This window comes from Streptomyces sp. NPDC004435, from assembly GCF_042873895.1.
Classification (GTDB): Bacteria; Actinomycetota; Actinomycetes; order Streptomycetales; family Streptomycetaceae; genus Streptomyces.
Genome location: NZ_JBIAMB010000001.1, coordinates 511,363 through 567,593 on the forward strand (window position 1 = coordinate 511,363; position 56,231 = coordinate 567,593).

Below are 56,231 nucleotides of genomic sequence, written 5' to 3' on the forward strand. Positions count from 1 at the left end.
CAGCCGGTGCCGTCGCTGTAGCAGGCGCCGCCGTCGGGGGCGTTGTGCCAGGTGTACGAGGTGCCGGGGACGGTCTGTCCCGAGCGGGCGACGATCCGGCTGGTGAACCCGGCCGGCAGCATGATGCCGTTCGCGTTCGCCGCGCCGAGGGCCCCGTAGGGGCCGGTGCCGGGCTGGGCGGGTGCCGCGTAGGCCGCGCCCGCCATCAGGGTGCCGCCGAAGGCGGCCGCCGAGGTGCCGATGACCGCTCCACGCAGGAAACTGCGTCGCTCCACGTGTTCTCTCCAGGGGTGTGGTGACCGCCCGCCGCACGGTCAGCGGCGGGGCCGCGCGGAGAGTGAACCTAGGAGCCCGGAGTTGACTGAGCATCAACAAACGGTGACGGGGAGGGGGCGGGTACGGGGCGGGGGAGTCGGCGGCGGTACGGGAGTCGGCGGCGGTACGGGGGCGGCGTCGCCCGCGGGCCGGGACCTTCGGCACTGGGGCCGGCGGGGGCCGGACCGGCAGACTGGGCGCATGCGCGAGAACCGGGAGCCCACCGACATCGGCGGCCGCGACGACCTCGATGTGCTGCTGCGCCGCTTCTACACGGCCGCCTTCGCGGACCCCCTCATCGGGCCCTTCTTCACCGAGGTCGCCGGTACCGACCTGGAGGTCCATCTGCCGCGCATCGCCGACTTCTGGGAGCGGGCCCTCTTCCGTACCGCCGAGTACGAGCGGGACGCCTTCGCCCCGCACGCGGCGCTGCACTCCGCCCGCCCCCTCGGCCCCGCCCACTTCGGGCGCTGGGTGCAGCTCTGGCACGCCGCCGTCGACGGGCTCCACCGGGGGCCGCGCGCGGACCGGGCCAAGGCGATGGGGGAGCGGATCTCCGTCTCGATGATGAGGCGGCTGGGCGGCCCCGGCGCGGAGGCCGAGGCGGCCACCGGCGGGACCGGCGGATTCGTCCCGCTGGCGGCGCTCGCGCTGCGCGCGGCGGCCTGAGCGAAAAAACTTCTCCGGAGAGCGATGAGTTCGGGCCGGCCGGTCCGTCCTACCTCTCGACAGCACCGCACGACGGAGAAGAGAGAGCACACGCCATGGCCCCGCAGATGATCTTCGTGAACCTGCCCGTGAAGGACCTCGCCACGAGCCGCGCCTTCTACGAGAAGCTCGGGTACACGATCAACCCGCAGTTCAGCGACGACAGCACGGCCTGTGTGGTGATCAGCGACACCATCTTCGTCATGCTGCTCACCGAGGAGAAGTTCGGCACCTTCACGGCCCCCGGCAAGCGGGTCGCCGACGCCTCCGCGGCCACCCAGGTGCTGCTCACGCTGAACGCCGAGAGCCGCGAGAAGGCCGACGAGCTGGCCGACCGCGCCCTGGAGGTCGGCGGCAGCCCGGCGAAGGAGCCCATGGACATGGGCTTCATGTACGGCCGCTCCTTCGCCGACCCGGACGGCCACCACTGGGAGGTCTTCTGGATGGACGTGGCCGCGCAGGGCTGAGCCCCGAGGGGCCGGGCCCCGACGGGGCTCAGGCGGAGACGCCGCCGTCGACCACCAGGTCCGTGCCGACGGCGGATCCCGCCGCGTCCGACGCGAGGTACAGCACCGCCGCCGCCACCTCGGCGGCCGAGGAGATCCGGCCGAGCGGCGACTGCTCCTTCATCCGGACCTCCCGCTCGGCCTCCGTCTCGCCGGGCAGCAGCGACATCGTGGACTCCGAGGCGCCCGGGCTGACCGCGTTGATCCGCACCCCGTCGGCGATGTGGTCGCGGGCCGCGGCGCGGGTGAGCGCCGAGACGGCCGCCTTGGACACCTGGTAGCCGAAGACGCCCGGGATCCGGACGTGCGGGCCCAGGTTGGACGAGATGTTGACGATCGCGCCGCCGCCGTGCGCCCGCATGTGGGCGACCTCGGCCTGGAGGGCGTTCAGGACGCCGGTGACGTTGGTGTCGAGCAGGGCCTGCCAGTCGTCGAGGGGGAAGTCGGCGGCGCTGTGGCCGCCCCGGAAGATCCCCGCGTTGTTCACGGCGACGTCGAGCCCGCCGTAGATCTCGACCGTGCGCCGGACCAGCGCGCGGGTGGAGTCGGGGCTCGTGATGTCGGCGGTGACGGCGGTCGCGGTACCGCCTTCGGCCTCGATCAGGGCCACGGTGGCGTCGAGCGCCGTGGCGGTGCGTCCGGCGGCCACCACCCTCGCGCCCTCGGCGGCGAAGGCGCGGGCGATCTCCCGGCCGAGGCCGGAACCGGCGCCGGTGACGAGGGCGACGCGGCCGGAGAAACGTGCGGACATGAGAACTCCCCTGGAGAAGACGGTCACTTGGCGAGGCGGAAGGTCAGGAAGGTGAGGGCGGCGAAGAGTCCGGCCGCCGCGGCGAGCGGAGCGGCGGAGCCGCCGAGGGTGAGCAGCGCGGCGAAGACCACGGTCGGTCCGAGCTCCATCGCCGTGTTGAGGACACCGCCGGCGAGCCCTGCCCGGTCGGCCGGCACCCGCTCGGTGGCGAGGACGGCGGCGCCCGCGAAGGAGAGCGCGCCGCCGGCCGGAAGCAGGAGCAGCCCGGGCAGCAGCCCGTAGGCGTACGGGACGGCGGGGCCGCCGCCCGCCGCGAGCAGGGCCAGTCCCGCGCCGGCCGTGCCGAGTCCGGCGGCGGTGACCCGGCCCGGCCCGTACCGCCCGATGAGCGGCCCCGCCAGCCGGCCCGCGCCGAGCAGCGCGACGGCGAAGGGGACGAAGGCGGCCGAGGTGAGCAGCGCCGACCAGCCGCGCTCCCGCTGGAGGTCGAGCGAGAGCAGCACGAAGACGGTGGCCGTGCCGGCGGCGGTGAGCGCGATGGCGGCGAGGCCGAGGAGCCGCCGCCGGTCGCGCAGGAAGTCCGGCGGGAGGAGCGGGTCGGCGGCCCGGCGTTCGGCGCGGGCGAAGCCGGCGAGCAGGGCGAGACCGGTGAGCAGCGGTACGAGGACGGGCCCGGAGCTGGTCAGGACGATCCCGGCGGTGGCGAGCAGGGCGCCCGGCAGGTCGGTCGAGCGGTTCGTGCCGGGCGGGGTGGCGGGCAGCAGCCGGGGCGCGAGGAGCAGGGCGGCGACCGCGACGGCGACCGGCACCGCGAAGGAGGCGCGCCAGGAGACGGCGGCGGTGATCACGCCGGCGAGCAGGTTCCCGGCGGTGGCGCCGAGCACGGAGAGGCCGCCCCAGGTGCCCATCGCCCGTCCGTACGCGGCGGGTTCGGGGTACAGGGCGCGCAGCACGCCCATCGCGGCCGGGGCGACGAGCGCGGCGCCCGCGCCCTGCGCGAAGCGGGCGCCGAGCAGCGGGCCGTACCCGGTGGTGAGCGGGGCGAGCGCGGAGGCGGCGGCGAAGAGGAGCAGTCCGGCGGTGAGCGCCCGCCGTGCTCCGTACCGGTCGGCGAGTCGTCCGCCGAGCAGCAGGAGTCCGGCGAAGGTCAGCCCGTACGCGGCGCTGAGGAGGATCAGCCGGCCCCGGTCCAGGCCGAGTTCGGCGCCGATCAGGGGGAGCGGCACGGCGAGCGAGGCGAGGGTGAAGATGAGCGTCGCCTGCACGGTCCCGAGCAGCGCGAACCCCCGGCGGGCACCCCCGTGGTCCACCGGCGCGGCGGTCGCCGCGGCTCCCTCGTACGTCGTCATGCCGTCCCCCCGTATCAGTTGTACTTGACCGTACATTCCAGAAAGAACCCCGAGAAAAGGCGCCCCCGCAAGGGCGCCCGTCCGGCGGCCGCTCAGTCGAGCAGCCGCAGGGCCTCCTCCGCCGCGTCCCGGACCCTGGCCGGGTCCGTCGACGCCTTGCCGACCACCCGGACCCCCTGGAGCAGGACCAGCAGCAGCCGGGAGAGGGCGCGCGGATCGCGGCCCTCCGGCAGCTCGCCCTGGGCGCGGGCCCGGGTGAGCGCCGAGTGCAGCAGCGTCTCGACCTGCTCCCAGCTCAGCTCGACCCGGCGGGCCACCACCGGGTCGCGCGGTGCCAGCTCCGCCGCCGAGTTGGTGACGAAGCAGCCGGTCAGGCGCAGGCCCTCCGCCGTCGCCTCGGCGGCGAAGCGGCGGACGACCGCCCGCACGGCCGGCAGTGCCGGGCCCGGCGCGGACAGCTCCTCGACGAGCCCGGGGTCCCGGGTCTCCAGGTAGCGGTCCAGTGCCTTCATGTACAGCTCGTGCTTGTTGCCGAAGGTCGCGTAGATGCTGGCCCGGCCGATCCCGAGGTGCTCCACGAGGTCCGCCATCGACGTCGCCTCGTAGCCGCGCGCCCAGAACAGGTCGAGTGCCGCCTGGAGCGCGGCATCGGGATCGAATTCCTTGGTCCTGGCCACGAGAGGACCGTACGCCTATCTGGAACGATCAGTCAAGAAGGTGGGGGTCACGCCAGCCGGACCGGGTAGACCGCCACCGCCACCTCGTCGTCGTCCAGGCACCGCCCGGTCTCCAGGTCGAAGCGCTGCTTCAGGAGTGGCGAGGCCACGAACGGACGCCCGTCCGCCGTGCCGATCAGCCCCCGGGACAGCACCTGCGCCCCGGTGAAGGGATCGCGGTTGTCGATCGCGTACGCCCGCCCCGCGCGGTCCCGGAAGACCGCCGCCTGCCGGCCGTCCGGCAGCAGCGCCGCCAGGCCCCGGCCCGGGGTCAGCCGGGCCTCCTCGCAGACCGCCATCCAGGAGTCGGGCGACGGGGAGAGTTCGAGAGTCGTCGGTGTCGTCATCGGGAAGAGGCTCCTTCCAGGGTGCCGATGGTCAGGATCATGAGGTCCGGCTTGATCTGGTCCCGCTCCGGCACGAACCGCACCGTCGGGTCCGGCGTCTCCGGCGCGTTGACGAAGGAGACGAACCGGCGCAGCCGCTCCGGGTCGTCCAGGGTCTGTGCCCACTCGTCCTGGTAGTCGGCGACGTGCGCCGCCATCAGCGCCTCCAGCTCGCCGCAGAGGCCCAGCGAGTCCTTCACGATCACGTCCCGGAGGTGGTCGAGACCGCCCTCCAGGCGCTCCAGCCAGACCGACGTCCGCTCCAGGCGGTCCGCCGTCCGGATGTAGAACATCAGGAACCGGTCGATGAGCCGGATCAGTTCGGCGTCCGAGAGGTCCTGGGCGAGCAGGTCCGCGTGGCGCGGGGTCGCGCCGCCGTTGCCGCCCACGTACAGGTTCCAGCCGTTCGCCGTCGCGATCACGCCGAAGTCCTTCGACTGGGCCTCGGCGCACTCGCGGGCGCAGCCGGAGACCGCCGACTTCAGCTTGTGCGGGGCGCGCAGACCCCGGTAGCGCAGCTCCAGCTGGATCGCCATCTTCACCGAGTCCTGCACGCCGTAGCGGCACCAGGTCTGCCCCACGCAGGACTTCACCGTCCGCAGCGCCTTGCCGTAGGCGTGCCCGGACTCGAAGCCGGCGTCCACCAGCCGGGTCCAGATCGCCGGGAGCTGGTCCACGCGGGCGCCGAAGAGGTCGATCCGCTGACCACCGGTGATCTTCGTGTAGAGGCCGTAGTCGCGGGCCACCTCGCCGATCACGATCAGCTTCTCCGGGGTGATCTCGCCGCCGGGGATGCGGGGGACCACCGAATAGGAGCCGTTGCGCTGGAGGTTGGCCAGGTGGTGGTCGTTGGTGTCCTGGAGCGCTGCCTGCTCGCCGTCGAGGATGTAGCCGTTGTTGAGGGAGGCGAGGATCGAGCCGACGGTCGGCTTGCACACCTCGCAGCCCTCGCCGCCCTTCGCGCCCTCGCGCCCGTGCGAGTCGAGCAGGGCCGCGAAGGAGGTCGCCCGCAGGGTGCGGGCGATCTCGTAGAGCTCGCTGCGGGTGTGGGGGAAGCAGCCGCAGAGCCCCTTGTCGGCCGCCTTCGGCAGCAGCTTCTCGATCACCTTCACACAACTGCCGCAGCCCGTACCGGCCTTGGTGCACTTCTTCACCTCGGGCAGCGAGGTGCACTGGCCGATCGCGTGCTTGGTCACGTTGTGGCAGGAGCAGATGACGGCGTCGTCCGGCAGCGCCGACGGGCCGAGCGCCACCGGCGCCCCGGCCCCCGCCGGGAGGACCAGCTGCTCGGGGGAGACCGGCGGCTTCGTCCCGGTCAGCGGGCGCAGCAGCCCGTACGACTCGGCGTCGCCGACCAGCACGCCGCCGAGCAGCCGGCCCTCGGCGTCCACCACCAGCTTCTTGTACACGCCCGCCCGGGAGTCCGAGTAGACGACGTCCAGGCAGCCCTCGGCGGCGCCGTGCGCGTCGCCGAAGGAGGCCACGTCCACGCCGAGCAGCTTCAGCTTCGTCGACAGGTCCGCACCGGTGAACCCGGTCTCCTCGGCCGCCTCCTCCGCGAGGACCGACGCCACCGTCAGCGCCATCTCGTAGCCGGGCGCCACCAGGCCGTAGACCCGTCCGTCCGCGGCGAGCGCGCACTCGCCGATCGCGAAGACCGCCGGGTCCGAGGTGCGGCACAGCTCGTCCACGGCGATGCCGCCGCGCTCGCCCACGTCCAGGCCGCACTCCCGCGCCAGCTGGTCCCGGGGGCGTACGCCCGCCGAGAAGACCACCAGGTCGGTGGCGAGCTCGGTGCCGTCCGACAGCTTCATGCCGGTCACGGAACCGTCGGCCGTCACGACCTCCTGGGTGCTCGTGCCGGTGTGCACGGTCAGCCCCATCCGCTCGATCGTCCGCAGCAGCGCCGCGCCGCCGCCCTCGTCGACCTGCACCGGCATCAGCCGCGGCGCGAACTCCACGATGTGCGTGGCGAGACCGAGGCCCTTCAGCGCGCCGGCCGCCTCCAGACCGAGCAGGCCGCCGCCGACCACGGCACCGGTCGTCGCCGTCTTCGCGTACTCCTCGATCGCCAGCAGGTCCTCGATCGTCCGGTACACGAAACAGCCGGTGGCGTCCTTGCCGGGCACCGGCGGCACGAAGGGGTACGAGCCGGTGGCCAGCACCAGGTGGTCGTAGGCCACCACCCGCCCCGACCTCGCGGTCACCGTCCGCGCCGCCCGGTCGATGCCCACGACGGGCTCGTCCGTGTACAGCTCGATGCCGTGCCGCTCCATGAAGCCGTCCTCGACCATCGACAGGTCGTCGGGCGTCTTCCCGGAGAAGTACGAGGTCAGCTGGACCCGGTCGTACGCCGGGCGCGGCTCCTCGCAGAGGACCACGATCCGGGCCCGCTCGGTGACGCCCCGGTCGGCGAGCGCCTCCAGGAACCGCTGGCCGACCATTCCGTGGCCGACCAGGACGATGGTGGGGGTGGTCATGAGGAGCCTCCGTCGTGGGTGAGCAGGTGCAGCAGAGGGGCCTCCGGGAGGGCTTCGTCGCCCTCCCAGGCCCGGGCGAGCGCGCCGACCGCGGCCAGATCGCCGAGGAGGACGCCCCCGACGAGCCGGTTGTCGCGGACGACGACCTTGCGGTAGGCGCCCCTGGTCGCGTCGGCCAGCTGGACGACGTCGTCCCCCGGCCGCGGGGTGGCCTCGCCGAAGGCGGCGAGGTCCAGCGGCTGTGCCCCGCCGAGGGTGAGCCGGGTGAGCGCCCGGGTGCCCGTGTAGCGGGACCCGGCGGAGCCGGACAGCACGTCCGCGAGGACGTCCGCCTGTTCGAGCGCCGGGCCCGCCAGGCCGTACACACGCCCGTCGTGCTCGGCGCAGTCGCCGATCGCGTGGATGTACGGGTCCGAGGTGCGCAGCTCGTCGTCGACGACGACGCCGCCCCGCACGTCGAGCCCCGCCTCGCGGGCGAGCGCGACCCGGGGGCGCACCCCGCAGGCCAGGACCACGACCTGGGCGTCCAGGACGAAGCCGTCGGCCAGCTCGACCGCCGTCACCGCCCCGTCCCGCTGCCGCAGACCGCTGACCCGGCACTCGGTGTGCGTCTCGACGCCGAGCCCGTCCAGGTGCTCCCGCAGCAGCGCGGAGGCCCGCGGGTCCAGATGGCGCTCCATCAGGCCCTCGCCCTGCTGGGTGAGGACCACCTCGGCGCCCAGCACGGCGAGCGCCCGCGCCGCCGACACCCCGAGGAGTCCGCCGCCGATGACGACCGCCCGCACCCCGGGCCGGACGGCGTCCCGCAGCGCGAGGCAGTCGTCGAGCGTACGGAAGGAGTGCACGCCCTCCGGCAGCCGCGCCCCGCGCAGGCCGCGCAGCGGCGGCAGCACCGGGTTGGAGCCGGTGGCCAGGACCAGCCGGTCGTAGGCGACGCGCTCGCCGTCGGAGCACTCGACCGTCCGGGCCGCCCGGTCGATCGCCACCACCCGCACGCCGCGGCGCGCGGGCCCGCGGGGCTCGGGCAGAGCGACGACCTCGGGGGCGTACCGCCCGGCGAGGACGTCGGCGAGCAGCACCCGGTTGTACGGGGCGTGCGTCTCCTCGCCGAGGAGGGTGACCGGCAGGCGCTGGGCGAGGCGGAGGCCCGCCGTTCCGCCTCCGACCACCACGATCCGTGTACTCATACCCGGAAGGGTGCGCGGCCGGTGTTTCCCGACGGCATCCCGCCTGTTTCCCGTACGGAACGCTGATCTCCGCGACCGGCCCGGCGCGCTGTGAGGGGCCGGGCTGGTTAAGCGGTGATCAGGCTCGGCTCAAGCCCGGCTTAAGGATGGCGGCGGCGCGGCCGAGCCCGGGATTCCCGTATACGGGCCGCCCTAGGGTGCCGAAGGTGACCACCGAGGCTCGCCAGCACCCCCTCTACGCCCGCGTCCCCGTCCCGCTCGCCGCCGACCGGACGCCGCCGCCCGCGCCCCCGTCGCAGGAGGGGTACGGCCCCGGGCCCGCCGCCCGCCGGCAGGACGCGGCCCCGGCGGCGCCGGCCGGGGGACCGTCCGCGCCGCGCCCCGGACTCCGGCCCGGGCAGGGCCCGGCGGCCCGCCGCGCGGCACCCGGCCCGCGCCCCGTGTCGGCACCGCGTCTCGCGCCCGGGCGGCTGCGGGACGGGATCGTCGGCGGCGCCGGGGCCGTCGCCCTGCTGTGGGGCGTGCAGGCCCGGCCCTCCGCCCGCCTCGACGCCTTCTTCGCCACCGGCGCCCACCTCACCGGCCTGCTCGCCGGGTACGGCGTCCTCGTGCTGCTCCTCCTCATGGCCCGGATCCCGGCGGTCGAGCACGGCGTCGGCGCCGACCGGCTGGCCCGCTGGCACGCGCGCGGCGGCCGGTACGTCCTCGGCCTGATCGCCGCGCACACGGTCCTCGCCCTCGTCGGCTACGCCGTCCACACCCGTACCGACCTGATCACCGCCACCGGCGGCCTCCTCTCCTACGGGGCGATCGCCGCCGCGACGGCCGGCACCGTCCTCTTCACGGCGGTCGGCATCACCTCCGCCCGCGCCGTCCGCCGCCGGATCCGCCACGAGACCTGGCACGCCGTCCACCTGGGCGCCCTGCTGGCCGCCGCCCTCGGCTTCGTCCACCAGCTCGCGGGACCCGACCTCGCGGGCGGGCTCCTCACCCGCTGGCTCTGGTCGATGGCGCACGCCACCGTCGCCGTCCTACTCCTCTGGTACCGCTTCGTCGTCCCCGTCCGGGCCGCGCTCCGCCACGACCTGCGGGTCGCCGAGGTGCGCGACGAGACGCCCGGCGTGGTCTCCGTCCTGGTCCGGGGCAGGGGAGTGGCCCGGCTCCGCGCCGAACCCGGCCAGTTCTTCCGCTGGCGCTTCCTCAGCCGGGGCCTGTGGGCCACCGCCCTGCCCTTCTCGCTCTCCGCGCCCGTCCGCGACGACACCCTCCGCATCACCGTGAAGGTCCGCGGCGACCACACCCGCCGGGTCCGCCGGCTCCGCCCCGGCACCCGCGTCCTCGCCTCCGGCCCCTACGGCGCGCTCACCGCCCACCGCCGCACCCGCCGCAAGGTCCTGCTGCTCGCCGGCGGGGTCGGGATCACCCCGCTGCGGGCCCTCTTCGAGACCCTGCCCGGCGGCCCCGGCGACATGACCCTCCTCTACCGCGCCTCCGACGAGGGCGGGCTCGTGCTCCGCGAGGAGCTGGAGACCATCGCCCGCGAGCGGCGGGCCGCCCTCCACTACCTGCTCGGCCCCTCCGACTCCTCCTACGACCCCCTCGCCCCGCGCGCCCTGCGCGCCCTCGTCCCCGACCTCGCCGCCCATGACGTCTACCTCTGCGGGCCGCCCGCCATGGCCCGCGCGGCGACCGCCTCCCTCGTCAGGGCCGGGGTCCCGGCCTCCCGCATCCACACCGAGAACTTCGAGGAGCCGAGCCCGTGAACAGATCCCCCGCCCCCGCCCCTGCCGCCTTCGTCCCCGCCCCCGCCCCGGCCCGGCGTCACAGGGCCCGCCCCCAGCCCCCGTCCGAGGAGCGGCTGCGCCGCCGCCTCGCGGCCGCGCTCCTCGGTGCCGGGGCGCTCGCGGCGACCCTGCTCACGTCCGTGCAACCGGCGGCTCCGCCCGCCCCCGACCGGGAGCCGGGGCACGCAAGCTCAGACCTTGCTCAATGATCAGGCGATCGATGGACGGGGCAACGATCCCGTCCCTAGGCTCGCTGCCATGCCTGAGATCACCCTGACCACGCTCGTGCTGCTCTGCCTGGCCGCGCTCGTCGCCGGCTGGATCGACGCGGTGGTCGGGGGCGGAGGGCTGCTGCTCCTGCCGGCACTGCTGATCGCCCTGCCGAACGCGGCCAACGGCTTCGTCCTCGGCACCAACAAGGCGGTCGCGATCGTCGGCACCACCGGCGCCGCGGTCACGTACGCCCGGAAGACGAAGGTGCCGGTGTGGACGGCGGTACGGGTCGGGATCGCGGCCCTCGCGGGCTCGTCGTTCGGCGCGCTCTTCGTCACGATGATCAGTCGGGAGGTGCTCCGGCCGCTGATCATCGTGGTGCTCGTGGCGGTCGCCGCCTTCGTCATCCTGAGGCCGACCTTCGGGCAGCGGCCGGCGGAGGAGGACCGGGCGCCGCTCACCCGCGCCCGGCTGGTCACGGCGATCGTCCTCGTCGGCGGCGGCATCGGTTTCTACGACGGCCTGTTCGGTCCCGGCACCGGCACCTTCCTGGTGCTCGCCCTGACCGCCGTCCTCCACCTCGACCTGGTCACGGCCTCCGCCACCGCCAAGATCGTCAACGTCTGCACCAACGCCGGCGCGCTCGTCACCTTCGCCCTGAGCGGCACCGTCTACTGGCAGCTGGCCGCGCTGATGGCCGCCTTCAACCTGGCCGGCGGCATGGTCGGCGCCCGGATGGCGCTCAGCAAGGGCTCCGGCTTCGTCCGCGCCGTGCTGCTGGTCGTGGTGCTCTCGATGGTCGCCAAGCTCGCCTGGGACCAGTGGGCGTGAAGCCGGCTCAGCGCACCCCGATGAGGTGCCCGAAGGCCACCACGTTCCCCTGGTAGCCGCCGCTCTTCTCGGAGAAGCCGCCGCCGCAGGTGATCACCCGGAGCTCGGCCCGGTCGGTGGAGCCGTACACCTTCTCGTCGGGGAAGGCGTCGTTGTCGTAGACCTCGACGGCGTCGACGGTGAAGACCGCGGTCCGCCCGTCCTCGCGGTCGATCTCGATCCGGTGCCCCTTCCGCAGGGCGCCCAGCGTGTAGAAGACCGCCGGGCCGCCGGCGTTGTCGACGTGGCCCGCGACGATCGAGGTGCCCTCGGCGCCGGGCGTGACGCCGTCCGCGTACCAGCCGGCCAGGTTGCGGTCCTCGGCGGGCGGCACCTCCAGGGAGCCGTTCGGGGCGAGGCCGAGCCGGGTCATCGGGGCGTCCACGTCCGTCTCCGGGATGCGCAGCCGCACCGGCGGGGACGACGGCAGCGGGTCGGCGGCGGCGTCGGTGTGCACGCTGGGCCCGGCGGCGAACGCCTGGGCGGCGGACGGGACGGGCGGAGTGACGTCCTGCGAGCCGTTCTGGACGAGCCAGAGGCCGACGCAGGCGGCCACCGCGATCCCCCAGCCCTTGCTCCTGTTGCTCACGTCGCTTCCTCACTCGGGGAGAGGGATGGGCCCCGCCCCCGGCCGGCCGTGTGCGGAAGCCGGGCGGGGGCGGGGCGGGGCGGTGTGATCAGTGGCCCTGGGCGCCGCTCGCCCGGCGCCGCATGAGCCACACACCGCCGACGGCAGCCGCGGCCAGCACCGCCGCGCCCGCCGTGATCTGGGCGGTGTCGGGGCCGATGCTGCCGCCGACACCGGTCTTGACGTGACCGCTGGGCTCGCGGTGCTTCACGGTCAGCTCGCCCCGGGCGGTCCGCCCGTTGTCGCAGGCCACCGAGATCCAGTGGGTGCCGGGCTTGGCGTGCTGGGGCAGGGTGAACTGCCCGACCACGACCTCCTTGTGGGTGCTGGGGCTGAGCCGGAACTCGCCGGCGCCCACCGAGTTCGCGTCGCCGACGCCGTGGCCGTTCTTGCCGCAGGCGAGGGTGTTCACGGTGACGGTGGTGCCGGGCGAGGCGGAGGAGGGGTAGATCTCCAGCGTCTGGGGGCCGTCGTTGTTCGCGTACGCGGCCGGCGCGGCGAACGCGCCGAGCGCGACGACCGTCAGCGCGGTTCCGGTGAGCAGGCGGGCAGTGGGGCGCATGGTGGGGTCCTCCGGGGCGCGCGGTCGTTCGGTCTTCCGTAGGACCGAGGTAACGGCCACGGCGCGGGGCGCGCCTGCTGATGGGGCATCAGGATTGCGCCGTCCGATACGGCGCGTCGACTGGAATCCGGAGGTTTCCGCAGGTCGGAGGGGGTGTCATCCCGTCAGTCGGTACCTCGTGCCGAACGGGTGAGCGGCCCGGGCGGCGGGGCTGCGCGGTGCGCCGCTCCCGGGGCGGCGGGGCCGTGACGCATGCGGTCCCGGTGCGGGCGGGCGCCCCACGGGGAGCGGCGGCCCGCACGAGGACCGCGACGGCATACGGGGCCCGCGGCGGCATACGGGGCCCGAGGCGGTCGGGCTCAGTCGTCGTCGCGCGAGGAGCCCTCCAGGAGGGCCGCCGCCGCGAGCCACCCCCGGACGTCCGCCGCGAGGTCACGGGTGCCGACCTCGTGGTGGGCGGCCACGTACCGCAGGGCGGGCGGCCTCCGGTCCCAGTACTTCGACGTGCCGGCGAGCTTCCGGAGGAAGATCTCGCTGCCCACCGCGTTGGTGTGGAAGGTCAGCTCCAGCTTCCCCGGGCGGTCCTCGCCGGGCTCCGGATGGACGAGCTGGAAGCCCTGCCACGCGTAGAGGTGCCTCTCGACGTCGGGGATCGTCGACCCGTACACCGGCGCGCCCCCGAACGTGTACCCCTCCGCGCCGAACGCGTCGAGCACCGCCTCGTGCAGCGGCAGTGCCTCGACCCGCACCGGGTCCATGTCCGTCTGCGCCTTCGCGCCCGCCGCCTCGACCTCCGTGCTGACGCCGATGAGGACCCCGAGGTCCTGTCCCCGGAGGTCGTTCACCGGGGTCTCCCAGTTGAGCCGGCAGGAGAGCGGGACCCGCTTCTCCTGGCCCTTCCTCAGCTTGAACCAGCCGGAGGCGTCGGGGTGTCCGATGGTGTCGCCGCGCTCCTCGCCGTCCCCGTCGCCCTTGTGGAAGAGCGGCGCGTTCGCGACCAGCCGGAGCCGTATGGACTCGATCTCCAGGTCTCGCTCGGGTGCCCGGACCACCACCTCGCCGCGCAGCATGCCGCCCGGCCGCACCGGACCGGGCTCGATGACCGTGTCCACTTCGAGCGGGATGCCGCCCCCGAAAAGCCTCTTGAGAACCATGGCCGCAGGTTAGCCGCCGGATCCGCCGCCGTCCGCGGAAACGATCTTCTCGCCGGGTGCGTCCGCGTACGCGCCGAGGACCCGCTCCATCAGCTCCCCGTCCACCGGGTACGCGATCCTGTCGACGCCCGTCACCGGCGCGATCGTGCGCGAGTTCGCGGTGAACGCGGACCGGAAGGAGGGCAGTTCGTCCAGCGCGACCGCGCGGTGGACCGACGGGAGCCGGGGCGCCAGCAGTGCCATGGTGATCCCGGTCAGGTGCGGGGCCGTCGGCCACACCAGCGAAGTCCCGTCCCAGAAGGCGACGTTGGAGACGGCGCCCTCCGCCACCTCGCCCGCCGGCGAGGTCAGCAGCGCCCCGTCGAAGCCCGCCCGGCGGGCCGCGTCGCCGTGGTACATCTGCCCGAAGCCGCCCACGTGCTTGAGGTGCGCCGCAGGCCGCAGATAGTCGACGGACCGCAGCCGCTGCGGCGCGCCCAGGCCGTCCGGGGCCGCCTCCCGGACGACGACCGTCACCAGGAACCCGGGCCCGTCCTCGTACACGTACACCCGCGCCGAGGAGTCCCTCCGTCCCGACGCCCGGACGGCCCGCCCGAGCAGCTCCCGGACCCGCTCCCCGGGCAGCGGCGCGCCGAACAGCTCGCGGGTGGCCCGGTCGAGGCGGTCGAGGTGCAGTCCGAGGCCCTTCACCCGCCCGTCCCGCACCTGCATCGCGGTGAAGTGCCCGTACCCGCCCATCACGGCGCCGAGCACCCCCGGATCGGCGGCCGGGACCCCGTCGATCTCGATGTACGCGGGGGCGGGGCCGGAGCCGGGCGGGGGAGAGGTCGTCATGCCCTCACCGTAGCCCCGGAGGCGACCCCGACGACGACCCGGAGGCGGCCCCGGAGGCGGCCCCGGAGACGGCCCCGGCGACGGCCCCGGCGGACCCCGGAGAATCAGCGCTTGACCTCAACCAAGCTTGAGGTACCACGATCCTCGACATGGACATCACGAACCCCTCCGCCCAGCCCGCCGCCGCCCCCCTCACCCTCGCCCTCGTCGTCGCCAGCGACCGCCAGGGCCGTTTCGCCCCCGTCATCGCCGACTGGTTCCGCACCCGCGTCGCCGAGCGCCCCGACTTCACCCTCACCGTCCTCGACCTCGCCGAGACGAAGCTCCCCACCTCCCTCTCCTACGAGCCCGACCCCGCCGTCAGCGCCGAACTCGCCCGGATCACCCCCGTCCTGGAGGCCGCCGACGCCTACGTCGTCCTCACCCCCGAGTACAACCACTCCTTCCCCGCCGCCCTGAAGAACCTCATCGACCGCCACTACACCGAATGGCGCGCCAAGCCCGTCGGCTTCGTCTCCTACGGCGGCATCTCCGGAGGCATCCGCGCCGTCGAGCAACTCCGCCAGATCTACGCCGAGATGCACGCCGTCACCGTCCGCGACGGCGTCGTCCTGCCCAACGCCCACGGACAGTTCGACGAGGACGGCCGGTTCAAGGACCCGACCGGACCCGACAACGGCGCCAAGCTCATGCTCGACCAGCTCGCCTGGTGGGGACGCGCCCTCAAGGAAGCCAAGTCCGTCCGCCCGTACGCCGCCTGAGAGGCCGTCATGATCCTGCTGCGACTTCTCGCCGGACGGCTCCGCCCGCACCGCGCCCGGCTCGGCTTACTCGTCCTCCTCCAGCTCCTCCAGAGCCTCGCCTCCCTCACCCTGCCCGCCCTCAACGCCGGCGTCATCGACGAGGGCGTCCTGCGCGGCGACACCGGCCGCATCCTCTCCGGCGGCGCCGTCATGGCCGGAATCACCCTCCTCCAGGCCGCGGCGGCCGCCGCCGTCACCTTCACCGGCGCCCGGATCGCCCTGGCCGTCGCCCGCGACCTGCGCTCCGAGGTCTTCCGCCGGATCCAGGAGTTCTCCGCCCTGGAACGCGGCCGCTTCGGCACCGCCTCCCTCATCACCCGCGCCACCAACGACGTCCAGCAGGTGCAGACCTTCGCCGTCCTCGCCCTCACCATGCTGGTCGCCGCCCCGCTGCTGTGCGTCGGCGGACTCGCCATGGCCCTGCGCCAGGACGTGCCGCTCGCCCTCGTGCTGCTGCTCTTCGTCCCCGTGATGACCCTCGCCGTCGGTGCCGTCGTGATCCGCATGCGGCCCCTCTTCCGGGGCATGCAGGAGCACCTCGACCGGGTCACCCGCGTCCTGCGCGAGCAGATCACCGGCGTCCGGGTCGTCCGCGCCTTCGTCCGCGACGGCCACGAGCGCACCCGCTTCGCCGCCGCCAACGGAGCCCTCCTCGACACCGGCCTGCGGGCCGGCCGGCTCCAGGCCGTCATGTTCCCCGTCGTCCTGCTGGTCTGGGAGACCACCACCATCGTCCTCATCTGGGCCGGTGCCCACCGGATCGACTCCGGGGCCGTCCAGGCGGGCGCGCTCGTCGCCTTCCTCGGCTACCTCCTCCAGACCGCCATGTCCGTGATGATGGCGCTCTTCCTCCTCATGCACCTGCCCCGGGCCGAGGCCGGCGCCGCCCGCGTCCGCGAACTCCTCGACACCACCCCCTCCCTCACCCCGCCCGCCGACCCCGTCCGCGCCCTCCCCGGAGGCGGCTCCGGCCGACTCGCCCTGGAGGACGTCACCTTCCGCTACCCCGGCGCCGAGGAACCCGTCCTCAGCGGCATCACCCTGCGCGCCGCCCCCGGCGAGACCACCGCGATCATCGGCTCCACCGGCAGCGGCAAGTCCACCCTCCTCGGTCTGGTGCCCCGGCTCCTCGACCCCACCGCCGGACGGGTCCTCCTCGACGGCACCGACGTCCGCGCCCTCGACCCCGAGACCACCGCGGCCACCGTCGGGCTCGTCCCCCAGAAGCCGTACCTCTTCGCCGGCACCGTCGCCTCCAACCTGCGGTACGGAAAGCCCGGGGCCACCGACGAGGAGCTGTGGCACGCCCTGGAGACCGCCCAGGCGGCCGACTTCGTCCGGGCACTCGACGAGGGGCTCGACGCGCCCGTCACCCAGGGCGGCGCCAACCTCTCCGGCGGCCAGCGGCAGCGGCTCGCCATCGCCCGCGTCCTCGTCGCCCGCCCCCGCCTCTACCTCTTCGACGACTCCTTCTCCGCCCTCGACAACGCCACCGACGCCCGGCTGCGCGCCGCCCTGCGCCGCGAGACCGCCGACGCCGCCGTCCTCCTCGTCGCCCAGCGGGTCGCCACCATCCGCCACGCCGACCGGATCGTCGTCCTCGACCGGGGCCGCGCCGTCGGCACCGGCACCCACGAGGAACTCCTCGCGACCAACCCCACCTACCGGGAGATCGTCCGCTCCCAGCCGACCGAGGAGGCCGCCGCGTGAGCACCGCGACCCCGCCCCGCCCCACCACACGCACCGCCCCCACCCCCGCTCCCGCCCCCACCGCACCCGCCCGCCGCGGCCCCGCCCCCCAGCCGGGCGGTGGCCCCGGCGCCCCCGGCACCCCCTCCCTGGAGCGCTCCCTCCACTTCCGTGCCTCCGCCGTCCGCCTGCTGCGCACCCTCGCCCCCGACCGGGCCCGGCTCGCCGCCGCCCTCGCCGCGGGCGCCGCCGCCGTCTCCCTCACCGTCCTCGTCCCGCTCCTCCTCGGCCGCGCCACCGACCTCGTCCTCACCGGCGCCGCGGGCCCGCACGGCGTCGACTTCACCGCCCTCGCCCGGCAGCTCGCCCTCGCCGCCACCGCCGTCGCCGCCGCCTCCCTGCTCACCTGGGTCCAGCAGCGGCTCGTCACCGACGTCGTCCAGCGGGCCGGCCACCGGCTGCGCGAGCGGACCCAGCACAAGCTCGCCCGGCTGCCCCTCGGCTACCTCGACGGACAGCCGCGCGGCGAGGTCCTCTCCCGCGCCACCAACGACGTCGACAACGTCACCCAGACCCTCCAGCAGGCGCTCAGCCAGATGATGCGGGCCGTGCTCACCCTCCTCGGGGTGCTCGCGATGATGCTCTGGATCTCCCCGGTGCTCGCCCTCGTCGCCCTCGGCACCGTCCCCGTCTCGCTGGGCGTCGCCGCCCTCGTCGCCCGCCGCGCCCAGCCCCAGTTCGTCCGGCAGTGGGCGGTCACCGGCAAGCTCGGCAGCCACACCGAGGAGACCATCACCGGCCACACCGAGGTCGTCGCCTTCGGCCGCCGCGAGGAGGCCGTGCGCCGCTTCGACGAGCTCGGCGAGGAGCTGTACCGGGCGGGGCTGCGCGCCCAGGTCGTCTCCGGACTCGTCCAGCCCGCCGTCACCCTCGTCGGCAACCTCACCTACGTCCTCATCGCCGTCCTCGGCGGCCTGAAGGTGGCGAGCGGCACCCTCACCGTCGGCGACGTCCAGGCCTTCGTCCAGTACTCCTACGAGTTCAACGGCCCGGTCAACCAGGTCGCCGCCATGGCCGGCCTCCTCCAGTCCGGGATCGCCTCCGCCGAGCGGGTCTTCGACCTCCTCGACGCCGAGGAGGAGCCCCCCGGGCCCGCCGCCCCCGAGAAGCCCGCCGAGCTGCGCGGCCGGGTCGTCTTCGAGCACGTCTCCTTCCGCTACGAGCCCGGCCGGCCGCTCGTCGAGGACCTCTCCCTCACCGTCGAACCCGGCCGCACGGTCGCCCTCGTCGGCCCCACCGGCGCCGGCAAGACCACCCTGGTCAACCTGCTGCTCCGGTTCCACGAGCCCACCGGCGGCCGGATCCTCCTCGACGGCGTCGACACCGCGCGGATGGACCGGGAGGAGCTGCGCTCCGGCATCGGCATGGTCCTCCAGGACACCTGGCTCTTCGGCGGCACCATCGCCGAGAACATCGCCTACGGAGTGCCCGGCGAGGTCTCCCGCGAGCGGATCACCGCCGCCGCCGAGGCCGTCCACGCCGACCGGTTCATCCGCACCCTCCCCGACGGCTACGACACCGTCCTCGACGAGGACGGCGGCGGCCTCAGCGCCGGCGAGCGACAGCTCGTCACCCTGGCCCGCGCCTTCCTCTCCGAGCCGGTCATCCTCGTCCTCGACGAGGCCACCAGCTCCGTCGACACCCGCACCGAACTCCACGTCCAGCGGGCCATGTCCGCCCTCAGGGCCGGCCGCACCAGCTTCGTCGTCGCGCACCGGCTCTCCACGATCCGGGACGCCGACACCATCGTCGTCATGGACGGCGGCTCCATCGCCGAGCACGGCACCCACGAGGAGCTGCTCGCCCGGGGCGGCGCGTACGCCCGGCTGCACGCGGCACAGTTCGCCCCTACGGTGGAGACGTGATCGTCACCGTCCGCACCACCACCGACGCGCGCGCCAAGGCCGAGGCCCTGGCGCGCGGCGCCGTCGAGGCCAGGCTCGCCGCGTGCGCGCAGATCTCGGGTCCCGTGACCTCCGTCTACCACTGGCGGGGCGCGATCGAGACCACCGAGGAGTGGGAGGTGGTCCTCAAGACCACCGAGGCCCGCTACCAGGCCCTCGAAGCGCACCTGATCGCGGCCCACGACTACGAGACGCCGGAGATCCTCGCCACCCGGGTGACGCGGGTCGCGGAGGCGTACGCCCGCTGGGTCGAGAAGGAGACCGAGGACGCCGTCGAGCCCGAAGCCCTCGCGTACGAGGAGCGCCCGTTCTTCGTGTACGGGACGCTGCGCCCGGGCGGGTACAACCACGACCGGTTCCTCGCCGGCCGGATCGGCGACGAGGCGGCCGCCGTGCTGCCCGGCGCGGTCCTGCACGACGGGCCCGGCTATCCGTACGTCGTCCCGGCGAAGGGGAGCGAGGTGGTCGGCACCCTCCTCACGCCCTCGTCCGGCGACTACGGCGATCTGTTCGGCCTGCTCGACCGGCTGGAGCTGCCCGCCGGTTACGAGCGGGCGGCCATGGACGTCGTACGGACCGGGGACGGGGTCCGGCTGTCCGCCTGGGTGTATCTGGCGGCACCGGACGCGCCGCTCGGCCCGGTCATCGAGAGCGGCGACTGGTTCAGCCGGCGCCCCGCTCCAGACGGACCGCGCACACCTTGAACTCGGGCATCCGGGAGACCGGGTCGAGCGCCGGGTTCACCAGCGCGTTCGCCCTGCCCTCCCCGTACCAGTGGAACGGCATGAAGACGGTGTCCGGGCGGATCCCCCCGGTGATCCGGGCCGGCGCCACCGCCCGCCCGCGCCGGGAGACCACCGTCACCGGCTCGCCCTCCGCGACCCCGAGCCGCTGCGCGAGCCGCGGGTGCAGCTCCACGAACGGGCCGGGCGCGGCGGCGTTCAGCTCCGCCACCCGCCGGGTCTGGGCCCCGGACTGGTACTGGGAGACGACCCGTCCGGTGGTGAGCACCACCGGGTACTCGGCGTCGGTCTCCTCGGCGGCCGGCCGGTGCGTCACCGGGACGAAGCGGGCCCGCCCGTCGGCGGTGGCGAACCGGTCGAGGAAGAGCCGGGGGGTGCCCGGGTGGCCGTCCTCGCCGGGACCGGTCTCGGGGCACGGCCAGAAGACGCCCTCCTCCTCCTCGATCCGCCGGTAGCTGATGCCGGAGTAGTCGGCGGGACCGCCCGCGGAGGCGCGGCGCAGCTCGTCGAAGACCTCCTCGGGGTCGGTGGGGAAGCCCTTCTCCCAGCCGAGGAGACCGGCGAGCGCGTGCATCACCTCCAGGTCGGTGCGGACGCCGGGCGGCGGGGTGAGGGCGCGGCGGCGCAGCAGCACCCGCCCCTCCAGGTTGGTCATGGTGCCGGTCTCCTCGGCCCACTGGGTCACCGGCAGGACGACGTCGGCGAGGGCGGCGGTCTCGGAGAGGACGACGTCGGCGACGGCGAGGAAGTCGAGCGAGCGCAGCCGGTCCTCGACGTGGGACGCGTGCGGCGCGGAGACGACCGGGTTGGAGCCCATCAGCAGCAGGGACCTCACCTCGCCGCCGAGCGCGTCGAGGAGTTCGTAGGCGCTGCGGCCCGGTCCGGGCAGGGTCTCGGGGGCGACGCCCCAGACGCCGGCGACGTGGGCGCGGGCGGCGGGATCGTCGAGCTTGCGGTAGCCGGGCAGCTGGTCGGCCTTCTGGCCGTGCTCGCGGCCGCCCTGGCCGTTGCCCTGGCCGGTGAGGCAGCCGTAGCCGGAGAGCGGCCGGCCGGCCCGCCCGGTGGCGAGGCAGAGGTTGATCCAGGCGCCGACGGTGTCGGTGCCCTTGGACTGCTGCTCGGGGCCGCGGGCGGTGAGCACCATGGAGCTCTCGGCGTCGCAGAACATCGCGACGGCCTCGCGCAGGGCGGGCACGGGGACGCCGGTGATCCGCTCGACGTGCTCGGGCCAGTGGGCCATGGCGCCGGCCCGGGCGGCCTCCCAGCCGGAGGTGCGCTCCGCGACGAACTCCTCGTCGACGCGGCCCTCGGCGACCACGAGGTGGAGCAGGCCGAGGGCGAGCGCCAGGTCGGTGCCGGGGCGGGGGGCGAGGTGGAGGTCGGCCTGCTCGGCGGTGCGGGTGCGGCGCGGGTCGACGACGATCAGCCTGCCGCCGTTCTCCTTCAGTTCGGTGAGGTAGCGCAGCGCCGGGGGCATGGTCTCGGCCAGGTTGGAGCCGACGAGGATCACGCAGCCGGTCCGCGGGATGTCCTCCAGCGGGAAGGGCAGCCCCCGGTCGAGGCCGAAGGCCCGCTGGTGGGCGGCGGCCGCGGAGGACATGCAGAAGCGCCCGTTGTAGTCGATCTGCGAGGTGGCGAGGACGAGCCGGGCGAACTTGCCGAGCGTGTACGCCTTCTCGTTGGTGAGTCCGCCGCCGCCGAAGACCCCCACGGCGTCGGGGCCGTGGTCGGCGCGGGTCCGGCGCAGCCCGTCGGCGACGGCGGAGAGGGCCTCCTCCCAGGAGGCGGGTTCGAGCACCCCGGTGTCAGGGCGGCGGACCAGGGGCTCGGTGAGCCTGACCCGGGAGGAGAGTACGAAGGGGGCGGTGCGGCCCTTGCCGCACAGCGCGCCCCGGTTGACGGGGAAGTCGGTCCGCTCGACCACCTCGGCGGGCAGCTCCGCCGTGCCGGTGGGGCGGAGCTTCATGCCGCACTGCAGGGCGCAGTAGGGGCAGTGGGTGGGGACCGCGGTGGCGTCGGACATGTCGCCCAGCGTGCGTCGTGCGTGTTACGGGCGGCGGCGTCCCGTATTACGGGCGCGGTGCTCTCCGCTCAGGTCAGCGCCCGGCGGCGGGTGAGGCCAGCGCCTCGGTGACGCCGGGCTCGCGCGGGCCGAGGAAGTGCGGGTCGGGGCGGACGGCGGCGTCGAGGGCGGCCTTCCCGGCGGCGAAGAGCTCCCGGGTGGTGCCGTAGTACCAGGTGGTGTCGTGCGGTTCGGCGACCCCGACGCCGTACGAGGCCACCCCGGCCCGCTCGCAGAGGGCGACGGCCCGCTTGATGTGGAAGTCCTGGGTGACGAGGACGGCCCGCTCGACGCCGAAGACCTTCCGGGCCCGGACGCAGCTGTCCCAGGTGTCGAAGCCGGCGTGGTCGCTGACGACCTGCGAGTCGGGGACGCCGCGGGCGGCGAGGTAGGCGCGCATGGCGCCCGGTTCGTCGTACTCGGTCCGGCTGTTGTCGCCGGTGACGAGGAGGACCTTCACCTTGCCGGTCCGGTACAGCTCGGCGGCGGTGTCGAGCCGGTGGGCGAGGTACGGCGTGGGGCGCCCCTTCCACAGGCCGGCGCCGAAGACCACGGCGACGTCCCGGGCCGGCACGTCCGCGGTCGTGCGCAGCTTGCCCGCGGCGGCGGTGTGCATCCAGGTCGCGGGGGCGAGGGCGAGGACCGCGGCCGCCATCACGGCCTGGACGGCGTGGCGGCGGGCCCGGACGGTGCGGGGGAACCGGACCTGCATCGGCTGTGCCTCCAGGGGAAGGGGACGGGCTGTCACCCCGTCCGACGCGCTGTCGCCCCCTTCGGTTCGGCCGCCGGCCGATCCGTGCCGTACAGCACACTCGCCAGGCCCATGCCGAGCAGCATCCCGAGGAGCTGGGCGGCGGCGTAGGCGGGCACCGAGGCGGGGGCGATGCCGGTGAAGGAGTCGGTGAGGGAGCGGCCGACGGTGGCCGCCGGGTTGGCGAAGGAGCCGGAGGAGGTGAACCAGATCGCCGCGCCGATGTAGCCGGCGACCGCGACCGGGGCGAGCTGGGGGCGGCCGATGTGCCTCAGGCCCTGGACGACGAGGACGAGCCCGGCGGTGGCGACCGCCTCGCCGAGCAGCAGGTGGAGCGCGGCGCGCGGCTCGGTGGACCAGGAGCCGGGCGCGCGGCCGAACATCGCCTCGGCGAGCAGGGCGCCGGTGACGGCGCCGGCGACCTGGGCGGTGACATAGGCCAGGACCTCGCGGCCGCCGTCCCGCTCGCGGCGGCGCGACCACCACTCGGAGAGGGTGACGACGGGGTTGAAGTGGGCGCCGGAGAGCGGTCCGAGGAGCGCGATCAGCAGCCCGAGGCCGAGGGCGGAGGCGGTGGCGTTGGCGAGCAGCCGGACCCCGATGTCCTGGCTGAGGGAGTCGGCTCGGATGCCGGAGCCGACGATCACGGCGACGAGGGCGGCGGTGCCGGTGAACTCGGCGGTGACGCGCCGGGGGAGCGACGCGGGGGACATTCTCATAATGGAAAAGATATTCCGTGATTCGGAACGAAAAAAGGGGGGAGGAGAGGGGTGCGCGTTCCGTACGATCCGGCGGTGATCACCGACCTCGCCCTCCGCCGCGCGGACGCCTCCGACGCCACCGCCGTCGCCGACGTCTGGCTGCGCTCGTACACCGCCGCCCTCCCCGACGTCCGCAGGGCGCACACCGACGAAGAAGTCCGCTCCTGGCTCCGGCACGTGGTCGTGCCGCACCAGGAGACCTGGGTGGCGACCACGGGCGGGGAGGTGGTCGCGATGATGGTGCTCGACGGCGAGGACCTGGACCAGCTCTACGTCGACCCGCCCTGGCGCGGCCACGGCATCGGCGACCGCCTCGTGGACCTCGCCAAGCGGCGCAGCCCGACCGGTCTCGAACTGTGGACCTTCCAGGTCAACGCCCCGGCGCGGCGCTTCTACGAACGGCACGGCTTCACCGCCGCCGAGCACACCGACGGCGGGCGCAACGAGGAGCGGGAGCCCGACGTCCGCTACGTGTGGCGCCCGGCGGGCTGAGCCGCCCCCGGGCCCTGACACCCGGCCCCACGCGCGCGTGAGCCCGGCGAAACACCCGCGTGCGGTCACCGCGCCCTCCTGGAAAAGAGCCGTGACCGGCGCGCAACGGGGAGGCAACGTGCCGGCGCCAGGATCGGTCCATGACGGAGCCGGACAGCACGTTCGCGGACGCCGCCGCCCTGCTGGGGCGGATCGCGCGGCAGCTCGGACTCCAGCTCCGCCGGGTGCGTCCGTTCGACGCCCCGGCGGGGAAGCCCGAGCAGGAGGTACGCCGCCCATGCAGTCGTCCGCACAGCCCCCCGGCCGCCGCCCCGCCCCCGCCCTCGTGGCCGTCGGGCACGGCAGCAGGGACCCCCGCGCGCGTGCCACCCTCGCCCGCCTCCTCACCCGGGTCCGCGAGCTCCGCCCCGGGCTCGACGTCCGCCTCGCCCACATCGAGCTGAACGCGCCGCTCCTCGACGACACCCTCGCGGCGCTCGCCGACGAGGGCCGCGAGGCCGTCCTCGTACCCCTCCTCCTGGCCCCCGGCCACCACGTCACCCACGACCTGCCCGCCGCCCTCGCCGCCGTCCCCGGCCTGCGTGCCCGCGCCGCCGAACCGCTCGGCCCGCACCCCCTCCTCGTCGAGGCCCTCGCCGACCGGCTCGCCGAGGCCGGCTGGACCCCCGCCGACTCCGCCTCCGCCGCCACCGGCGTCGTCCTCGCCTCCGCCGGCTCCCGCGACCCCCGCTCCGCCGCCACCCTCCGCCGGATCGGCGCCGCCCTCGGCGAACGCCTCGGCGGGGTCCCCGTCGTCGCCGCCTACGCCTCCGCCGCCGCCCCCACCGTCCCCGAGGCCGTCGCCGCCCTCACCGCCCGCGGCCGCCACCGGGTCGCCGTCGCCTCCTGCTTCACCGCCCCCGGCCTCTTCGCCGCCCGCGCCGCCGCCCACGCCCCCTGGATCGCCGCCGACCCGCTCGGCGCCCACCCCGCCCTCGCCCGCCTCGTCCTGCATCGCTACGACGGCGCCGCCCGCGCCCGCACCCTCCACCCCGCCACCCCCGCGCGGGAACTCGCGGCCATCTGAACCCCTTTGTCGGCCCCTCCGGTTACCGTCGAGGCATGGCAGGCTACGACGGCACCAGTGAGACCCCCGGGTACGACCCGACCGCCACCGAGCGCTGGGTGGCGGAGCCCGACAAACTACCGGGGCGCACCGCCTTCCAGCGCGACCGCGCCCGCGTGCTGCACTCCGCCGCCCTGCGCCGCCTCGCCGGGAAGACGCAGGTCGTCACCCCCGGCACCCGGGGACACGCCTGGGACGCCAGCCCCCGCACCCGGCTCACCCACTCCCTGGAGTGCGCCCAGGTCGGCCGCGAGCTCGGAGCCGCCCTCGGCTGCGACCCCGACCTCGTCGAAGCCGCCTGCCTCTCCCACGACATGGGCCACCCGCCCTTCGGGCACAACGGCGAGCAGGCGCTCAACGACGTCGCCAAGGACTGCGGCGGCTTCGAGGGCAACGCCCAGTCGCTCCGCCTCCTCACCCGCATCGAGCCCAAGCGCTTCGTGAAGGACGCCGACGGCGAGCTCGTCAGCGTCGGCCTCAACCTGACCCGCGCCACCCTCGACGCCGCCACCAAGTACCCGTGGGGGCGCGGAGGGCACCCCACCGACCCCGGCTCGCCGAAGTTCGGCGCGTACGAGGACGACCTGCCCGTCTTCGCCTGGATCCGGCAGGGCGCCCCCGCCCATCGCAAGTGCTTCGAGGCCCAGGTGATGGACTGGTCCGACGACGTCGCCTACTCCGTCCACGACTTCGAGGACGGCCTGCACGCCGGCCACATCGACCCCAACCTCCTCTACGCCGAGCCCGAGCGCGCCGACGTCTTCGCCGTCGCCCTCGGCCGCTACGTCCCCGAGGACACCGACCCCGCCGAACTCGCCGAGGCCCTCGACCGGCTCATGGACCAGGAGTGGTGGCCGCACGCCTACGACGGCTCCGCCACCGCCCAGGCCCGCCTCAAGGACGCCACCAGCCAGCTCATCGGCCGTTTCTGCCTCGCCGCCGAGGGCGCCACCCGCCAGGCGTACGGCTCCGGCCGCCTCACCCGCTACGGCGCCGAACTCGTCGTCCCCCGCGCCACGCGCAACGAGTGCGCCGTCCTCAAGGCCGTGGCCGACCGGTACGTCATCCAGCGCGCCGAACAGGAAGCGCTCCGCGCCGACCAGCGCGTCGTCGTCTGGGAGCTCGCCGAGGCGCTCGTCGCCCGCGCCCCCGACGGACTCGAACCGCAGTTCCGCGCCCTGTTCGCCGCCGCGCCCGACGACCGTTCCCGCAAGCGGGTGATCGTCGACCAGATCGCCTCCCTCACCGACGCCTCCGCCCGAGCCCTCCACGCCCGCCTCCGCACCCCGCGAACGTAGGGCTCGCGGGCCCCCTTTCGCCTTCCGGCGCCGTGCGGGACCCTCGCATGCACGTCCAGGGGCGGTGCCGCCCGGGCCCGGCCCGGAGGCGTAGCGTAGAGAACCGGTCGCAACGAGGAGGAATCAACGTGGTCGACGCAGATCAGACCTTTGTCATCGTCGGCGGGGGCCTGGCCGGTGCCAAGGCGGCGGAGACGCTCCGCGCGGAGGGCTTCAACGGCCGGGTGATCCTCATCGGCGACGAACGCGACCACCCCTACGAACGCCCCCCGCTCTCCAAGGGCTACCTCCTCGGCAAGAAGGACCGGGACTCCGCCCTCGTCCACGAACCCGCCTGGTACGCCGCCCACGACGTCGAGCTCCACCTCGGCCAGACCGTCACCGCCATCGACCGGGACGCCCGCACCGTCCGCCTCGGCGACGGCACCGTCATCCGCTACGACAAGCTGCTCCTGGCCACCGGCTCCGAGCCCCGTCGCCTCGACATCCCCGGCACCGGCCTCGCCGGCGTCCACCACCTGCGCCGGCTCTCCCACTCCGAGCGGCTCCGAGACGAGCTCAAGGCCCTCGGCCGGGACAACGGCCACCTGGTGATCGCCGGCGCCGGCTGGATCGGCCTGGAGGTCGCAGCCGCCGCCCGCACCTACGGCGCCGAGGTCACCGTCGTCGAGGCCGACCCCACCCCGCTCCACCGCGTCCTCGGCCCCGAGCTCGGCCAGCTCTTCGCCGACCTCCACACCGAGCACGGCGTCCGCTTCCACTTCGGCGCCCGCATCACCGAGATCACCGGCCAGGACGGCATGGTCCTCGCCGTCCGCACCGACGACGGCGAGGAGCACCCCGCGCACGCCGTCCTCATCGCCATCGGCGCCGCCCCCCGCGCCGTCCTCGCCGAGAACGCCGGCCTCGCCCTCGTCGACCGCGCCGACGGCGGCGGCATCGCCGTCGACGCCTCCCTGCGCAGCTCCGACCCCGACATCTACGCCGCCGGCGACGTCGCCGCCTTCGAGCACCCCTCCCTCCACCACCGGATCCGCGTCGAGCACTGGGCCAACGCGCTCAACGGCGGCCCCGCCGCCGCCCGCGCCATGCTCGGCCAGGACGTCTCCTACGACCGGGTCCCGTACTTCTTCACCGACCAGTACGACCTCGGCATGGAGTACTCCGGCTGGGCCCCGCCCGGCTCCTACGACCAGGTCGTGGTCCGCGGCGACACCGGCAAGCGCGAGTTCATCGCCTTCTGGCTGAGCGAGGGCCGGGTGATCGCCGGCATGAACGTGAACGTGTGGGACGTCACAGACCCGATCCAGAAGCTCATCCGCTCCCGCGTCACCGTGGACCCGGACGCCCTCGGCGACCCCTCCGTGGCCCTGGAAACCCTCCTCTGACCCCGGCGGCGACACTCCCGGGGGGCGACCCCCGGACCCCCGTACACTTGCGTGCGTGGCAGGCAGGATCAACGATGACGACGTGAAGGCGGTCCGGGACGCGGTCCCGATCGACTCCGTGGTGTCCGAGTACCTCCAGCTCCGCAACGCAGGTGGCGGGAACCTCAAGGGACTCTGCCCCTTCCACGACGAGAAGTCGCCCTCCTTCCAGGTCAGCCCGAGCAAGGGACTCTTCCACTGCTTCGGCTGCCAGGAGGGCGGCGACACCATCGCCTTCGTGATGAAGATCGACCACCTCTCCTTCTCGGAGACGGTCGAGCGCCTCGCCGCCAAGGCGGGCATCACCCTCCGCTACGAGGAGGGCGGCTACAACCCCGGCCACCAGCGCGGCGAACGCATCCGCCTGATCGAGGCCCACAAGATCGCCGCCGAGTACTACGCCGGCCAACTCGCCTCCCCCGAGGCCGAGATCGGCCGCAAGTTCCTCTCCGAGCGGGGCTTCGACCAGGCCGCGGCCGAGCACTTCGGCGTCGGCTACTCCCCGGCCGGCTGGGACCACCTCACCCGCTTCCTCCGCGGCAAGGGCTTCTCCGACAAGGAACTGATCGTCTCCGGCCTCTCCCAGGACGGCCGCCGGGGCCCCATCGACCGCTTCCGCGGCCGCCTCATGTGGCCCATCCGGGACGTCGGGGGCGAGATCGTCGGCTTCGGCGCCCGCCGCCTGCGCGAGGACGACAACGGCCCCAAGTACCTCAACACCCCCGAGACCCCGGTCTACAAGAAGTCCCAGGTCCTCTACGGCATCGACCTCGCCAAGAAGGAGATCGCCAAGACCAGCCGGGCCGTCGTCGTCGAGGGCTACACCGACGTCATGGCCTGCCACCTGGCCGGCGTCACCACCGCCATCGCCACCTGCGGCACCGCCTTCGGCGGCGAGCACATCAAGATCCTCCGCCGGCTCCTCATGGACAACGGCTCGGCCCGGGTGATCTTCACCTTCGACGGCGACGCGGCCGGCCAGAAGGCCGCCCTGCGCGCCTTCGAGGACGACCAGAAGTTCGCCGCCGAGACGTACATCGCCATCGCCCCCGACGGCATGGACCCCTGCGAACTGCGCCTCGCCAAGGGCGACGACGCCGTCGCCGACCTGGTCGAGCCCCGCACCCCCCTCTTCGAGTTCGCCCTCCGCCAGATCGTGGACCGGTACGACCTCGACACCCCGGCGGGACAGGCCGCCGCCCTGGACGAGGCCGCCCCGATCGTCGCGAAGCTGAAGGACCTGTCGGTACGCCAGCGGGTCGCGGTCAAGCTCGCGGGCCTGCTCGGCATCATGGAGGACCAGTTCGTCGTCCGGCGGATCAGCCAGATCGCCCAGTGGCAGCGCGGCAAGGGCGGCCCCCCGCAGCCCGCGCGGCGGCAGCGCTCGTACGACGACGTGCCGGCCCCCGCGGCCACCGCCGGGCCCGCGCTCAACCTGCGCAGCCCCGCCCACCGCACCGAGCGGGAACTCCTCAAGCTCGCGCTGCAACGGCCCGAACTGGTCTCCCCCTTCTTCGACGCGTACGGGGTGGACGAGTTCACCGCACCGCCGTACGCCGCCGTGCGGCAGTGCGTCCAGGACGCGGGCGGCGCCGACGGCGCCCCCACCGACTACGTGGACGCCGTCCTCGAAGCCGCGCCCAACGACACCGTGCGCACCCTCGTGCGCGAGCTCGTCGTGGAGGCGATCCTCACGCCGAGGGGCAAGGGACCGGACGAGGTCTACGCGTCCATGCAGCTGGTAACCGTCCGGCTCCGCGCGGTGGACCGGCGTATCGAGCAGCTCAACGGCGCGCTGAAGCGGCTGGGGCACACGAGCCCGGAGCAGGTGGCCGCCGCCCAGCAGGAGGTCTTCGTCCTCCAGCAGTACAAGGCGGCGCTCCAGGCGCACGGCGCCGCCGCCCTCTGACGCACGCTCGGTCACCGCGCGGATCCAAAAAGTCATCGCACGCCCCTCGTGGCGGCGATGTGTCGTACCCCACACTGGGCTGGGTGACGGTGTCGTTCCGCCCACTCCTGGAGGTCGCCCCCCGTGCAGACCGAGATCCAGACCACCGAACCGGACGAACTGCCCCCGCTCCACGAGGTCCCCGCCCAGCGGCGCCGCACCAGTGACCCCGGCGGCAACGGCCCCTCCGCCGACCTCTTCCGCCAGTACCTCCGCGAGATCGGCCGCATCCCGCTCCTCACCGCCGAGGAGGAGGTCGAACTGGCCCGCCGCGTCGAGGCCGGCCTCTTCGCCGAGGAGAAACTGGCCCGCACCCCCGACCTCGACTCCCGGCTCGCGTACGACCTGGACCGGCTCGTCGTCCTCGGCCGGATCGCCAAACGGAAGATCATCGAGGCCAACCTCCGCCTCGTCGTCTCCGTCGCCAAGCGGTACGTCGGCCGCGGCCTGACCATGCTCGACCTCGTCCAGGAGGGCAACCTCGGCCTCATCCGGGCCGTCGAGAAATTCGACTACGCCCGCGGCTACAAGTTCTCCACCTACGCCACCTGGTGGATCCGCCAGGCCATGTCCCGGGCCCTCGCCGACCAGGCCCGGACCATCCGCGTCCCCGTCCACGTCGTCGAACTGATCAACCGGGTCATCCGGGTCCAGCGCCACATGCTCCAGGAACGCGGCTACGAGCCCACCGCCGAGGAGGTCGCCGCCCACCTCGACCTCACCCCGGAGCGGGTCATCGAGGTCCTGCGGCTCGCCCAGGAGCCCGTCTCCCTGCACACCCCCGTCGGCGAGGAGGAGGACGTCGACCTCGGCGACCTCATCGAGGACGGCGACGCCGCCTCGCCCGTCGAGTCCGCCGCCTTCCTGCTGCTCCGCCGCCACCTGGAGGACGTCCTCTCCACCCTCGGCGAGCGCGAGCGCAAGGTCGTCCAGCTCCGCTACGGCCTCGACGACGGCCGCCCCCGCACCCTGGAGGAGATAGGGCAGCTGTTCGGCGTCACCCGCGAACGCATCCGCCAGATCGAGTCCAAGACCCTCGGCAAACTCCGCGACCACACCTACGCCGACCAGCTGCGCGGCTACCTCGACTGAGCACGCGCGAAGGGCCCGCGCCGCCCCCGGCACGGGCCCTTCCGGAGCGCACGGACGCCCGGTCAGTCGACCTCGGCCACCGCCTCCGCGAACTGCGCCGCGTACAGGCGGGCGTAGGCGCCGCCCGAGACCAGCAGCTCCTCGTGGGTGCCCTGCTCCACGATCGAGCCGTCCTCCATCACCAGGATCACGTCCGCGTCCCGGATGGTGGAGAGCCGGTGCGCGATCACGAAGGACGTACGGCCCTGGGCCAGCCGGGCCATCGCCTTCTGGATCAGCACCTCGGTCCGGGTGTCGACCGAGCTCGTCGCCTCGTCGAGCACCAGGATCACCGGGTCCGAGAGGAACGCCCGGGCGATGGTGATCAGCTGCTTCTCGCCCGCGCTGACCCCCGCGCCGTCGTCGTCCACCACCGTGTCGTACCCCTCCGGCAGGGTCCGGACGAAACGGTCGGCGTGGGCCGCCCGCGCCGCCCGCTCGACCTCCGCCCGGGTCACCTCGCGGGCGGCGCCGTACGCGATGTTCTCCGCGATCGTCCCGCCGAAGAGCCAGGTGTCCTGGAGGACCATCCCGATCCCGGCGCGCAGCTCCGCCCGGGACACCGACGCGATGTCCGTGCCGTCCAGCGTGATCCGGCCGCCGGTCACCTCGTAGAACCGCATGAGGAGGTTGACCAGCGTCGTCTTGCCGGCGCCCGTCGGACCGACGATCGCGACCGTCTGCCCCGGCTCCACGGTGAGCGACAGGTCCTCGATGAGCGGCTTGTCGGCCTCGTAGCGGAAGGAGACGTGCTCCAGGGCGACCCTGCCCTTGACGTCGCGCGGCCGCTGCGAGACCGGCGCGTCCGGCTCCTGCTCCTCGGCGTCGAGCAGCTCGAAGATCCGCTCCGCCGAGGCGACGCCCGACTGCACCAGGTTCGCCATCGACGCCACCTGCGTCAGCGGCATCGAGAACTGGCGCGAGTACTGGATGAACGCCTGCACGTCACCGATGGAGAGCGTGCCGCTCGCCACCCGCAGACCGCCGACCACCGCCACCAGCACGTAGTTGATGTTCGAGACGAAGAACATCACCGGCTGCATCAGGCCGCTGGTGAACTGCGCCCTGAACCCGGCCGCGTACAGCGCCTCGTTCTGCTCCCGGAAGCCCTTCGCCGCCTCGTCCTGCCGGCCGAAGACCTTCACCAGGGTGTGCCCGGTGTACATCTCCTCCACGTGCGCGTTCAGCGCGCCCGTCGACTTCCACTGCTGCACGAAGTGCGGCTGCGAGCGCTTGCCGATCCGCGCCGCCACCACCACCGACACCGGCACCGTCACCAGCGCCACCAGCGCGAGCAGCGGCGAGATCCAGAACATCATCGCCAGCACGCCGACGATCGTGAGCAGCGAGTTGATCAGCTGGCCCATCGACTGCTGGAGCGTCTGCCCGACGTTGTCGAGGTCGTTGGTCGCCCGCGACAGCACCTCGCCGCGCTTCGCCCGGTCGAAGTACGACAGCGGCAGCCGCGACAGCTTCGTCTGCACGTCCTCCCGCATCCGGTACACGGTCCGGTTGATCACCTTGATCGACATCCGGGTGGAGACCAGCATCAGCAGCCCCGCCACCACGTACACCCCGAGCGCGACGAGCAGCACCCCGCCGACCGCGCCGAAGTCGATGCCCCGCCCGGGCGTGAAGTCGACCCCGGAGAGCATGTCGGCCATGCCGCCGTCGCCGTCCGCGCGCAGCTGCGCCAGCGCCTCGGCCTTGGTCACGCCCTCGGGCATCCGCCGGCCGACCACGCCCGCGAAGACCAGGTCGGTCGCCATGCCCAGCACCTTGGGCCCCACCACCGCGCCGGCCACCGAGAGCACACCCGCGACCAGCATCACCCAGAGCGCGGCGCGCTCCGGCGCCAGCTGCCGCAGCAGCCGCTTCGAGGAGCCCTTGAAGTCCATGGACCGCTCACCGGGGGTGCCGCCCGCCATCATGCGTCCGCCAGGACCCGCCATCAGGCCGCCTCCGCCTCGGTCAGCTGGGAGAGCACGATCTCCCGGTACGTCTCGTTCCCCGCCATCAGTTCGTGGTGCCGCCCGGTGCCCACGACCCGGCCCTCGTCGAGGACCACGATCCGGTCGGCGTCCCGGATGGTCGACACCCGCTGCGCGACGATCACCACGGTCGCGTCCGCGGTCTCCTCGGAGAGCGCCGCCCGCAGCCGGGCGTCCGTCTCGTAGTCGAGCGCCGAGAACGAGTCGTCGAAGAGGTAGATCTCCGGCCGCTGGACCAGCGTCCGCGCGATCGCGAGCCGCTGCCGCTGACCGCCGGACACATTGGTGCCGCCCTGCGCCACCGGAGCGTCCAGGCCGTGCTCCAGATTCCGTACGAAGTCGGCCGCCTGCGCCACCTCCAGCGCGTGCCACAGCTCCTCGTCGGTCGCGTCCGGGTTGCCGTACCGCAGGTTCGACGCCACCGTCCCCGAGAACAGGTACGGCTTCTGCGGCACGAGCCCGACCGTCCGCGCCATCAGCGCCGGGTCGAGCCGGCGCACGTCGACGCCGTCGACCAGCACCTCGCCGCCGGTCACGTCGAACAGCCGCGGCACCAGGCCCAGCAGGGTCGACTTGCCGGAGCCGGTCGAACCGATGACCGCGGTGGTCTCGCCCGGCCGCGCCACCAGCTCCACGTCCCGGAGCACCGACTCCTCGGCGCCCGGGTAGCGGAAGTCCGCCGCCCTGACCTCCAGATGCCCGCGCCGGTCCAGTGCCGTCACCGGCTCGACCGGGGGCACCACGCTCGTCGACGTGCCCAGGACCTCCTCGATCCGCTCGGCGCAGACCTCGGCGCGCGGCACCATCATGAACATGAAGGTGGCCATCATGACCGCCATCACGATCTGCATCAGATAGGCGAGGAAGGCGGTCAGCGCGCCGATCTCCATCCCGCCGCTGTCGATGCGGTGGGCGCCGAACCACACCACGGCCACGCTGGACACGTTCACGACCGTCATCACGGTCGGGAACATCAGCGCCATCAGCCGGCCGGTCGCCATCGACACGTCGGTGAGCTCGTGGTTGGCGCCGCGGAAGCGTTCCTCCTCGTACCCGTCCTTCACGAACGCGCGGATCACCCGGTTGCCGGTGATCTGCTCGCGCAGCACCCGGTTCACCGTGTCGAGGCGGTCCTGCATGGTCCGGAAGAGCGGCCGCATCCGCTTCACGATCAGCGACACCGCGACGCCGAGCACCGGCACCACCGCGAGCAGCACGCCCGAGAGCGGCACGTCCTGGCCGAGGGCCATCACGATGCCGCCGACACACATGATGGGCGCGGAGACCATCAGGGTGAACGCCATCAGCACCAGCATCTGGACCTGCTGGACGTCGTTGGTCGTCCGGGTGATCAGCGACGGCGCGCCGAACTGCCCCAGCTCCCGCGCGGAGAAGGACTGCACCCGGTCGTAGACGGCGCCGCGCACGTCCCGCCCGACGGCGGACGCGGTGCGCGCCCCGTGGTACACGGCACCGATGTTGCACAGCACCTGGATCACGGAGACGCCGATCATCAGCGCACCGAACCGCAGGATGTAGCCGGTGTCCCCGTTGACGACGCCCTTGTCGATGATGTCGGCGTTGAGGGTCGGCAGGTACAGGCTCGCGCAGGTCGCGAGGAACTGGAGCAGGACGAGCAGGGCGATGGGTTTTCGATAGGGCCGCAGATGGGTTCGGAGAAGTCTTATGAGCACGGTTCCCACTATCGCCCGAGGGCGCGAACCGTTACGACTCGGTTCCGGGCCCTCGACCAAGCCCTGGCCAAGACTTTACGAACCGCCCTGCGGCCCTTCCGGCGTACCGTCAGGCGTCGAAGGCACCCGGGTGGATCTGGTCCCGCGCCGCGGCGAACTGCTGGCGCACCGCCTGGCCCACCGGCCGCTCCTCGCCCGGCTCCAGGATCTGGGCCGCGGCGCCCTGCCAGGCCGGCGGAGCGGACGGGCCGAGGGTGCCGCGGGCCACGCCCAGCGCCCAGGCGGCCTGGCGGGCGGCGCCGAGCGCCGCGTACTCGGCCGGCTGGGGGACGACGACCTGCGCGCCGAAGAGCGCGGGCGCCAGGGCCTGGACGGCGGGCAGCGAGGCCGCGGCGCCGAGCAGGAAGATCCGCCGGACCCCGACCCCGCGGCCGCGCACGACGTCCAGGGCGTCGGCGAGCCCGCACAGCATGCCCTCGAAGGCGGCCCGCGCCAGGTGCTCGGGCTTCATCGACTCGCGGCGCAGGCCGGTGAGGGTGCCGGCGGTGTGCGGCAGGTTCGGGGTCCGCTCGCCCTCCAGGTAGGGGAGGAGCACGAGGCCGGAGGCGCCCGGGGTGGACTTCAGCGCCAGCGCGGAGAGTTCGTCGAGGGACTCCGCGCCCAGCATCTCGGCGGTGCCGCGCAGGGTCCGGACCGCGTTGGTGACGGAGACGACCGGCAGGTGCATGCCGGTGGCGTCGGCGTACGAGGTGACGGCCGCGCCCGGCCGGTCCAGCGCCTCGTGGTGGACGGCCATGACGGAGCCGGAGGCGCCGAGGGAGACGACGGCGTCGCCGGCACCGAGTCCGAGACCGAAGGCGGCGGCCATGGTCTCGCCGGTGCCGGCGGAGATCAGGAGTCCCTCGGGGGTGGTGCCGGCCGGCTCGGCGGGGCCCAGCACCTCGGGCAGCGCGACGCCGTGCCCGAGCGCCAGCTCGACGAGGTCGGGGCGGTAGGCGCCGGTGCGGGCGGACCAGTAGCCGGTGGCCGAGGCGGCGCCGCGGTCGGTGGTGCGGCGGGCGGGGCGGCCGAGGAGCTGCCAGACCAGCCAGTCGTGCGGCTGGAGGACGGCGGCGATCCGCCGCGCCTGCTCGGGTTCGGTACGGGCCAGCCAGCGCAGCTTCGCGATCGGCAGCCCGGCCTGCGGGACGGTGCCGACGGCCTCGGCCCAGGCGTCGCGCCCGCCGAGCGCCTCGACGAGGTCGGCGGCGGCGATCTGGGCCCGCTTGTCGTTGCCGACCAGCGCGGGCCGCACCAGGCCGCCCCGGTCGTCGAGCGGCACGACGCCGTGCGCCTGGGCGGAGACGCCGATGGCCTCCACGCCTTCGAGGAGGCCGCCGGTCGCGGCCTCCCCGAGCGAGAGCAGCCACGTCTGCGGGTCGACGTCGGTGGCCTTGGCGTCGACCGGGTGCGGGGCATGCCCCTGCCGCAGTACGGCTCCCGTGTCGGTGTCACAGACGACGATGCGCGTGGCGTCCGAAGAACTGTCGAGTCCGGCGACTATCCCCATGACACCCGATTCTGCCGCACGCGGGGCGGTTTCGGGTCAGGTGTTGCTGGTGCCCCAGTCGTCGTCCTCGGTGACCTGCCCGTTGGGGTGGGCGCGTCCGCGCAGGGCGGACACCCGGTCGGTGACGGAGGACGGCAGGCGGTCGCCCACCTTGTCGCCGACCACGTGCGCCGCCTTCCCGGCGTACTGCCGGCCGGTCTGCGCGGCGGTCTCGGCGGCGTTCCGCACGGCCGGGTTCCGCGCGAAGTCCTTCGCGGCCTTCTTCATCCGTTCGTACCGCTCGCGTCCCGCCCGCGTACCGATCACGTATCCGAGCGCGAGACCCGCGGCGAACGTCAGCTTGTACCGCACGCTGCGATCCTTCCCTGGAGGGTCCTGGGGATGCCCTGGGGAACCGATTGGCGGAGCACCCCCCTGCTTGCGCTAATGTATGTCTCGCAGCGAGCGACCGCCGCCCGGGAGGACCCGGGCAGGACCGTTCGGTGCACCGCAGCAATCCCCTGTAGCTCAATTGGCAGAGCAGCCGGCTGTTAACCGGCAGGTTACTGGTTCGAGTCCAGTCGGGGGAGCGCGATCCCCTGTAGCTCAATTGGCAGAGCATTCGGCTGTTAACCGGAGGGTTACTGGTTCGAGTCCAGTCGGGGGAGCAGAGCGAAAAAGGACCCTCAGGGGTCCTTTTTCGCGTTCCCGGGAACCATCCGTTCCGCTCCGTGGTCTTCATGGACGAGCAGACCCGGTCGTACCGATCTTCGGGAGCAGGAGATCGTATGAGCGGCTATGCTGCGGCAGACGGCGCGCACACTTGTACGCGCGTCAACGTCGGGGGCGGTAGCTCAGCCGGTTAGAGCAGCGGACTCATAATCCGTCGGCCGTGGGTTCGAGTCCCACCCGCCCCACCACAGAAAAACGTTGTGACCTGTGAAAACACCCCAGGAGGGGTGTTTCCGCGTGTGGTGACCGCTGCGCATCGACGCGGCGGAACAGACGTCCCCGGCCGGTCTCGCAGGGGTCGTACCTTCTTGAGCTGCGGTTTCAGGTGGAGCGTGAGCGTGAAGCCACGTCGATGATCCCACGGCGATTCCAGAACTCCGGTGTGTGACGCGCCGCACGTCGAGTCGAATTTCTGCGCCCTCGCCGACGCCGCCTCGGCCAGGCAGCAGAACGTTTGTCGGTGGGAGCACAGGGCTCGCGTTTCCACATCGACGCCGACGGACAGGCCCGGCGCCTTCGCGGCCCGGGCGATGAGCGGGCACAGGCATCGAGGCAGGCGGGTGACAGCCGGTTGCCTGAGCCGTATCTCCGGGCGGGGACCGGTGGGGTGGGAGACAGGCAGGAGGTGTGACGGTACCGACGGCGTGGGGCCGGTCAGTACGCCGTCAGGTAGACCCGGACACGTTCCCCCGGGACTTCGCCGATGTGGATCTCAATGCCCTGGATGTGGCGCCGCCTGGAGTCGTCCACGCAGGGCGGACACGCGCTCGTCGTCCGTACGCTCTTGAGCTCCTGCGGCGGTGTGAGGCCCAAGTGCCGGAACCCGTCCCCGCTCAGCGACGAGGCGGACGGACTTTCCACGGCCAAGGGGGAGTCGGGGCGCAGGTCCTCGGCGATCGTCTTCGCGGTCCGCTCACTTGTGACGAAGGACAGCAGGTAGACCTTCTCCTGAGGCTGGACCCGTACGGCGCCACTCACCTCGGTCGCCCCCTCAGGGATCTGGATTCTCATGAACGCCGCCGCTTCGGGGGCGCCGGCGCCTTTCGCCCAGGTGGAGGAGGGCGCCGCACGCGTGGTGCGGTCCGAGGGCGCGGACGTGCAGCCGCCGAGTGCCAGCCCTACGGCGAGAGCGGCCGCCGAGACCGGAGGGAGGACTCGCGCGGTGAGGCGGAGCGTCATCGGTTCTTCTCCTCTCCTCGGGACACGTCGCCCCGGGTGCCTTCGCGGCCCTGGTCCTCCGGGGTGGTGGTCGGGGGTGTGGGGCTGTCGAGATCGTGCTGGTGGGTGGACTTGCTGTCTTTCGTGTGACCTGCGCGAACGCTGCCGAGAGGGGCTTCGCGAGCGGCGCTTGCTTGGTGTGCCGGGGGAGCCGGGCGTTCGTCCCGTGCGGTTCACTTCTGGAGGTTGATGCCCTCGGGGGAGGTGAGGCCCTGATCCGGGTGGGCGTGGAAGGTCGCCGTCCGGACCGCGGGCGGACAGGAGGTGCCGTTGGGGTGCTGCTCCGTCAGGCCGGCCCTGACGGTGTCTTCGACGACCGTGTCACCGCTCTTCGCGGACGTCACGGTCAGCCGCACCTGCACGGTGGACGAACCGATGTCGTCGGGGAGCCGGACCGACAGCGACGCGAACGGGTCGTCGGGACTGCCCGACGTCCGCTCCTCGCAGGTGCCGTCCACACAGAGTCGGATCCTCGCCGCGTCCCGGCCGCCGAAGTCGGTGGGCCGCCACACGGCGGAGACCCCCGAGTCCGCGTCGGCCAGGGTGCACGGAATGTCCTGACCGAGGAACGAGCATCCGGCCAGCGTCACCACCAGCAGGGGGACGAGAAGGAATCGGCGTACGTCGGTACCGCGCCGCCGGTGAGCCGCGCCGGACGGGTCGCGGCCGCCGCCGGTGAGCTGCGCCGGCGCGGTCACGGCCGCACCGGCGGGTCCGTCTGTCACAGGAGGCGGCGGACGGCGTCCATGATCGCGGTCCGGCATTGCGCCTGGTTCGAGGCCGGGGCGGCCGCCGGCATGCTGGCGGCGTTCGTCGGGCTCCAGGCCGAGGCGATGGCCAGGACGAGGGTGAGAAGCGTGGCCGGGGGGAAGCCAGGGGTGCCTCCCCGGCCCTTCTGGACCGCTTCGAGCGAGGCCAGCTTGTCGTTGCGGGTCGGCTCGGCCACCGCAGGGTCCCGTTCCACGGCGGTGCCGCGTTCCAGACGGTGCCACGTCGCCAGGCGCAGCACCTCGGGGTGCTGCTGGTAGAAGTCGAACAGCCGCCCGGCGTAGTCCGGCAGGTCGTCGGGCGTGAAGGGCACCATGTCGAGGCCCCGCCCGACGTGGGCGTCGAAGACGGCGTCGAAGAGCCCGTCCTTGTTGCAGAAGTAGACGTAGATGAGGTTCTTGTTCGCCGAGGCGGCCTTGGCGATCCGGTCGACGCGTGCTCCCGCGATGCCGTAGGCCGCGAACTCCTCGGTCGCCGCGTGGAGGATGCGCGCCTTCGTGGCCTCGGCTCGGGACATGGGGGTCATGTTAACAGCGCCTCACAAGTCTCGACCGGGCGTGGGGACTCGCCTCCGCGGCTCCGGGGGCACGGTGGGTTCCGGGGCCGGACCGTGGCCCGGCGGCCGGCCGGGAGGCCGGATCGCCGGCGCCGGCGGGCTGCCCGCCCCCGGTGGCGCGGGCATCCGATCCGTGCCGTCGTGCGCCGGCCACCGGGGGCTTTGAGGGGTGAAGTGCCTTGTAAGAGTGCGGAGTTGTGGTTGGGGGGTGAGGGTGGGTGGCTCGGGGTGCGTCACGGCGGGGTGCGCCTTCGCGGTTCGGGGCGTCATAGCAGTCCGAAGGCGTCGAGCAGTGCCTCGGAGGCGAGCAGCATGACGGTGCACCACAGGGTGACGCCCGCCATGAGCCAGCCGATCAGCGGCCACCGGGGCAGGCCCAGCGCCGTGCCGAGCATCGCCGATCCCCAGGTGCCGAAGAGCGCCGGTCCGATGATCCCGAAGCCGATCACGCCGTACCGGTTCACCACGCGCCGGGCCCGCAGGCCGGTGGCGCCGTCGAGGCGGTTCCGGCGCTTCTCGGGCTGCGGCCCGGTGGTGACGGGCCGCCGCTTCGCGCGCCGGTTCAGCCATCGGGTACGGAGCCATCCGGAGGCGAAGACGGCGGACAGCAGGCAGCCGGCCGCACCGAGGAGCACGGCGGTGAGCGCGAGCGGCGGGGCGAGGGAGATCGAGAGACCGAAGGGGACTGCGGGGGTGCCCAGGGCGAATCCGGCGAGCGCGGCCCAGACGAACTTCAGCACGTATCACTCCTCGTCGTAGGGACGGACGCCGCGGCGGTTCGCGGCGAAGTGAATTGACTAACCAGTTATGCTATCGCGATGAGCACCTCACCATCCGCCTCAGCGTCCTTACCAGGCAGCTCGGTTGAGCGACTGGGGGCGTCCAGGTACGTACTTCTCACGACGTTTCGCCGGGACGGGCGGGCGGTTCCCACTCCGGTGTGGGTGATGAGGGACGGGGACTGCCTGGCCGTGTGGAGCGCAGCCGACGCCGGCAAGGTCAAGCGGATCCGCAACAGCGGCCGGGTGACCGTCGCCCCCTGCGACTGGCGGGGGACCCCGAAGGGGGAGGCCGTGCCGGGTGTCGCCGACCTTCCCGCCCCTCAGGACACCCTTCACTACCTCGATCTGATGAAGCGCAAGTACGGCCTCGTCGCGCGGGTCGGCTTGCTGGGCAGCCGGCTGAAGGGGTCGGGGCACCGCACCGTCGGCATCCGGATCCGACTCACCGACTGACCCTTCGCCGAGCGCCTGCCGCGCGTGGCCCGTGCGCTGCCCGGCGCTTGTTGACGAGCCGTCCGGTCTCGGGCACGCTGTGGCCCAGCTGGTTAACCATCTAGTTAGTCAAAATCTTTCGAATGGAGTGGCACCGCCATGTCGTTACCCACCGGTGAACTCACCAGCATCCCGCCCGAGCCAGGACCCTCGCACCCGCGGTCCTCGCGGCGGTGGTGGGCGCTGGCCGTGATCGCTCTGGCCCAGCTGATGATCATGCTGGACGCCACCATCGTGAACATCGCGCTGCCGTCCGCCCAGGCCGATCTGGGCTTCTCCGACAACGACAGGCAGTGGATCGTCACCGCCTACGCGCTCACCTTCGGCAGCCTGCTGTTGATCGGCGGGCGCATCGCCGACCTCTTCGGCCGCAAGCAGACCTTCCTCGCGGGCGTCATCGGATTCGCCGCCGCCTCGGTGCTCGGCGGAGCCGCCGGCAACTTCGAACTCCTGGTGCTGGCCCGGGCGCTCCAGGGTGTCTCGGGCGCCCTGCTGGCGCCGGCGGCCCTCTCCCTGCTGACGACCATCTTCACCGACGTCAAGGAGCGGGGCCGGGCCTTCGCGATCTTCGGCGCCATCGCCGGCGCCGGTGGCGCGCTCGGCAATCTGCTCGGCGGCGTGCTGACCGAGTACCTCAACTGGCGGTGGACCCTCTACATCAACCTGGCCTTCGCGGCCGCGGCGTTCCTGGGCGGCCTGCTGCTGATCGAGCGTCAGCCCAGGGCGACCCAACGCGGCAAGCTCGACGTCCCCGGAGCGGTGCTGGTCACCCTGGGGCTCTTCGGCCTGGTGTACGGGTTCTCCAACGCCGAGTCGCACGGCTGGAGTTCCCCCGCCAGCTGGGGCCTGCTGGTGGGCGGCGTCGCCCTGCTCGGCCTCTTCACCTACTGGCAGGCGACGACGGACCGGCCGCTGCTGCCCCTGCGCATCCTCCTCGACAGGGACCGGGGCGCCTCGCAGATCGCCATCCTGGTCGCCACGGGAGGCATGTACGCGGTCGCGCTGTTCCTCGCCTACTACATGCAGCAGACGCTCGGGTACACCCCGGTCGAGGCGGGGCTCGCCTTCCTCCCCATCCCGGTCGCCCTGGTCGTCGCCTCCGGTCTGGCCGTGGGCGTCCTGATGCCCCGGGTGGGGCCGAAGACCGTGATCCCCCTCGGAATGGCGCTGCTGGGCGTGGGCATGGTCTGGTTCACCCGACTGGAGCTGGACAGCACGTACGTCGGAGGCATCCTGCCGCCGCTCGTCGTCCTGGGCCTCGGTCTCGGCATGGTCTACGCCCCGGCGATCGACCTGGCCACCTACCGGGTGCGCGAGGACGACTCCGGCGTGGCCTCCGCGGCGGTCAACACCACTCAGCAGATCGGTGGTTCGCTGGGCATCGCCGTCCTCAACACGCTCGCGGCGAGCGCCGCCGGAGCCTATCTCGGCAGTCGGCAGCCGTCGCCCGAGGTGATCGCGGAAGCGGCGCTGCACGGCTACTCCACCGCGTACTGGTGGGCGGCCGGCCTCGCGGCCGTGGGCCTCGTCGTGACCTTCCTGCTGTACCGCCCCGGCGTTCGCGAGAAGGACCCCGACGCGGTGAAGACCGTCGCCATGTGACGACCCGCTCCACGCGGTTCCCTCCCGCACTACGCCGACACGGGAGCCGCCTCCCTCCCGATCACCCTGGACGCGGCCGCCCTCGCGGGCGCCTTCGCCCCGGGGGATCTGATCCTCATGGCCGGCTTCGGCGGCGGCATGTCGGCGGGATGCGCGCTCGTCGAATGGTGACGCCCTGACCTGCGGAAACGCTCTTGCGGGGGTGTTTCCGCACACGGCGGTCGTGCCACCGACGGGCGCCGCCGGAGAGCGCGGCGGTGCCGCCGCACAGCCCCGGGGGAGGGGCGCGGCGGTCCTCACCCGGACGGTTCCTCCTGGATCCGGCGGTCGATGAACGCGGCGCCGAACGCGTCGGCGACCCGTCGGGCCTGGGCGGTGTCGCAGAACTCCGCGGTCCAGTTCCTGGCGGTCACGATGCGCGAGGCGACCCGGCCGTTGCGGATCGTGAGCCGTATGGCGTCGTCCCGCTCCCTGGCGCTGTCGTACAGCTGGAGGGAGGAGCGGCCGGAGCAGGCCGCCGGGTCCTTCTCCGGGAGCCGGGTCCCGCAGGACACCGTCTTCTCGTCGACCTCCTCGCGCCCGAGGCAGAACCCCTTCTCCTCCATCGCGTCGGCGAGGGCGCCCACCGTGGCGTAGGCGGGCTTCTCCGGGATGTCGGGGAGGGGGTAGGGGGGCGGGAGGACGACGGCGTCCAGGGCCTCGGCGACGCGGACGGGGTAGCGGGCCTCCCAGTTGGGCAGGACGGCGATGAACCAGTTTCCCGCCGCCACGACGGTGGTCCCTCGACCGCGCATGCTGTCGATGGAGTCCCCGACCTCGTCGCGGGTGAAGTCGGTGGTGTTCAGTACCTGGATCCGGTTCTCGACCGTGGTTCCGTCGATCACGGTGGTGCAGGCGGCGGTGCTCTCCCTGGGCTGCCGGATCACCTTGCAGGGGAGCCCCGCGCGCTCCAGTGCCGCCACGACCTCATCGGCCGAGTCGTAGACCGGTCCCTTCGGTACGTGGTCCGGCATGGGCACCAGCGGCTTGCCGCCGCGCGGCTCGGACCCGGCGCACCCGGTGACGGCGAGCAGCAGGAGCACCGGGACGAGCGCGCGCAGCGTCTTCTTCATGGTCAGCCGTTTCCTGGCGGGGTCGGAGAGGGGCCGGGGCTGGGCGACGGCGTGCCCGGTTCGGGCTCGCCGGTTCCCGTCCCCGTGGTCTGGCCGGAGCGGTAGAGCGTTTCGAGCGAGACGTGGTGGCCGGCCGGCGTCTGCGACTCCAGCTGCCGGATGGCCTCCAGCCGCTCCTCGTCGGTCAGGGCCTCCCAGGCCATGGCGTCGTCGAGGTGCGGCTCGATCGCGTCCCAGTTGTTGCCCCGGGCCTTGATGTCGTAGCCCCGGTGCTCCGACTCGTCACCGTACTGCTCGTTCTTGTCCCGTACGTCGTCGTCGTCGGCGGCGTACAGGGTGAAGAGCTGCTTGTCGGTTCCGGCGCCGTGCTGATTCTGCTGGAGGTCCATCAAGTAGTAGGCGCTGAGCCGGACGTCCAGCTCGGGCTGGTGCTCGATCAGGGCCGCGAGCTCGTGGTCGCTGAGGTCGGCGAGGTACCGGCCGTCCTCCAGCTGGAACGCGTCCCGGTACGTGTCGGCGACCCCTCTGGCCGTGTCCGTCTTCACGTGCGTGATGCCCAGGGACTTGTCCGGTCTCAGGCCGAGGGCCAGGCCCCAGTTGAAGAAGCGGCCGAACTCGCTGAGCGGGCCCCGCAGACTGGGGTTGTGGTTCTGGTACCACTGCTGCTCCTGCCAGAGGATGGAGAGGAGCAGCTTGCGGCTGATGCCGGTCTCGGCGGACGCGAGGTTGACGGCCGACAGGACGTTCGGCGGGACGTTGATGGGGTGGAGTCCGTCCAGGCCGCCGGAGAGGCGCAGGGCTATCGCGAGCGGGCTGTTCGGCAGGAGCGCCTGCTCGGCGAGCTTCGCGTCGCCGAGGGCCGTCATGCCCTCGACGGTCCGCAGGGAGACGGCGGCGGTCGTGTCCGCCCGGCTCGCCCGTGTCAGCGCGTCCTTGATGATGCCCTGGGCCTGGGACCGCTCGCTCTCCTTGTCCTCCGCGCCCTCCTTGCCCGCCCCGGGGTCGTTGACCCGGCCGCTGTCGTCGACGCTGAACCCCTGCCGGCGCGCGTAGTCCATCCCGCTGGACAGGTCGCGCTGCGCGGCGGTGATGGCCTCGGCGAGGTCGTCGTACGTCCGGGCCATGGCGCGCAGTCCGACCGATGCGGCCTCGTAGTCGCCCGCGTGCTTGACGAACTTCTCGCGGGCGGCGCGTCCGGCGTCGCCCACCCAGCACTGGCGGAGCGTGGAGGCGATCTCGTCGCGCGCGTAGGAGGCCAGGGAGTCGCACTGCTTGGCCGCGGCGACGGCGTCGTCCGCCGCGTCGCGCCACTGCTGGGGGACGGCGCCGGTGAGTTCGGGTACGGAGACCATCAGGCTTCCTCCAGATAGTCGGCCGCCGCCCGGAGCTGGGCGGCGACGGATCCGTCCTCGCTGATCTGGGTGTCCATGCCCTTCGTCAGGGCGTCGGCGGCGTCGTCGACGAGGTCGCCGAGGGAACGCAGCCGTCGCTGCCAGGCGGTCACGCAGCTGTTGCTGGCGCCCCCCGCCTCCCAGCCCGCGTGCGTCCCGCCGACGGCGGCCGCGTCGTCCAGCTTGGTCTTGCCCCTGGCTTCGCTGTTCGCGACCACCAGCCCCGACGCCTTCGAACGGATGGGGGCGTCACGAAGCCCCAGATCGGACTGCTGGACGCCGGCGGGGCCCCCGCCCCCGCCTCCGTCCGCCGAAGCGAGCGCCATGCTCGTCTCGCGCCTGCGCAGCGCGTCGGCTTTGAGCTGGTTCCATTCCTCCGCGAAATCCATGCTTCCCCCTTCGCATCCGTACACGAGCACAGATGTCTGACAAGCCTACAAGGCTCCTCGGACGCAAGTTCGTTGACGGAGGCTCAGGCGGAGAGGAGAGGGGTGGCGAGCCAGCGGACGAGGGCGACCGGGTCGGAGGGGGAGCCCAGGGTGCGGAGTTCGCGGTGGAGGGGGCGGAGGAGCTCGGGACGGTGGAGAGGGTCCGTGGGGGCGGAGGGGGTGGTGGCGACGGCGAGGACCAGGCCGGTCCACGCTTCCGGGGACTCGGGGTCCTCGGCGAGGAGGCGGGCGTAGGCCGCGGGGGCTTCGGGGTCGCCGGCGAGGAGGGCGTGATCGGCGGCGGGGGCGGGCGGCTCCGCGGCGGGGGGCCGGGTCAGGCGGTGGCGGATCAGCCGGGCGCGGGTGTGCGCCCAGCGGGTGGTGAGATCGGGGGCGAGGGCCGGCGCGGGGACCGCTCGCGGCGGCGTCGCGGAGAGGAAGGAGCCGGCGAGGGAGCGTACGTCGGAGGGCGCCGGGGCCAGGTGCCGGATGCGCCACTCGGTGCGGTGGTCGGCGGCGGCGAGGGCCGCCCACGCGTCGACGCCGGGCCGCACCCGGGGGTCGGCGGACCAGGAGTCCAGCCGGGCCGCCATGCCGGCCACGAAGCGGCGCCCGTACGCGGTCAGCGCGGGATCGGCGGCCAGGGTCAGGACGGCCTCCCGCGTCTGCCGGCGGCTGAGCGCGAACTCGAACTCGGCCGACGCCCGCTCGGCGCACGGTGCCCGGTCCAGGTGCCGGGACCAGAAGTCGGTGATGCCCAGGAAGGCGTACGCCCCCTGGAGAAGGCCGCCCAGCGGGCGGGGGTCCTCCCGCCAGGGGGCGTGGTGCCGCTCCTCGCCGCCGTCCCGCTCCAGCGTCAGCAGGTGCAGCAGCGCGCCCAGTTTGGTGTGCTGGAACTCGTGGACGAGGGTCACCGCGAAGGTCACCGGATCCGGCGGCAGCGAGGTCAGCAGACCGCCGAAGGCGTCGCCGGACGAGGCGCTGAGCACCACCCCGGTGGGTGACGGGTCCACCGGGGTCAGGCTCCGTAACCCCGCCACCAGGGCCTCCGCTGACTCGGGGTCGCACGCCTCCAGGATCCCCAGCGCCCGGCCGAAGCCGTCCTGCCAGCGGGCCCGCTCCTCGGGCGGGAGCCGGTCCGGGGGCCGCGGGTCCCCCAGGTCGCGGTAGGGGTCGACGTCGTCGAGGCGACAGTCCGCGGACCGGCCCGCCACGCGCGCGTGCAGCCCGCGCAGCCCCAGCCAGCCCCGTGCGTCGCCCTGCGGCGCGGCCGGAGGCGGGGGCGGGCCGACGCACTCCCGGTGCGGCTCGACCACCAGCCGGCCCGCCTCCACCGCCACCTCCGCCGTGCCCTGCGGAGGACGCCCCGGCAGTACCGCGAGACCGAGGCCGGGGAACATCACGGCGCCGTCCCGCAGCGGCACGGTGGTGCGCAGCGGCAGCCCGGCACGCAGCGCGGCCACGGCGCAGAGCGCGTACACGTGCCCGAGGTCGGTCCAGAGCGGGCCGTCACCCCAGGCGGTGTGCCGCAGCCGGCGCAGCCCGTGGCCCAGCCAGCTGCCGACCTGCGGGAGCAGCAGCAGCTCCCGGAACTCCTCGGGCGCCCGCCGCTGGGCGTCCGTCAGCGCCGCCCACGCACTGTCCACGGCCGGGAGCGGCCCGAGGGCGCCGGGCGTGCGCGCCGCCGTGTCGAGCAGCGCCCGCAGCAGCAGGAGCCGTCGGCTGTACTCCGTGGTGCGCAGGAAGCGGACGACGGCGGGGCCGCCCCGCCCGGCGGCGAGGGCGTCGAAGTGCGCCGTGGGGAGGAGATGGTGCGCGGCACGGGCGGGCTGGTGACCTGCGTCGGTCTGCACGGATCCCCTCCCCGGGAACCTCAGTCGAACCGCTTGGGCGGCCCGTCGCTGGCGAAATTGACCCGGGGGCGCTCGACCTGACGGAGCAGCCGCTCCAGTGAGCCCGCGTGCAGGTGGGGGTGCTGCGCCTTGAGGACGGCCAGGGGGACCTCGCTGAGATCGACCAGTTCGGATCCCAGGTATTCCGGCTCCGTGTAGGCGTCGCTGTGCATCGGCCGTCCCCCCTCGCCCTGTCTGAACCCGTCGGCCTTTCATGATGACGCAGCGGTAGGTCTTGCGGAAGGGCGTGATCAGGCGGGTGCGCCCCCCGGCCGCGGTCCCAGCCAGCGCTCCGCCCACTCGGCCAGCTCGCGCTGCTCCAGCGACCCCGGTTCGAGGAGGGTGAGCGCCTCGACGAGGGCGGCGAGGCCGCCCGGATGACGCCGGCAGGACCGCACGATGCTGATGATGTCGGGCCGGGCCGCCCCGAGCCGGGGGATGGCGCCGGCCAGGTCGGCGGGCAGCATCCCGACGACGAGCTGCCGCTGGTTCTGGTCCGTCATGCCGGGCCAGCCCGCCAGCAGCCCGATGAGCGCGGCGAGGCCCGCGTCCGGCACCGTCTCCCCGGACCGGACGGCGGGCGGGGCGGGTGCCGCGGGCGGGGAGGCGGGGGCGTCGAGACGCTGCTCGTCACCCGCCCAGGAGCGGTGCCAGAGCGAGGTCGGCCGCTGGCCGCCGCCGGCGAACTCGCGCAGCACGGTGCCGGCGAGGGCGCCCATGTCGGGTGGCCACGCGGCCCCGTCCGCTCCGGACAGCGCCGCCAGCACGGCCCGGGAGAACGCCCCCGTCTGCGCCACCGGGTCGTTGGCCGCCCGCTGCCCGGGCGCGGAGGCCAGCAGCACGAACTGTTCCCGGCCCGGCAGCCGGTCGCCGCCCGGCGGGAGGTCCTGCGGCAGCGACCGGGCGAGCATCAGGTCCTCGACGAAGGTCTGGCAGGAGTCCACCAGCCAGATCTGGCGCCGGAAGCCGGGCACGAGATCGGTGGCGAAGGCGGTCAGCCAGGCGTCCAGATCGAGGTTGCGCCGGTCGTCGGGGCCCGCGTCGGCGTAGAAGAGCCGCCGGTGCCCCTGCGGGTCGGTGACGCCGTGCCCGCCCCAGAACACCCACAGCAGGTCGCCCTCCAGGGCAGGCAGCCGCCGGGTCAGCACCTGCTGCACGGCCTCCCGCCCCGCCGTCCCCGCCGGCACGTCCACCTCGGGTCCGCCCGCCCCCGGCAGCGGCGCGAGCAGCAGCGAGATGTGCGCCGGGGGCACCCCGCGCCCGCGCAGCCAGGCGGTGAAGCGGCGGGCGTCGGCGGCGGGCCCTGGCAGGTCCCAGGACGGACCCGCCCCGTACCGCTCCGCGCCGACGACGAGCGCGTACGTCCGCTCCGGGCGGGCCTCGGTCATGGCAGCTCCGCCGCGAGCAGGCGGTACAGCTCCGGGTTGCCCCAGTAGGCGCTGTGCGCGAGCGGGAACGGCTGCCGGCCGTCCACGGCGACGTCCTCGACGCGGCCCGGGAAGACCCCGGAGCCGATGTAGCCGAGCAGGTCCCGGGGGTCGTACACATTGATCCAGCGCGGTACGCGGTCGGGCAGCGGCCGGCCGTGCTCCAGGCTCGGCAGCGCCCCCAGCTCGTACAGGAACGGCGCCTGCGAGCCGACCGTCACCAGCAGCTCGACCTCCGGCAGCGCCCGCTCCACCAGCAGGTCGAGCGAGGCGATGCCGCCGAGGCTGTGGGCCAGCAGCACCACCGGCGGTTCGGCGGCCCGCACCGCCTCGGCGACGAGCTCGCGGATCGCGCCGCCCCTGGCGAGGTAGAGCAGGACGTCCCCGGCCGCCGGGTGGGCCGCGTCGGTCAGCGCCGACCTGCGCTTCACCGCCTGCGCCGAGGCGAGGCCGAGGGCGAGCCGCCCCGCGAGCCGCTTCACGCCGCGGACGAGCGGGCCCCGGTGGGTGCCCGCTCCGGCGCCGGCGGGCAGGGACTCGGCGAGCAGGCCGGTGATCCGGTCGACGGCCGCGTCCCGGGCGGTCCCGTCGAACGCGGTGCCGGAGCCGCTCACACCGGCCCGGCGGCGCACCGCCTCGGCGACGAACGCCCTGGCCAGGAGGTCGGGTCCGGCCACCGCGGCGGGGGAGCGCAGGAAGTCCCGGCCCTCCGGGGAGGTGAGCACGGCGGCCACCGCGGCGGCGAACTCCGCCCCGATCCCGGCCGCGCCGAGCAGCTCCCGCAGCCCGTCGTCCCCGCCGAGCGCCTGGGCCGCCGCGGACAGCGACCCGCCCGGCGGCACCGCGCCCGGCGCCAGCTCGACGCGCTCGCCGGACCCGGCGGCGGCCGGCCGCAGTTCGAACAGCGGGTCGAGGTAGAGCAGCCCCCACAGCTCGATGTCCTCGTCGTCCCCGCCGTGGACCGGGCCGCCCGGGTCCGCCGCGTCCCGCCCGGTCCCGTACCCCGGTACCGACAGGCCGCCGGACCGCAGAGCGGACCCCGCCGTACCGCCCCAGTAGCAGGGAGTCACGGTGACGTCGGGCCGGGCGGCCCGCAAGCCCTCCCGCACCCGTTCCAGGCTCTCGGAGTAACCGGGCTCGCGCACCCCCGTGCCGTGTACGAACAGCACCGTCGTCACCGCAGTCCCCCGTCCATTCCGGCATACGCCAAATGGCTTTCACGATAAGGCACTTGCCGTCACGACGGCTACACTGCGTAGGGGTTCCGGCGCAGCGTCGCGCGGCCGCCGAAAGGGGAACGCCGTGAGCATGGACTCCGTCGTCGGGCACGTCGTCGCGGCCCTCGCCGTGGTGATCGCGGCCTCCCACGCGGCCGGCGCGGTGGCCAGAAGATGCGGCCAACCCCCGGTGATCGGACAGTTGTTCGCGGGGATCGCGCTCGGGCCCAGCCTGCTCGGTCTGCTCCCCGGCGGGTTGCACGAGCGGCTGTTCCCGGACGAGATCCAGCCCGTCCTCGCCTCACTGGCCCAAGTCGCCCTGGTCTTCTTCCTCTTCGCCGTCGGCTACGAACTCGACCTCGGGGTGCTCCGCCACCGCGGGACGGTCACCGCCGTCTCGGTGACCGGCTTCGCCCTCCCCATGGCCCTGGGCGCCGCCATCGTCCTGCTCCTCCCCGGCGGCTTCGCGGAGGTCAACGACGGGCGTCCGGTCGACGCCACCTTCGTCCTCTACATGGCGGCCGCGCTCTCCGTCACCGCCGTCCCGGTCCTCGCCGGCATCCTCAAGGACCAGGGGATCGCCCGGACCCGGCCGGGCACGATCGCGATGGCCGCGGCCGGCGTCATCGACGCGCTGAGCTGGCCGGTCCTCGCCGTCGTCCTCGTCGGCGGCGCGGGCGGCCCGGTGCGGGCGTGGGCCCTCAAGGCCGTGCTGCTCGCCGCCTACCTGCTCGTGATGCTTCTCGTGGTGCGCCCCCTGCTGGTCCGGTGGACGCGCCGCCCGGGCATCGCCGCGGCCCACGCGGTGCCGGTCGCCGCCACCCTCGCCCTCGCCTCCGCGTGGGCCACCGACGCCCTCGGACTGCACCTGATCTTCGGCGCGCTGCTGGCCGGGGCCGTCATGCCCCGGCTGCCCGACGGGACGGCGGACGCCCGGATCCTCGGCCCCTTCCAGTCCGTCGGCGGGCTGCTGCTGCCGGTGTTCTTCGCGATCTCCGGCATGGCCGTCGTGCTCGGCGGGCTGCACGGCTCCGACCTGCTGATCCTCGGGGTGATAGTCGCGGCGGCGGTGGTGGGCAAGGTGGGCGCGGGGGTGCTCGCGGCGCGCGGCGCCCGGCAGCCCTGGCGGGACGCGCTGCTGATCGGCGTCCTGCTCAACACCCGCGGTCTCACCGAGCTCATCGTGCTCGACGTCGGCCTGCGGGCCGGGGTCATCCGCCCCCGGCTCTACGCGCTGCTCGTCGTGATGGCGCTGCTGACGACCGCGGCCACCGGCCCGCTGATCCGGGTGCTGCGCCGGCCGGCCGACGTGCCGCCGGGCCCGCCGGTCGAACGCAAGGTCCCGGACGGCCGCTCGGGCCCGGACGGGGCGGCTCCGGTCGCCGCCGACGCGGCCCCGGGTCCGCAGGGCCTGCCGCGCTGCCCCTGAGCCGCCGGGCCCGGGCCACGCCGGTCCCGGGCGTCCGGTCGCACCACCGGGTGTCCCGCCGTGCCGGCCCGGGTCCCCGGACCGGCACGGCCGCACGGCCTAGAAGGGGACCGGGGCGATGTCGACGTCCGCCCGGCGGCCGGTGGTGGAGGACACCGTCGCCGGGTGGTCCTCGCCGAGCCGTCGGCGGAACCCCTCCAGCGTCTCGGTGTGCAGGGCCGTGGCCTCCTCGCCGCGGTCCAGCGCCCGCAGGTCGAGGACCACGTTGTTCGCGCAGGCCAGCGTGGTCGGGTGGTCGGCGCCGAAGACCCGCGTCAGGGCGTCCCTCGTCGCCCGGTCGAGCTCCAGGGCCTCCTCGTGCCTGCCCTCGGCGGCGGCCTGGCTGGCGGCGCCGATCGCGGCCGTCAGGGTGAGGACGTGGTCGTCGCCCAGAGAGGCGCGCAACCCCGGCAGCGCCACGTCCAGGTGGGCCCCGGCGGCGGCGGTCTCCCCGAGGTGGCGCAGGGTGATCGCCAGGTTCACCCGGGCCGACAGGGTGTACGGGTGGGAGGCGCCGAGCTTCGCCGCGTACCGCTCCAGAGTCGCCTCGCCCAGTTCCCGGGAGCGCCCCAGCTGACCGTCCTGCCGCAGGTCCACGACGAGGTTGGCCGCGCAGGCGACGGCGTCCGGGTGGTCGACGCCGTACCGGGTCGCGAACTTAGACCAGGCCATCTCGCTGAGCGCGAGCGCCCCGTCGTGGTCGCCCGCGCGGCGGCGGCAGACCGCGAGGACGCGGGCGCAGCCGAGGGTGACGTGGTTGTCCTCGCCGAAGGTGGCGAGGTAGCGGGTGTAGACGTCCTCCAGGTGGGCGGCTGCCTCCAGGTAGTCGCCCGTCTCCCGGATGTCGATGGCCAGGCCGATGAGGGTGTTGAGGGTCTCGACGTGGTCCTCGCCGAGCGCGAGCGCGCGCAGCCGGGCGGTCTCCGTGTCGTACGCCCGCGCCTCCTGGTAGAGGCCCATCAGCCGCAGGCCGACGCCGAGGCTGTGGGCGGCGCGCAGGGCGGCCGGGTCGTCCTCGCCGAAGACGCGCAGGGACCGCTCGTACACCTGCCGGTTGACCTCCAGGCCGCGCGCCATCTCGGCGCGCAGCCGCAGTCCGCTGCAGAGCTGGATGAGGGCGTCGAGGGTGCCCTCGTCCTCCTCGCCCGCGGTCCGCAGGTAGACGTCCGCGGTGTGCTCCATCATCGCGGCGGCCTCCTGGTACTCGCCGAGCACCCGCAGGATGAACGCCAGCCACTTGGCCATCTCCAGAGTGAGCTGGTCCTCGGCGCCGAACTTCTCGGTCCAGATCTCCAGCGCCTCGCGGGCCATCTTCGCGGAGCCCGCGTGGTCGCCCCAGGCGTAGAGGAACTCCGCCATCTCCCGGATGAGCCGGCGGGCCCACGGCGACTCGCACTCGACCGCCCGGGACACCACCACGTGCGGCAGCAGTTCCTGGTAGCGGGGCCAGAGCGCGCGGGTGGAGGGGCTGCCGGGGTTCGCGTCGGCGAGCAGCAGGTGCGCGCCGTGCCGCATGTCGGCCTGCTGCTGCGGGGACATGCGGTTGACCAGCACCGCCTGGACCAGGCGGTGCAGCTGGACGGTGTCGTGCCGGTGCTCGATCCGGGCCAGGGCGTAGATGTTGATCTCGCGGATGGCCCGGCCGAGCTTGATCGGGTGCCGCAGCGCCTCGTCCAGCTCGGGGGCGATGGTGGTGGTCCGCGCGTTGTTGAAGAGCGAGCGGGAGATCGGCTCGGGGGCGAAGAAGGAGCAGACCTGGAGGAGCTGGAGGGCGGCCGGGTTGCGCTGTTCGAGCTGGCGCAGCGAGACGTCCCAGGCGGCGGCCACCGACATGGGGTAGTCGGGCGAGGGCACCAGTTCCAGCATGAGTTCGGCGATCTTCTCGTTGATCAGCCGCAGGTAGTCGGGGACGGCCATGCCGGTGACGGCCTGCCACGCCGCCGCCTGCTCGATGGCGAGCGGCAGGTCGCCGAGGGCCTCGGCGAGCCGGTCGGCGTCGGCGTCGCTGAGGTCGCGGGCGCGCCGGCGCAGCAGCGCCTTGCTCTCCTCGCGGGTGAAGACGTCCACGGAGAGGGTGCGGGCGACCCGGTCCCACTCCTGGTTCCGGGAGGTGATGAGGATCTTCCCGGTGCCGCCGGTGGGGAAGTAGGGACGCACGGCCTCCACGTTCTCGGCGTTGTCGAAGACCAGCAGCCAGCGGTCGTACGGCTCGCCGCGACGCAGCGCCTCGCGGACGGCGGGCACGGCCCGGTTGGCCTCGTCGCTGACGTTCAGGCCCATCCGCTGGGCGAGTTCGGTGAGCGCGGTGAGGATCATCGTGGGCTGTTCCGACGGGATCCACCAGACGATGTCGTAGTCGGCCGCGTACCGATAGACGTACTCGATCGCGATCTGCGACTTCCCGACGCCGCCCATGCCGTGCAGCGTGTGCGGGAGCACGGCCGAGGTGTCGCCGGTCAGCAGCTGCTCCCTGATCTGCGCGAGCAGGTCCTCCCGGCCCACGAAGTTGGGGTTGTTCGGGGGGACGTTGCCCCAGACGGCGGGTACGGAGGGGCGCGGCGGCCTGGCCGGGACCGGGATCGACCCGGTGCCGGAGGCCGGGATCGGAGTGCCGGAGGCCGGGGTCGGCGCGCCGGAGGGCGGCGGGACCGGGGTCCGCCGGGCGACCCCGTTCTCGCGCTCATGCTGACTGGCAGTGGTCTCGGTCATGGAAGGGCCGTCCGTGTCGGAATGTACGGGGGTATCGCGGTTATCGTGGACCAATGGCGCGTTGTCGGGCATGACCGACTCTCCCGGCGAACCGCCCGACAGGGCGGCGCTGATCCGGTTGGCCCGCCTCAGATAGGGACCCGACAGGGCCCGGAGGATCGCCAGTTCGACGCGGACGAACGGCAGGCTCTCCTCCGTCAGCGTGGGAACGGGCGCGTTCTCCGGTTCGAGCAGGGCGCCGTGGAGTCCGCGGGCCGCCTCGGAGCGGTCGCCGAAGAAGTCGGAGACCGAGCGCGCGACCCGCGCGGTGTCGCCCCGCAGGGCGCCGGCGAGCAGCGCCTCGCGGGCGCCGTCGACGAATTCCAGCGGGGTGCTCGCGGCGGTGCTCGGCGGCGCGTCCGCCGGGGGCTGTTCGACCAGTCCGCTGAGGAACAGCTCGGCCACGTGCACCGGTTGCGCCTCCGGCACCAGCCGGTGCCGTACGGCCCGGACCAGCCGGGGGTCGAGGACGGCGGCGGCCAGATGGGTCGCGAGCCGGAAGGCGGTCGGGGTGGCGTGGCTGCGGAAGCGGCGGATGCGCTCCTGCACGGTCGGCACGGCGGGTCCGGCCGGCGGTTCGGGCTCCTCGGGCCCGGCGGGGGCCGGCGCGCCGAGCAGCAGTGCGGAGGCGTCCGTCCAGCCGCCCGACTCGCCGGCCACCAGGGCGGCCCAGCGGCCCAGCCAGTCGGCGTCCAGTTCCAGGACGGGGACGGGCGCCCTCCAGGTGTCGGGCGGCGGGTCGAAGGGGTCGTACTCCTCCGGCGGGAAGGAGACGGTCAGTTCGGTGTTGGGGGCGCCGGAGCGCGGACTGCCGAGCCGCACCCGGCGGGGTGTGAGGGCGGTGCGGTGCCAGTCCCGCTGGGAGAGCAGGTGGACCACGGCGGTCGGCCCCGCCGCCGCCCACAGCTCCAGCGCCCCGGATCCCGCGCCGGCCCGCCACAGCGGGCCGAGGGCATCGGTGAGGACGAGGACGATCCGGCGGCCCGTCCGGTCGAGGAGTTCGGCGGGGGAGCCGCCCGAGCCCTGCTCGGCGGCCGGGCCGCGCAGCACGGCCTCGTCGCCGCCGGGGGTGGTGCGGACGCCCATCCGGCGGATCCGGACGTCCCGGAAGGCGCCCAGCTGTTCGAGCACGGCGGTGAACTCGGTGATCGTCTGTTCCCAGATCGCCATCGTGGCGTGGTCGTCGACGACGAGCACCAGATCGAAGCGGCGTTCGTCGGACGGGCGGGTGTAGGGCAGCCAGAGGCCGTCCTCGGCGGCGTGCTCGGCGGTGGCCTCCTCGTCCAGTTCGACGTCGAAGGGGGAGGGGACGACCTGTTTCAGCGGTCTCAGCCGGCGGGCGATGCCGGGGGCGTCGGGCAGGTCCGGGAGCGGTTCGGCGCGGGCGGGCGCCTCGTGGAACTCCCGGGCGAGCGCGAACTGCCGGGCGAGGAGGCCCGGTGGCCCGGCCGGCCGCGCCGCCCCGGTGACGGCGCCGGTCGCCGGGGGCGCGCCGCCGGGCGCCCCTGTCCGGCCGGGCCGGGGCCCGCCCGCGGGCGGCTCGCCGGCCGGTCCGGGGTGCGCGGCCGGCCCGGGGAGCCCGGGCGGGGGCGCCGGCCGGGGGTGCGGGGCGTCGGGGAACGCGGGCAGTCGGGCCGCGAGCGTCTGGTACGCGTGCAGCCACAGGGCCTCCGCGACCTCGAACGGCTCCGGGAGCGAGCGGGCGTCGTCGTCCATCATGGTGCTCCCGACAGCCGCCGCCAGAGCGCGTCGAGCAGCTCGCCCCAGGTCTCGTCGTCGTCCCGGACGCCGGCCGACCGCAGGTAGACGGCGTTCAGCAACTGGTCGGCGGCGAGCCCGCCGTGCTCACGGCTGCGCTCCATGAACTTCTGGATCATGGCCTCGTGCCGGCCGTCCTGGTCCCGGAAGTGGGCGGCGATCATGGCGGCGAGCTGGTCCTCGCGCGGCGGGGAGACGTCGAGACGGACGCAGCGGCGCAGGAAGGCGGCGGGGAACTGCCGCTCGCCGTTGCTGGTGATGACGACGAAGGGGAAGGCCCGGCACCGGACGAGTCCGTCGGCCACCGGGGCGGTGCCGTCCGGGTCGTCGGTGAACACCCGGGCACGGCCCTCCTGGTGGCGGGCGCGGACCAGCTCCGGGATGTCGTAGGAGCCGTTCTCCAGGACGTGCAGGAGGTCGTTGGGCAGGTCGATGTCGCTCTTGTCGAGCTCGTCGATGAGCAGCACGCGGGGCAGTTCGTACGGGAGCAGGGCGGTGCCCAGCGGGCCGAGCCGGACGAAGTCGCCGATGCGGGGCGCGGCAGCGGGTCCGCCGCCCTCGGGAGCCCGTGCCGGGGTGCCGCTCTGCTGGGCGGGGACGGGTGCGGGGGCCGGTTGGCGGGCGCCGAGCGAGGCCTGGGCGCGGCCGATGGCGTCGTACTCGTACAGGCCGGAGCGCAGGGTGCTGCGGGAGGTGATGCCCCAGTGCAGGACGCGGCCCAGGCCCAGCTCGCGGGCGACGAGATAGGCGAGGGTGGACTTGCCGATGCCGGGCCGGCCGGTGACGAGCAGCGGCCGGCGGAGCAGCAGG

General features: G+C 74.0%; 49 protein-coding genes, 3 tRNA genes and 1 pseudogene (2 of these 53 only partly in view). 22 read left to right on the forward strand and 31 right to left on the reverse strand.

Features of this window, described 5'->3' with window-relative positions:
• On the reverse strand, window positions 1-275 hold the 5' portion of the coding sequence (locus tag ACFYT9_RS02205; protein WP_389160382.1) for an alkaline phosphatase PhoX. Its footprint begins 886 nt before the window's first position; the window shows 275 of its 1,161 coding nt (coding positions 1-275); the start codon lies at window positions 273-275; its stop codon lies off the left edge, out of view.
• 241 nt (window positions 276-516) lie between these two features.
• Between ACFYT9_RS02205 and ACFYT9_RS02210 the strand changes: the two genes are divergently transcribed.
• The gene (locus tag ACFYT9_RS02210; RefSeq protein WP_389160385.1) at window positions 517-984 is read left to right on the forward strand and encodes a group III truncated hemoglobin; all 468 of its coding nucleotides are present in this window, start codon (window positions 517-519) and stop codon (window positions 982-984) included.
• Between the two features lie 95 nt (window positions 985-1,079).
• A complete protein-coding gene (locus ACFYT9_RS02215) occupies window positions 1,080-1,490 on the forward strand; it encodes a VOC family protein (RefSeq protein WP_389160387.1) in 411 nt (136 codons plus the stop codon).
• Between the two features lie 28 nt (window positions 1,491-1,518).
• Here the strand turns inward: ACFYT9_RS02215 and ACFYT9_RS02220 are convergent, their stop codons facing one another.
• From ACFYT9_RS02220 to ACFYT9_RS02245, 6 genes are all read right to left on the reverse strand, one after another.
• Entirely contained in the window at window positions 1,519-2,280 is a 762-nt protein-coding gene (locus ACFYT9_RS02220; RefSeq protein WP_389160389.1) for an SDR family NAD(P)-dependent oxidoreductase, read from the reverse strand.
• Window positions 2,281-2,303: 23 nt separating this feature from the next.
• Complete coding sequence (locus ACFYT9_RS02225; RefSeq protein ID WP_389160391.1) at window positions 2,304-3,629, reverse strand: MFS transporter; 1,326 nt, start codon at window positions 3,627-3,629, stop codon at window positions 2,304-2,306.
• Between the two features lie 92 nt (window positions 3,630-3,721).
• Window positions 3,722-4,306 (reverse strand): TetR/AcrR family transcriptional regulator, encoded by a 585-nt coding sequence (locus ACFYT9_RS02230; protein WP_389160392.1) that lies wholly within the window; start codon window positions 4,304-4,306, stop codon window positions 3,722-3,724.
• A 47-nt stretch (window positions 4,307-4,353) separates the two neighbouring features.
• Window positions 4,354-4,692 carry a nitrite reductase small subunit NirD gene (gene nirD, locus ACFYT9_RS02235; RefSeq protein ID WP_376603104.1) on the reverse strand — a complete coding sequence of 113 codons (339 nt, stop codon included), beginning with the start codon at window positions 4,690-4,692 and terminating at the stop codon, window positions 4,354-4,356.
• Window positions 4,689-7,211 (reverse strand): nitrite reductase large subunit NirB, encoded by a 2,523-nt coding sequence (nirB, locus tag ACFYT9_RS02240; RefSeq protein ID WP_389160394.1) that lies wholly within the window; start codon window positions 7,209-7,211, stop codon window positions 4,689-4,691. Before nirB ends, nirD begins: the two co-directional genes overlap by 4 nt.
• Window positions 7,208-8,398 (reverse strand): NAD(P)/FAD-dependent oxidoreductase, encoded by a 1,191-nt coding sequence (locus ACFYT9_RS02245; RefSeq protein ID WP_389160396.1) that lies wholly within the window; start codon window positions 8,396-8,398, stop codon window positions 7,208-7,210. The genes nirB and ACFYT9_RS02245 overlap by 4 nt, the downstream gene beginning before the upstream one ends.
• 440 nt (window positions 8,399-8,838) lie before the next feature.
• Here ACFYT9_RS02245 and ACFYT9_RS02250 point away from each other — a divergent pair, with 440 nt between their 5' ends.
• Genes ACFYT9_RS02250 through ACFYT9_RS02260 form a run of 3 tightly spaced genes read left to right on the forward strand, consistent with a single transcriptional unit; the run spans window position 8,839 to window position 11,226 of the window.
• Window positions 8,839-10,161 (forward strand): ferric reductase-like transmembrane domain-containing protein, encoded by a 1,323-nt coding sequence (locus ACFYT9_RS02250; RefSeq protein ID WP_389160613.1) that lies wholly within the window; start codon window positions 8,839-8,841, stop codon window positions 10,159-10,161.
• Window positions 10,158-10,391, forward strand: a complete 234-nt coding sequence (locus tag ACFYT9_RS02255) for a hypothetical protein (protein WP_389160398.1) — start codon at window positions 10,158-10,160, stop codon at window positions 10,389-10,391. Before ACFYT9_RS02250 ends, ACFYT9_RS02255 begins: the two co-directional genes overlap by 4 nt.
• Before the next feature lie 49 nt (window positions 10,392-10,440).
• The gene (locus tag ACFYT9_RS02260; protein ID WP_376605043.1) at window positions 10,441-11,226 is read left to right on the forward strand and encodes a sulfite exporter TauE/SafE family protein; all 786 of its coding nucleotides are present in this window, start codon (window positions 10,441-10,443) and stop codon (window positions 11,224-11,226) included.
• A gap of 7 nt (window positions 11,227-11,233) precedes the next feature.
• Here ACFYT9_RS02260 and ACFYT9_RS02265 read toward each other — a convergent pair whose 3' ends face one another.
• The 4 genes from ACFYT9_RS02265 to ACFYT9_RS02280 all read right to left on the reverse strand — a co-directional run bounded on the left by ACFYT9_RS02265 (window position 11,234) and on the right by ACFYT9_RS02280 (window position 14,443).
• The gene (locus ACFYT9_RS02265) at window positions 11,234-11,854 is read right to left on the reverse strand and encodes a class F sortase (RefSeq protein WP_376605041.1); all 621 of its coding nucleotides are present in this window, start codon (window positions 11,852-11,854) and stop codon (window positions 11,234-11,236) included.
• A gap of 88 nt (window positions 11,855-11,942) precedes the next feature.
• Window positions 11,943-12,455 carry a hypothetical protein gene (locus ACFYT9_RS02270; protein WP_376605039.1) on the reverse strand — a complete coding sequence of 171 codons (513 nt, stop codon included), beginning with the start codon at window positions 12,453-12,455 and terminating at the stop codon, window positions 11,943-11,945.
• Window positions 12,456-12,814: 359 nt separating this feature from the next.
• Window positions 12,815-13,609: a sporulation protein gene (locus ACFYT9_RS02275; protein ID WP_389160400.1), complete on the reverse strand. Its 795-nt coding sequence runs from the start codon at window positions 13,607-13,609 to the stop codon at window positions 12,815-12,817.
• A gap of 9 nt (window positions 13,610-13,618) precedes the next feature.
• Window positions 13,619-14,443, reverse strand: a complete 825-nt coding sequence (locus tag ACFYT9_RS02280) for an aminotransferase class IV (protein ID WP_389160402.1) — start codon at window positions 14,441-14,443, stop codon at window positions 13,619-13,621.
• Between the two features lie 149 nt (window positions 14,444-14,592).
• On the opposite strand from ACFYT9_RS02280, the gene ACFYT9_RS02285 reads away from it, so the two are divergent.
• Genes ACFYT9_RS02285 through cutA form a run of 4 tightly spaced genes read left to right on the forward strand, consistent with a single transcriptional unit; the run spans window position 14,593 to window position 19,603 of the window.
• Window positions 14,593-15,204, forward strand: coding sequence for an NADPH-dependent FMN reductase (locus ACFYT9_RS02285; protein WP_389160404.1), 612 nt, complete (start codon window positions 14,593-14,595; stop codon window positions 15,202-15,204).
• Window positions 15,205-15,216: 12 nt separating this feature from the next.
• Entirely contained in the window at window positions 15,217-16,956 is a 1,740-nt protein-coding gene (locus ACFYT9_RS02290; RefSeq protein WP_389160615.1) for an ABC transporter ATP-binding protein, read from the forward strand.
• Entirely contained in the window at window positions 16,953-18,860 is a 1,908-nt protein-coding gene (locus ACFYT9_RS02295) for an ABC transporter ATP-binding protein (RefSeq protein ID WP_389160406.1), read from the forward strand. The genes ACFYT9_RS02290 and ACFYT9_RS02295 overlap by 4 nt, the downstream gene beginning before the upstream one ends.
• Window positions 18,857-19,603 (forward strand): divalent cation tolerance protein CutA, encoded by a 747-nt coding sequence (cutA, locus tag ACFYT9_RS02300; protein WP_376595205.1) that lies wholly within the window; start codon window positions 18,857-18,859, stop codon window positions 19,601-19,603. The genes ACFYT9_RS02295 and cutA overlap by 4 nt, the downstream gene beginning before the upstream one ends.
• Here cutA and ACFYT9_RS02305 read toward each other — a convergent pair.
• The 3 genes from ACFYT9_RS02305 to ACFYT9_RS02315 all read right to left on the reverse strand — a co-directional run bounded on the left by ACFYT9_RS02305 (window position 19,563) and on the right by ACFYT9_RS02315 (window position 23,174).
• Entirely contained in the window at window positions 19,563-21,665 is a 2,103-nt protein-coding gene (locus tag ACFYT9_RS02305) for a molybdopterin oxidoreductase family protein (protein ID WP_389160409.1), read from the reverse strand. The two genes, cutA and ACFYT9_RS02305, sit on opposite strands and share 41 nt — an antisense overlap.
• A gap of 73 nt (window positions 21,666-21,738) precedes the next feature.
• Window positions 21,739-22,416 (reverse strand): vancomycin high temperature exclusion protein, encoded by a 678-nt coding sequence (locus ACFYT9_RS02310; RefSeq protein WP_376595203.1) that lies wholly within the window; start codon window positions 22,414-22,416, stop codon window positions 21,739-21,741.
• A gap of 32 nt (window positions 22,417-22,448) precedes the next feature.
• On the reverse strand, window positions 22,449-23,174 hold the full coding sequence (locus ACFYT9_RS02315; RefSeq protein WP_376595202.1) for an aquaporin: 726 nt from the start codon (window positions 23,172-23,174) through the stop codon (window positions 22,449-22,451).
• A 78-nt stretch (window positions 23,175-23,252) separates the two neighbouring features.
• On the opposite strand from ACFYT9_RS02315, the gene ACFYT9_RS02320 reads away from it, so the two are divergent.
• From ACFYT9_RS02320 to ACFYT9_RS02345, 6 genes are all read left to right on the forward strand, one after another.
• Window positions 23,253-23,708: a GNAT family N-acetyltransferase gene (locus ACFYT9_RS02320; RefSeq protein ID WP_387274679.1), complete on the forward strand. Its 456-nt coding sequence runs from the start codon at window positions 23,253-23,255 to the stop codon at window positions 23,706-23,708.
• A 277-nt stretch (window positions 23,709-23,985) separates the two neighbouring features.
• Window positions 23,986-24,774 (forward strand): sirohydrochlorin chelatase, encoded by a 789-nt coding sequence (locus ACFYT9_RS02325; protein WP_389160412.1) that lies wholly within the window; start codon window positions 23,986-23,988, stop codon window positions 24,772-24,774.
• Between the two features lie 35 nt (window positions 24,775-24,809).
• Window positions 24,810-26,111 carry a deoxyguanosinetriphosphate triphosphohydrolase gene (locus tag ACFYT9_RS02330; protein WP_387274666.1) on the forward strand — a complete coding sequence of 434 codons (1,302 nt, stop codon included), beginning with the start codon at window positions 24,810-24,812 and terminating at the stop codon, window positions 26,109-26,111.
• A gap of 128 nt (window positions 26,112-26,239) precedes the next feature.
• Window positions 26,240-27,499 carry an NAD(P)/FAD-dependent oxidoreductase gene (locus ACFYT9_RS02335; protein ID WP_389160414.1) on the forward strand — a complete coding sequence of 420 codons (1,260 nt, stop codon included), beginning with the start codon at window positions 26,240-26,242 and terminating at the stop codon, window positions 27,497-27,499.
• Window positions 27,500-27,554: 55 nt separating this feature from the next.
• Window positions 27,555-29,447, forward strand: coding sequence for a DNA primase (gene dnaG, locus ACFYT9_RS02340; RefSeq protein WP_376595198.1), 1,893 nt, complete (start codon window positions 27,555-27,557; stop codon window positions 29,445-29,447).
• Window positions 29,448-29,606: 159 nt separating this feature from the next.
• On the forward strand, window positions 29,607-30,578 hold the full coding sequence (locus tag ACFYT9_RS02345) for an RNA polymerase sigma factor (RefSeq protein WP_376595211.1): 972 nt from the start codon (window positions 29,607-29,609) through the stop codon (window positions 30,576-30,578).
• A gap of 62 nt (window positions 30,579-30,640) precedes the next feature.
• Here the strand turns inward: ACFYT9_RS02345 and ACFYT9_RS02350 are convergent, their stop codons facing one another.
• From ACFYT9_RS02350 to ACFYT9_RS02365, 4 genes are all read right to left on the reverse strand, one after another.
• Entirely contained in the window at window positions 30,641-32,569 is a 1,929-nt protein-coding gene (locus ACFYT9_RS02350) for an ABC transporter ATP-binding protein (protein ID WP_389160416.1), read from the reverse strand.
• A complete protein-coding gene (locus ACFYT9_RS02355; RefSeq protein ID WP_389160418.1) occupies window positions 32,569-34,302 on the reverse strand; it encodes an ABC transporter ATP-binding protein in 1,734 nt (577 codons plus the stop codon). The genes ACFYT9_RS02350 and ACFYT9_RS02355 overlap by 1 nt, the downstream gene beginning before the upstream one ends.
• 109 nt (window positions 34,303-34,411) lie before the next feature.
• Window positions 34,412-35,851, reverse strand: a complete 1,440-nt coding sequence (locus tag ACFYT9_RS02360) for an FGGY family carbohydrate kinase (RefSeq protein ID WP_389160420.1) — start codon at window positions 35,849-35,851, stop codon at window positions 34,412-34,414.
• A gap of 36 nt (window positions 35,852-35,887) precedes the next feature.
• Entirely contained in the window at window positions 35,888-36,202 is a 315-nt protein-coding gene (locus ACFYT9_RS02365; protein WP_376595194.1) for a YtxH domain-containing protein, read from the reverse strand.
• A gap of 145 nt (window positions 36,203-36,347) precedes the next feature.
• On the opposite strand from ACFYT9_RS02365, the gene ACFYT9_RS02370 reads away from it, so the two are divergent.
• The 3 genes from ACFYT9_RS02370 (at window position 36,348) to ACFYT9_RS02380 (ending at window position 36,750) form a co-directional block, all read left to right on the forward strand.
• Window positions 36,348-36,420: transfer RNA gene (locus ACFYT9_RS02370), tRNA-Asn, on the forward strand.
• A 5-nt stretch (window positions 36,421-36,425) separates the two neighbouring features.
• Window positions 36,426-36,498, forward strand: a tRNA-Asn gene (locus ACFYT9_RS02375).
• 175 nt (window positions 36,499-36,673) lie between these two features.
• A tRNA-Ile gene (locus tag ACFYT9_RS02380) sits at window positions 36,674-36,750 on the forward strand.
• A 466-nt stretch (window positions 36,751-37,216) separates the two neighbouring features.
• Here the strand turns inward: ACFYT9_RS02380 and ACFYT9_RS02385 are convergent.
• The 4 genes from ACFYT9_RS02385 to ACFYT9_RS02400 all read right to left on the reverse strand — a co-directional run bounded on the left by ACFYT9_RS02385 (window position 37,217) and on the right by ACFYT9_RS02400 (window position 39,844).
• Window positions 37,217-37,741, reverse strand: coding sequence for a hypothetical protein (locus ACFYT9_RS02385; RefSeq protein ID WP_389160422.1), 525 nt, complete (start codon window positions 37,739-37,741; stop codon window positions 37,217-37,219).
• A 212-nt stretch (window positions 37,742-37,953) separates the two neighbouring features.
• Entirely contained in the window at window positions 37,954-38,478 is a 525-nt protein-coding gene (locus ACFYT9_RS02390; protein WP_389160424.1) for a hypothetical protein, read from the reverse strand.
• Between the two features lie 23 nt (window positions 38,479-38,501).
• Window positions 38,502-39,065 carry a TetR family transcriptional regulator gene (locus ACFYT9_RS02395; RefSeq protein ID WP_389160426.1) on the reverse strand — a complete coding sequence of 188 codons (564 nt, stop codon included), beginning with the start codon at window positions 39,063-39,065 and terminating at the stop codon, window positions 38,502-38,504.
• A gap of 305 nt (window positions 39,066-39,370) precedes the next feature.
• On the reverse strand, window positions 39,371-39,844 hold the full coding sequence (locus tag ACFYT9_RS02400) for a hypothetical protein (protein ID WP_389160428.1): 474 nt from the start codon (window positions 39,842-39,844) through the stop codon (window positions 39,371-39,373).
• A gap of 78 nt (window positions 39,845-39,922) precedes the next feature.
• Here ACFYT9_RS02400 and ACFYT9_RS02405 point away from each other — a divergent pair, with 78 nt between their 5' ends.
• From ACFYT9_RS02405 to ACFYT9_RS02415, 3 genes and pseudogenes are all read left to right on the forward strand, one after another.
• Window positions 39,923-40,339, forward strand: coding sequence for a PPOX class F420-dependent oxidoreductase (locus tag ACFYT9_RS02405; RefSeq protein ID WP_387274648.1), 417 nt, complete (start codon window positions 39,923-39,925; stop codon window positions 40,337-40,339).
• Window positions 40,340-40,477: 138 nt separating this feature from the next.
• A complete protein-coding gene (locus ACFYT9_RS02410; protein WP_389160429.1) occupies window positions 40,478-41,980 on the forward strand; it encodes an MFS transporter in 1,503 nt (500 codons plus the stop codon).
• Between the two features lie 18 nt (window positions 41,981-41,998).
• Window positions 41,999-42,151, forward strand: a pseudogene (locus tag ACFYT9_RS02415) (3-oxoacyl-[acyl-carrier-protein] synthase III C-terminal domain-containing protein); the annotation flags it as partial.
• Window positions 42,152-42,276: 125 nt separating this feature from the next.
• Here the strand turns inward: ACFYT9_RS02415 and ACFYT9_RS02420 are convergent.
• From ACFYT9_RS02420 to ACFYT9_RS02450, 7 genes are all read right to left on the reverse strand, one after another.
• Window positions 42,277-43,092, reverse strand: coding sequence for a hypothetical protein (locus ACFYT9_RS02420; protein ID WP_389160431.1), 816 nt, complete (start codon window positions 43,090-43,092; stop codon window positions 42,277-42,279).
• Window positions 43,093-43,094: 2 nt separating this feature from the next.
• Window positions 43,095-44,444 carry a hypothetical protein gene (locus ACFYT9_RS02425; RefSeq protein ID WP_389160432.1) on the reverse strand — a complete coding sequence of 450 codons (1,350 nt, stop codon included), beginning with the start codon at window positions 44,442-44,444 and terminating at the stop codon, window positions 43,095-43,097.
• Window positions 44,444-44,872: a hypothetical protein gene (locus ACFYT9_RS02430; RefSeq protein ID WP_376595166.1), complete on the reverse strand. Its 429-nt coding sequence runs from the start codon at window positions 44,870-44,872 to the stop codon at window positions 44,444-44,446. Before ACFYT9_RS02430 ends, ACFYT9_RS02425 begins: the two co-directional genes overlap by 1 nt.
• Before the next feature lie 83 nt (window positions 44,873-44,955).
• Window positions 44,956-46,764, reverse strand: coding sequence for an HEXXH motif domain-containing protein (locus tag ACFYT9_RS02435; protein ID WP_389160434.1), 1,809 nt, complete (start codon window positions 46,762-46,764; stop codon window positions 44,956-44,958).
• Window positions 46,765-46,784: 20 nt separating this feature from the next.
• Window positions 46,785-46,976: a hypothetical protein gene (locus ACFYT9_RS02440; protein ID WP_376595164.1), complete on the reverse strand. Its 192-nt coding sequence runs from the start codon at window positions 46,974-46,976 to the stop codon at window positions 46,785-46,787.
• 78 nt (window positions 46,977-47,054) lie between these two features.
• Window positions 47,055-48,191, reverse strand: coding sequence for a caspase family protein (locus tag ACFYT9_RS02445; protein WP_389160436.1), 1,137 nt, complete (start codon window positions 48,189-48,191; stop codon window positions 47,055-47,057).
• Window positions 48,188-49,399: a hypothetical protein gene (locus ACFYT9_RS02450; protein WP_389160438.1), complete on the reverse strand. Its 1,212-nt coding sequence runs from the start codon at window positions 49,397-49,399 to the stop codon at window positions 48,188-48,190. Before ACFYT9_RS02450 ends, ACFYT9_RS02445 begins: the two co-directional genes overlap by 4 nt.
• A gap of 139 nt (window positions 49,400-49,538) precedes the next feature.
• Between ACFYT9_RS02450 and ACFYT9_RS02455 the strand changes: the two genes are divergently transcribed.
• Window positions 49,539-50,876 (forward strand): cation:proton antiporter, encoded by a 1,338-nt coding sequence (locus ACFYT9_RS02455; RefSeq protein ID WP_389160618.1) that lies wholly within the window; start codon window positions 49,539-49,541, stop codon window positions 50,874-50,876.
• A gap of 99 nt (window positions 50,877-50,975) precedes the next feature.
• On the opposite strand, the gene fxsT is transcribed toward ACFYT9_RS02455, so the two are convergent.
• A complete protein-coding gene (gene fxsT, locus ACFYT9_RS02460) occupies window positions 50,976-55,382 on the reverse strand; it encodes an FxSxx-COOH system tetratricopeptide repeat protein (RefSeq protein WP_389160440.1) in 4,407 nt (1,468 codons plus the stop codon).
• Window positions 55,379-56,231 carry the 3' portion of an AAA family ATPase gene (locus tag ACFYT9_RS02465; RefSeq protein ID WP_389160441.1) on the reverse strand. It continues 272 nt past the right edge of the window, so the window shows 853 of its 1,125 coding nt (coding positions 273-1,125); its start codon lies off the right edge, out of view — the gene reads right to left on this strand; its stop codon occupies window positions 55,379-55,381. The genes fxsT and ACFYT9_RS02465 overlap by 4 nt, the downstream gene beginning before the upstream one ends.

Excerpts from the sequence above, each read along its gene's own strand:
- ACFYT9_RS02325 (WP_389160412.1), top strand. The coding sequence starts at position 23,986 with ATGCAGTCGTCCGCACAGCCCCCCGGCCGCCGCCCCGCCCCCGCCCTC.
- ACFYT9_RS02275 (WP_389160400.1), bottom strand. The coding sequence starts at position 13,609 with ATGGTTCTCAAGAGGCTTTTCGGGGGCGGCATCCCGCTCGAAGTGGAC.
- ACFYT9_RS02270 (WP_376605039.1), bottom strand. The coding sequence starts at position 12,455 with ATGCGCCCCACTGCCCGCCTGCTCACCGGAACCGCGCTGACGGTCGTC.
- ACFYT9_RS02305 (WP_389160409.1), bottom strand. The coding sequence starts at position 21,665 with ATGTCCGACGCCACCGCGGTCCCCACCCACTGCCCCTACTGCGCCCTG.
- ACFYT9_RS02350 (WP_389160416.1), bottom strand. The coding sequence starts at position 32,569 with ATGGCGGGTCCTGGCGGACGCATGATGGCGGGCGGCACCCCCGGTGAG.
- fxsT (WP_389160440.1), bottom strand. The coding sequence starts at position 55,382 with ATGATGGACGACGACGCCCGCTCGCTCCCGGAGCCGTTCGAGGTCGCG.
- ACFYT9_RS02455 (WP_389160618.1), top strand. The coding sequence starts at position 49,539 with ATGGACTCCGTCGTCGGGCACGTCGTCGCGGCCCTCGCCGTGGTGATC.
- ACFYT9_RS02445 (WP_389160436.1), bottom strand. The coding sequence starts at position 48,191 with ATGACCGAGGCCCGCCCGGAGCGGACGTACGCGCTCGTCGTCGGCGCG.
- nirB (WP_389160394.1), bottom strand. The coding sequence starts at position 7,211 with ATGACCACCCCCACCATCGTCCTGGTCGGCCACGGAATGGTCGGCCAG.
- ACFYT9_RS02430 (WP_376595166.1), bottom strand. The coding sequence starts at position 44,872 with ATGGATTTCGCGGAGGAATGGAACCAGCTCAAAGCCGACGCGCTGCGC.
- ACFYT9_RS02225 (WP_389160391.1), bottom strand. The coding sequence starts at position 3,629 with ATGACGACGTACGAGGGAGCCGCGGCGACCGCCGCGCCGGTGGACCAC.
- ACFYT9_RS02210 (WP_389160385.1), top strand. The coding sequence starts at position 517 with ATGCGCGAGAACCGGGAGCCCACCGACATCGGCGGCCGCGACGACCTC.
- ACFYT9_RS02360 (WP_389160420.1), bottom strand. The coding sequence starts at position 35,851 with ATGGGGATAGTCGCCGGACTCGACAGTTCTTCGGACGCCACGCGCATC.
- ACFYT9_RS02405 (WP_387274648.1), top strand. The coding sequence starts at position 39,923 with ATGAGCACCTCACCATCCGCCTCAGCGTCCTTACCAGGCAGCTCGGTT.
- ACFYT9_RS02410 (WP_389160429.1), top strand. The coding sequence starts at position 40,478 with ATGTCGTTACCCACCGGTGAACTCACCAGCATCCCGCCCGAGCCAGGA.
- ACFYT9_RS02280 (WP_389160402.1), bottom strand. The coding sequence starts at position 14,443 with ATGACGACCTCTCCCCCGCCCGGCTCCGGCCCCGCCCCCGCGTACATC.
- ACFYT9_RS02425 (WP_389160432.1), bottom strand. The coding sequence starts at position 44,444 with ATGGTCTCCGTACCCGAACTCACCGGCGCCGTCCCCCAGCAGTGGCGC.
- ACFYT9_RS02395 (WP_389160426.1), bottom strand. The coding sequence starts at position 39,065 with ATGTCCCGAGCCGAGGCCACGAAGGCGCGCATCCTCCACGCGGCGACC.
- ACFYT9_RS02385 (WP_389160422.1), bottom strand. The coding sequence starts at position 37,741 with ATGACGCTCCGCCTCACCGCGCGAGTCCTCCCTCCGGTCTCGGCGGCC.
- ACFYT9_RS02215 (WP_389160387.1), top strand. The coding sequence starts at position 1,080 with ATGGCCCCGCAGATGATCTTCGTGAACCTGCCCGTGAAGGACCTCGCC.
- ACFYT9_RS02420 (WP_389160431.1), bottom strand. The coding sequence starts at position 43,092 with ATGAAGAAGACGCTGCGCGCGCTCGTCCCGGTGCTCCTGCTGCTCGCC.
- ACFYT9_RS02245 (WP_389160396.1), bottom strand. The coding sequence starts at position 8,398 with ATGAGTACACGGATCGTGGTGGTCGGAGGCGGAACGGCGGGCCTCCGC.
- ACFYT9_RS02260 (WP_376605043.1), top strand. The coding sequence starts at position 10,441 with ATGCCTGAGATCACCCTGACCACGCTCGTGCTGCTCTGCCTGGCCGCG.
- ACFYT9_RS02440 (WP_376595164.1), bottom strand. The coding sequence starts at position 46,976 with ATGCACAGCGACGCCTACACGGAGCCGGAATACCTGGGATCCGAACTG.
- ACFYT9_RS02315 (WP_376595202.1), bottom strand. The coding sequence starts at position 23,174 with ATGAGAATGTCCCCCGCGTCGCTCCCCCGGCGCGTCACCGCCGAGTTC.
- ACFYT9_RS02330 (WP_387274666.1), top strand. The coding sequence starts at position 24,810 with ATGGCAGGCTACGACGGCACCAGTGAGACCCCCGGGTACGACCCGACC.
- ACFYT9_RS02310 (WP_376595203.1), bottom strand. The coding sequence starts at position 22,416 with ATGCAGGTCCGGTTCCCCCGCACCGTCCGGGCCCGCCGCCACGCCGTC.
- ACFYT9_RS02285 (WP_389160404.1), top strand. The coding sequence starts at position 14,593 with ATGGACATCACGAACCCCTCCGCCCAGCCCGCCGCCGCCCCCCTCACC.
- ACFYT9_RS02220 (WP_389160389.1), bottom strand. The coding sequence starts at position 2,280 with ATGTCCGCACGTTTCTCCGGCCGCGTCGCCCTCGTCACCGGCGCCGGT.
- nirD (WP_376603104.1), bottom strand. The coding sequence starts at position 4,692 with ATGACGACACCGACGACTCTCGAACTCTCCCCGTCGCCCGACTCCTGG.